57 protein-coding genes (2 of these 57 only partly in view) are annotated in these 55,841 nt (G+C 67.5%); 26 read left to right on the plus strand and 31 right to left on the minus strand.

The features are described from left to right. Positions 1-682, plus strand: partial view of a discoidin domain-containing protein gene (locus B2742_RS13060; RefSeq protein ID WP_292067049.1) — the final stretch only. Its footprint begins 2,540 nt before the window's first position; the window shows 682 of its 3,222 coding nt (coding positions 2,541-3,222); its start codon lies off the left edge, out of view; the stop codon is at positions 680-682. A 52-nt stretch (positions 683-734) separates the two neighbouring features. Here B2742_RS13060 and B2742_RS13065 read toward each other — a convergent pair whose 3' ends face one another. From B2742_RS13065 to B2742_RS13100, 8 genes are all read right to left on the minus strand, one after another. Next, positions 735-1,157 (minus strand): hypothetical protein, encoded by a 423-nt coding sequence (locus B2742_RS13065; RefSeq protein WP_292067051.1) that lies wholly within the window; start codon positions 1,155-1,157, stop codon positions 735-737. A gap of 8 nt (positions 1,158-1,165) precedes the next feature. Next, a complete protein-coding gene (locus B2742_RS13070; protein ID WP_292067054.1) occupies positions 1,166-2,224 on the minus strand; it encodes a hypothetical protein in 1,059 nt (352 codons plus the stop codon). Between the two features lie 181 nt (positions 2,225-2,405). Then, positions 2,406-3,896 (minus strand): replicative DNA helicase, encoded by a 1,491-nt coding sequence (locus B2742_RS13075; RefSeq protein WP_292067210.1) that lies wholly within the window; start codon positions 3,894-3,896, stop codon positions 2,406-2,408. A 133-nt stretch (positions 3,897-4,029) separates the two neighbouring features. After that, positions 4,030-4,407, minus strand: a complete 378-nt coding sequence (locus B2742_RS13080) for a hypothetical protein (RefSeq protein ID WP_292067056.1) — start codon at positions 4,405-4,407, stop codon at positions 4,030-4,032. Positions 4,408-4,526: 119 nt separating this feature from the next. Then, complete coding sequence (rplI, locus tag B2742_RS13085) at positions 4,527-5,111, minus strand: 50S ribosomal protein L9 (protein WP_292067059.1); 585 nt, start codon at positions 5,109-5,111, stop codon at positions 4,527-4,529. Position 5,112: 1 nt separating this feature from the next. Continuing rightward, a complete protein-coding gene (gene rpsR / locus B2742_RS13090; protein ID WP_284221729.1) occupies positions 5,113-5,391 on the minus strand; it encodes a 30S ribosomal protein S18 in 279 nt (92 codons plus the stop codon). A 12-nt stretch (positions 5,392-5,403) separates the two neighbouring features. After that, positions 5,404-5,793 carry a 30S ribosomal protein S6 gene (rpsF, locus tag B2742_RS13095; protein WP_292067061.1) on the minus strand — a complete coding sequence of 130 codons (390 nt, stop codon included), beginning with the start codon at positions 5,791-5,793 and terminating at the stop codon, positions 5,404-5,406. A gap of 198 nt (positions 5,794-5,991) precedes the next feature. Further along, positions 5,992-7,401, minus strand: coding sequence for a D-alanyl-D-alanine carboxypeptidase (locus tag B2742_RS13100; RefSeq protein WP_292067062.1), 1,410 nt, complete (start codon positions 7,399-7,401; stop codon positions 5,992-5,994). A 253-nt stretch (positions 7,402-7,654) separates the two neighbouring features. Between B2742_RS13100 and B2742_RS13105 the strand changes: the two genes are divergently transcribed. Continuing rightward, on the plus strand, positions 7,655-8,161 hold the full coding sequence (locus tag B2742_RS13105; RefSeq protein WP_292067065.1) for a phasin family protein: 507 nt from the start codon (positions 7,655-7,657) through the stop codon (positions 8,159-8,161). A 63-nt stretch (positions 8,162-8,224) separates the two neighbouring features. Here the strand turns inward: B2742_RS13105 and B2742_RS13110 are convergent, their stop codons facing one another. Next, on the minus strand, positions 8,225-8,713 hold the full coding sequence (locus B2742_RS13110) for a nuclear transport factor 2 family protein (RefSeq protein WP_292067067.1): 489 nt from the start codon (positions 8,711-8,713) through the stop codon (positions 8,225-8,227). Between the two features lie 177 nt (positions 8,714-8,890). Between B2742_RS13110 and clpS the strand changes: the two genes are divergently transcribed. From clpS to B2742_RS13125, 3 genes are all read left to right on the plus strand, one after another. Next, the gene (gene clpS, locus B2742_RS13115; protein ID WP_292067071.1) at positions 8,891-9,226 is read left to right on the plus strand and encodes an ATP-dependent Clp protease adapter ClpS; all 336 of its coding nucleotides are present in this window, start codon (positions 8,891-8,893) and stop codon (positions 9,224-9,226) included. Between the two features lie 13 nt (positions 9,227-9,239). Further along, entirely contained in the window at positions 9,240-11,552 is a 2,313-nt protein-coding gene (clpA, locus tag B2742_RS13120) for an ATP-dependent Clp protease ATP-binding subunit ClpA (RefSeq protein ID WP_292067073.1), read from the plus strand. A gap of 102 nt (positions 11,553-11,654) precedes the next feature. After that, complete coding sequence (locus B2742_RS13125; RefSeq protein WP_292067075.1) at positions 11,655-12,236, plus strand: DUF4287 domain-containing protein; 582 nt, start codon at positions 11,655-11,657, stop codon at positions 12,234-12,236. Between the two features lie 4 nt (positions 12,237-12,240). Here B2742_RS13125 and B2742_RS13130 read toward each other — a convergent pair whose 3' ends face one another. Beyond that, positions 12,241-13,890 (minus strand): sensor histidine kinase, encoded by a 1,650-nt coding sequence (locus B2742_RS13130; RefSeq protein ID WP_292067077.1) that lies wholly within the window; start codon positions 13,888-13,890, stop codon positions 12,241-12,243. A gap of 132 nt (positions 13,891-14,022) precedes the next feature. On the opposite strand from B2742_RS13130, the gene B2742_RS13135 reads away from it, so the two are divergent. Continuing rightward, complete coding sequence (locus B2742_RS13135; protein WP_292067079.1) at positions 14,023-14,712, plus strand: TorF family putative porin; 690 nt, start codon at positions 14,023-14,025, stop codon at positions 14,710-14,712. Between the two features lies 1 nt (position 14,713). Here the strand turns inward: B2742_RS13135 and B2742_RS13140 are convergent, their stop codons facing one another. Beyond that, positions 14,714-15,019, minus strand: coding sequence for a CsbD family protein (locus B2742_RS13140; RefSeq protein ID WP_292067081.1), 306 nt, complete (start codon positions 15,017-15,019; stop codon positions 14,714-14,716). A 293-nt stretch (positions 15,020-15,312) separates the two neighbouring features. Here B2742_RS13140 and B2742_RS13145 point away from each other — a divergent pair, with 293 nt between their 5' ends. Then, entirely contained in the window at positions 15,313-15,894 is a 582-nt protein-coding gene (locus tag B2742_RS13145) for a DUF2239 family protein (RefSeq protein ID WP_292067083.1), read from the plus strand. Positions 15,895-16,025: 131 nt separating this feature from the next. On the opposite strand, the gene B2742_RS13150 is transcribed toward B2742_RS13145, so the two are convergent. From B2742_RS13150 to B2742_RS13170, 5 genes are all read right to left on the minus strand, one after another. Further along, complete coding sequence (locus tag B2742_RS13150; RefSeq protein WP_292067085.1) at positions 16,026-16,715, minus strand: hypothetical protein; 690 nt, start codon at positions 16,713-16,715, stop codon at positions 16,026-16,028. After that, the gene (gene cobS / locus B2742_RS13155; protein WP_292067087.1) at positions 16,715-17,719 is read right to left on the minus strand and encodes a cobaltochelatase subunit CobS; all 1,005 of its coding nucleotides are present in this window, start codon (positions 17,717-17,719) and stop codon (positions 16,715-16,717) included. The genes B2742_RS13150 and cobS overlap by 1 nt, the downstream gene beginning before the upstream one ends. 11 nt (positions 17,720-17,730) lie before the next feature. Next, entirely contained in the window at positions 17,731-18,840 is a 1,110-nt protein-coding gene (locus B2742_RS13160) for an FAD-dependent oxidoreductase (protein WP_292067090.1), read from the minus strand. A 43-nt stretch (positions 18,841-18,883) separates the two neighbouring features. Then, positions 18,884-19,066, minus strand: coding sequence for a hypothetical protein (locus B2742_RS13165; protein ID WP_292067092.1), 183 nt, complete (start codon positions 19,064-19,066; stop codon positions 18,884-18,886). A gap of 89 nt (positions 19,067-19,155) precedes the next feature. Beyond that, positions 19,156-19,827: a J domain-containing protein gene (locus B2742_RS13170; RefSeq protein ID WP_292067094.1), complete on the minus strand. Its 672-nt coding sequence runs from the start codon at positions 19,825-19,827 to the stop codon at positions 19,156-19,158. A 45-nt stretch (positions 19,828-19,872) separates the two neighbouring features. Between B2742_RS13170 and B2742_RS13175 the strand changes: the two genes are divergently transcribed. From B2742_RS13175 to egtB, 6 genes are all read left to right on the plus strand, one after another. After that, entirely contained in the window at positions 19,873-20,190 is a 318-nt protein-coding gene (locus B2742_RS13175) for a BolA family protein (protein ID WP_292067096.1), read from the plus strand. A gap of 90 nt (positions 20,191-20,280) precedes the next feature. Continuing rightward, a complete protein-coding gene (locus tag B2742_RS13180) occupies positions 20,281-22,098 on the plus strand; it encodes a response regulator (protein WP_292067098.1) in 1,818 nt (605 codons plus the stop codon). A gap of 132 nt (positions 22,099-22,230) precedes the next feature. Beyond that, positions 22,231-22,770 carry an RcnB family protein gene (locus tag B2742_RS13185; RefSeq protein WP_292067100.1) on the plus strand — a complete coding sequence of 180 codons (540 nt, stop codon included), beginning with the start codon at positions 22,231-22,233 and terminating at the stop codon, positions 22,768-22,770. Positions 22,771-22,937: 167 nt separating this feature from the next. After that, positions 22,938-23,915, plus strand: coding sequence for a mechanosensitive ion channel family protein (locus B2742_RS13190; protein WP_292067102.1), 978 nt, complete (start codon positions 22,938-22,940; stop codon positions 23,913-23,915). Between the two features lie 4 nt (positions 23,916-23,919). Then, on the plus strand, positions 23,920-24,933 hold the full coding sequence (locus B2742_RS13195; RefSeq protein WP_292067104.1) for a threonine aldolase family protein: 1,014 nt from the start codon (positions 23,920-23,922) through the stop codon (positions 24,931-24,933). A gap of 99 nt (positions 24,934-25,032) precedes the next feature. Next, entirely contained in the window at positions 25,033-27,192 is a 2,160-nt protein-coding gene (egtB, locus tag B2742_RS13200) for an ergothioneine biosynthesis protein EgtB (protein ID WP_292067106.1), read from the plus strand. Between the two features lie 57 nt (positions 27,193-27,249). Here the strand turns inward: egtB and B2742_RS13205 are convergent, their stop codons facing one another. Both B2742_RS13205 and B2742_RS13210 read right to left on the minus strand, forming a co-directional pair. Then, positions 27,250-27,447 carry a general stress protein gene (locus tag B2742_RS13205; protein ID WP_349681131.1) on the minus strand — a complete coding sequence of 66 codons (198 nt, stop codon included), beginning with the start codon at positions 27,445-27,447 and terminating at the stop codon, positions 27,250-27,252. A 159-nt stretch (positions 27,448-27,606) separates the two neighbouring features. Beyond that, positions 27,607-27,762 carry a hypothetical protein gene (locus B2742_RS13210; protein ID WP_292067110.1) on the minus strand — a complete coding sequence of 52 codons (156 nt, stop codon included), beginning with the start codon at positions 27,760-27,762 and terminating at the stop codon, positions 27,607-27,609. 142 nt (positions 27,763-27,904) lie between these two features. On the opposite strand from B2742_RS13210, the gene B2742_RS13215 reads away from it, so the two are divergent. Continuing rightward, positions 27,905-28,195: a hypothetical protein gene (locus tag B2742_RS13215; protein ID WP_292067112.1), complete on the plus strand. Its 291-nt coding sequence runs from the start codon at positions 27,905-27,907 to the stop codon at positions 28,193-28,195. A 4-nt stretch (positions 28,196-28,199) separates the two neighbouring features. Here B2742_RS13215 and B2742_RS13220 read toward each other — a convergent pair whose 3' ends face one another. After that, positions 28,200-28,901: an MBL fold metallo-hydrolase gene (locus B2742_RS13220; RefSeq protein ID WP_292067114.1), complete on the minus strand. Its 702-nt coding sequence runs from the start codon at positions 28,899-28,901 to the stop codon at positions 28,200-28,202. Positions 28,902-29,094: 193 nt separating this feature from the next. On the opposite strand from B2742_RS13220, the gene tig reads away from it, so the two are divergent. The 4 genes from tig (at position 29,095) to B2742_RS13240 (ending at position 32,507) form a co-directional block, all read left to right on the plus strand. Further along, on the plus strand, positions 29,095-30,438 hold the full coding sequence (gene tig / locus B2742_RS13225) for a trigger factor (protein WP_292067116.1): 1,344 nt from the start codon (positions 29,095-29,097) through the stop codon (positions 30,436-30,438). Between the two features lie 39 nt (positions 30,439-30,477). Continuing rightward, entirely contained in the window at positions 30,478-31,383 is a 906-nt protein-coding gene (locus B2742_RS13230) for a hypothetical protein (protein ID WP_292067120.1), read from the plus strand. 88 nt (positions 31,384-31,471) lie between these two features. Then, positions 31,472-32,113, plus strand: coding sequence for an ATP-dependent Clp protease proteolytic subunit (locus tag B2742_RS13235; protein WP_292067122.1), 642 nt, complete (start codon positions 31,472-31,474; stop codon positions 32,111-32,113). A gap of 76 nt (positions 32,114-32,189) precedes the next feature. Continuing rightward, positions 32,190-32,507, plus strand: coding sequence for a hypothetical protein (locus B2742_RS13240; protein WP_292067124.1), 318 nt, complete (start codon positions 32,190-32,192; stop codon positions 32,505-32,507). Here the strand turns inward: B2742_RS13240 and B2742_RS13245 are convergent, their stop codons facing one another. Then, positions 32,508-33,149, minus strand: a complete 642-nt coding sequence (locus tag B2742_RS13245; protein ID WP_292067126.1) for an HAD-IB family hydrolase — start codon at positions 33,147-33,149, stop codon at positions 32,508-32,510. Positions 33,150-33,338: 189 nt separating this feature from the next. Here B2742_RS13245 and clpX point away from each other — a divergent pair, with 189 nt between their 5' ends. Beyond that, a complete protein-coding gene (clpX, locus tag B2742_RS13250; RefSeq protein WP_292067128.1) occupies positions 33,339-34,613 on the plus strand; it encodes an ATP-dependent Clp protease ATP-binding subunit ClpX in 1,275 nt (424 codons plus the stop codon). Between the two features lie 375 nt (positions 34,614-34,988). Continuing rightward, entirely contained in the window at positions 34,989-37,385 is a 2,397-nt protein-coding gene (gene lon, locus B2742_RS13255; RefSeq protein WP_292067130.1) for an endopeptidase La, read from the plus strand. An 89-nt stretch (positions 37,386-37,474) separates the two neighbouring features. Here the strand turns inward: lon and B2742_RS13260 are convergent, their stop codons facing one another. The 4 genes from B2742_RS13260 to B2742_RS13275 form a co-directional block, all read right to left on the minus strand. Next, complete coding sequence (locus B2742_RS13260; protein WP_292067132.1) at positions 37,475-38,170, minus strand: pirin family protein; 696 nt, start codon at positions 38,168-38,170, stop codon at positions 37,475-37,477. A 42-nt stretch (positions 38,171-38,212) separates the two neighbouring features. After that, entirely contained in the window at positions 38,213-38,878 is a 666-nt protein-coding gene (locus B2742_RS13265) for a hypothetical protein (protein ID WP_292067134.1), read from the minus strand. Between the two features lie 63 nt (positions 38,879-38,941). Continuing rightward, entirely contained in the window at positions 38,942-40,042 is a 1,101-nt protein-coding gene (gene aroC, locus B2742_RS13270; protein WP_292067137.1) for a chorismate synthase, read from the minus strand. An 8-nt stretch (positions 40,043-40,050) separates the two neighbouring features. Next, positions 40,051-40,776 (minus strand): DnaJ C-terminal domain-containing protein, encoded by a 726-nt coding sequence (locus B2742_RS13275; protein ID WP_292067139.1) that lies wholly within the window; start codon positions 40,774-40,776, stop codon positions 40,051-40,053. Between the two features lie 87 nt (positions 40,777-40,863). Here B2742_RS13275 and pdxH point away from each other — a divergent pair, with 87 nt between their 5' ends. Then, positions 40,864-41,538 (plus strand): pyridoxamine 5'-phosphate oxidase, encoded by a 675-nt coding sequence (pdxH, locus tag B2742_RS13280; RefSeq protein WP_292067212.1) that lies wholly within the window; start codon positions 40,864-40,866, stop codon positions 41,536-41,538. Between the two features lie 4 nt (positions 41,539-41,542). On the opposite strand, the gene B2742_RS13285 is transcribed toward pdxH, so the two are convergent. Continuing rightward, positions 41,543-42,169, minus strand: a complete 627-nt coding sequence (locus B2742_RS13285) for a TetR/AcrR family transcriptional regulator (RefSeq protein WP_292067141.1) — start codon at positions 42,167-42,169, stop codon at positions 41,543-41,545. Positions 42,170-42,241: 72 nt separating this feature from the next. Further along, positions 42,242-42,895, minus strand: coding sequence for a uridine kinase (gene udk / locus B2742_RS13290; protein ID WP_292067143.1), 654 nt, complete (start codon positions 42,893-42,895; stop codon positions 42,242-42,244). Between the two features lie 144 nt (positions 42,896-43,039). On the opposite strand from udk, the gene B2742_RS13295 reads away from it, so the two are divergent. Together B2742_RS13295 and B2742_RS13300 are read left to right on the plus strand one after the other, a co-directional pair. Beyond that, complete coding sequence (locus B2742_RS13295) at positions 43,040-44,674, plus strand: long-chain-fatty-acid--CoA ligase (protein WP_292067145.1); 1,635 nt, start codon at positions 43,040-43,042, stop codon at positions 44,672-44,674. A 4-nt stretch (positions 44,675-44,678) separates the two neighbouring features. After that, positions 44,679-45,368 carry a DUF1499 domain-containing protein gene (locus B2742_RS13300; protein WP_292067147.1) on the plus strand — a complete coding sequence of 230 codons (690 nt, stop codon included), beginning with the start codon at positions 44,679-44,681 and terminating at the stop codon, positions 45,366-45,368. A gap of 3 nt (positions 45,369-45,371) precedes the next feature. Here B2742_RS13300 and B2742_RS13305 read toward each other — a convergent pair whose 3' ends face one another. After that, complete coding sequence (locus tag B2742_RS13305; protein WP_292067148.1) at positions 45,372-46,274, minus strand: MBL fold metallo-hydrolase; 903 nt, start codon at positions 46,272-46,274, stop codon at positions 45,372-45,374. 208 nt (positions 46,275-46,482) lie between these two features. After that, positions 46,483-46,884 (minus strand): TIGR01244 family sulfur transferase, encoded by a 402-nt coding sequence (locus B2742_RS13315; RefSeq protein WP_292067152.1) that lies wholly within the window; start codon positions 46,882-46,884, stop codon positions 46,483-46,485. Positions 46,885-47,108: 224 nt separating this feature from the next. On the opposite strand from B2742_RS13315, the gene B2742_RS13320 reads away from it, so the two are divergent. The 3 genes from B2742_RS13320 (at position 47,109) to B2742_RS13330 (ending at position 52,493) form a co-directional block, all read left to right on the plus strand. After that, positions 47,109-50,252, plus strand: coding sequence for a TonB-dependent receptor (locus B2742_RS13320; protein ID WP_292067154.1), 3,144 nt, complete (start codon positions 47,109-47,111; stop codon positions 50,250-50,252). A gap of 110 nt (positions 50,253-50,362) precedes the next feature. Then, complete coding sequence (locus B2742_RS13325) at positions 50,363-51,844, plus strand: tetratricopeptide repeat-containing sulfotransferase family protein (protein WP_292067156.1); 1,482 nt, start codon at positions 50,363-50,365, stop codon at positions 51,842-51,844. Between the two features lie 70 nt (positions 51,845-51,914). Further along, positions 51,915-52,493 (plus strand): hypothetical protein, encoded by a 579-nt coding sequence (locus B2742_RS13330; protein ID WP_292067157.1) that lies wholly within the window; start codon positions 51,915-51,917, stop codon positions 52,491-52,493. A gap of 18 nt (positions 52,494-52,511) precedes the next feature. On the opposite strand, the gene metH is transcribed toward B2742_RS13330, so the two are convergent. The 3 genes in view from metH to B2742_RS13345 are tightly spaced (each overlapping or abutting the next) and all read right to left on the minus strand, a layout consistent with a single transcriptional unit that may run on beyond the window. Beyond that, positions 52,512-55,178, minus strand: a complete 2,667-nt coding sequence (gene metH, locus B2742_RS13335; RefSeq protein ID WP_292067159.1) for a methionine synthase — start codon at positions 55,176-55,178, stop codon at positions 52,512-52,514. After that, a complete protein-coding gene (locus tag B2742_RS13340; protein ID WP_292067161.1) occupies positions 55,178-55,648 on the minus strand; it encodes a DUF6882 domain-containing protein in 471 nt (156 codons plus the stop codon). Before B2742_RS13340 ends, metH begins: the two co-directional genes overlap by 1 nt. Next, a protein-coding gene (locus tag B2742_RS13345) for a homocysteine S-methyltransferase family protein (RefSeq protein ID WP_414633072.1) crosses the window boundary here: on the minus strand, positions 55,648-55,841 show its end. 877 nt of this gene lie beyond the right edge of the window; only the last 194 of its 1,071 coding nucleotides appear in the window; its start codon lies off the right edge, out of view; it ends in the stop codon at positions 55,648-55,650. Before B2742_RS13345 ends, B2742_RS13340 begins: the two co-directional genes overlap by 1 nt.

Consider the following 55,841-nt stretch of genomic DNA (forward strand, 5'->3'; position numbering starts at 1 on the left):
CGGCGATTTCGACGCCACCTCGACGACCATCGGCCTGTCGCCGGGCGGCCTGATCGACGACCTGCCGCAGGCCTTGCTGACGGCCACCTTCGACAAATGGTGGCAGAATTTCACCGCCCGGCAGGAAAACCGGCAGCAGTGGAAGGACTACACACCCTACGAACTGCGCAATGTCGGGGCGATGGTGCGTCTGGGGCGCCGTGGAGACGCCTTGCGCGCGCTCGATTTCTATTTCGCCGACATGCGCCCCGCCGCCTGGAACGGCTGGGCCGAGGTGGTCGGCCGCGACGAGCGCGAGCCCCGTTTCATCGGCGACATGCCGCACGCCTGGATCAGCTCGGACTACATCCGCTCGACCCTGGACCTGCTGGTCTATGAGCGCGACCGCGACCATGCGCTGGTGCTGGCGGCGGGGGCGCCGACGGCGTGGCTGGCGGGCGTGGGGGTCGGGGTGACGGGCGTGCGCACGGCCTATGGGCCGCTGACCTACAATCTGCGCGAAGACGGCGGCGGCTATGTGCTGACGCTGGACGGCGCGGTGTCACCGCCCGGGGGCTTCGTCCTCCAGTGGCCGAGGGGCGAGACGCCGCCGGCGACGGTGCGCATCGACGGACGGACGGCCAGTTGGACAGCGTCCGAACTGGCGATCCCGGCGGGCGCGCGAAGGGTCGAGATGCGTTGATCTGACGGATCTGAAACGGCGGCGACCGTGGGTCGCCGCCGCCAGACTGTCTTCAAGCCTCAGGCTGGGCCGTGGCGGCCGGTTCGGCCGGCGCGGCTTCCGCCGCCGCCGGAGCGTTGCAGTACACCAGGCCCTCCAGGAGGTAGTCGCCGGAGATCATGTTGCCGAACATGTCGTAGGCGACCCCGGGCCGCACCGCGGTGTGGATGGTCTTGCGCAGCGGAGGTCCGCTGCAGATTTCCTCCGCCCGGCGATGGAAGTAGGCGCGGGCGTTGTCGGCGTTTTCCGGCGCCGAGGGCAGCATGACGCGGATCCTGTGACTGCCGTCCAGATTGAGGGCGTCGGCGTAACCGTAATAGTTGCCGTTCTTCTCATCGATCGGGGCGTACTCCGAAGAGGCGCAACCACCCGCTGACAGCCCGATGACGGCGAGGAGACCAGCGAGGCCGATCGCACGGATCGGCCTCATCTGCATCCCTGTATTCATTGAGCGCCCGCGCGCGAGCGCGCGGCCTGACGCAACGCCGCGATGCGTTCGGTGTGCGCGCGCGCTACGGCGACCGTATTGCCGTAGGTCGCGAAGTCGGCCACGCCGCCCGGCGACGAGACGTAGGAGCCGGCCATCACCCCGACGCCCATGCGGCGAACGGTGCGGCCGTCGGCCATGGTCTCGACGACCTCGTCCTGGCCCTCAAGGCTCGGCACGACTGTGCGGTTCAGGTCCAGCACCGCGTAGCGGGCGATGAACGCGTGGGCGTTCTCGACCTCGGCGCGAAGCAGGGCGCCGTTGTCCTTGATCCATTCACGCGTCAGGAAGATCGCAATCTCGGCCTTGGTCAGGTTGTCGTCGCGGGCCTGTTCCAGTTCGCGCGTCATCGACTTGAAGGCGTCAGTGCCGTCGGCGGGAAGCGCGCCCGAGGCGTCACGCGCGCTGTCCTCGATCGAGGTGATCAGGCGCTCTTTCAACTCCGGCGTCAGCGGCGGAATGGCGAGCTGGTTCGAGGTGTAGGTGAAGCTGTTGCGGTAGGTCGGACCGGTCATCTCCGACTTCGGCGGCGAACCCTCGAAGGTGTAGGGCGTCGCATAAGGGATGGCCGCATTGTTGTAGTCCAGGCTGACGGTGACCTGCAGGGTGCTGGAGTCTTCCGACAGACGGTAGGAAGTGGTGACCTCGACGGCGTCGTTCACGACGCCCGGCGCGGTGAGTTTCTGGACGGTCGAGACGTCTGACACCGTTACGCCCGGAGCAGGCGCGTTCGGCGCCATCTGATTGCGGAATTGGGCGGCGAGCGACGCGTTCAGCGCGTCGACAGGCATGATCTCGGCGATCTCGTCGGCGGCCTTGGTCGCACGCTGTGACGGACCGTAGTTCACGATGGCGTCGATGCCCGCCGACACCAGCGCGCCGATCAGGCCGAACTGGGCGCCCGCCTGGGCGCTGCTCGAATAGAACCAGCTCTTGGTGACGCCCGTGTTGCTCTCGGCCACGACGACCGGAGTCGGCCCCATGGCGGCGATCTGGCTCTCGTTGAGCGGCCGCATGTTCGGCACCGGCGCTGTCGCGCAGGCAGCCAGAGACAGCGCGGCGAGCGCGCAGGCTACGATTCTCATTGGTATCCCCCCATGCTGTCCCCTCGGACAGCGAATGGCGGGAGGCTATTTCCGGGAAGATATCCAAGTCAACCGCAAGTTACGGTATTCGCCGTGAAATTTCGGGTAACGGTCAGTCCCCGTAGTTCTCGTACCTCTGCCCCTGGGCGAGGTTCCCGAACTTGGTCGTATTGGCGTCGAAGCTCAGCTTGATGATGCCGATCGGGCCGTGGCGCTGTTTGCCGATGACGACCTCGGCCTGGTGCTCCAGACGGTCCATGTCCTCCTGCCACTGCAGGTGTTCGGGCGAGCCCTCGCGCGGCTCGGCGCGGCCGAGATAGTAGCTCTCACGATAGACGAACATCACGCAGTCGGCGTCCTGCTCGATCGAGCCGGATTCGCGCAGGTCGGACAGCTGCGGCCGCTTGTCCTCGCGCTGCTCGACCTGACGCGACAGCTGCGACAGGGCGAGAATCGGCACCGACAGTTCCTTGGCCAGGGCCTTGAGGGCGCCGGTGATCTCCGACACTTCCTGCACCCGGTTCTTCTGGTTGTTGCCCTCGCCGACGGTGATGAGTTGGAGGTAGTCGACGATGATCAGGTCGAGACCGTGCTCCTGCCGCTTCAGCCGGCGGGCGCGGGCGGCGAGCTTGGAGATCGACAGGCCGCCGGTGGCGTCGATGAACAGGGGGCTTTCGCCGATCTCGACGGCGGCCTCGCGGATACGGCCGAAGTCGGCGGCGTCGATCTCGCCCTTGCGCAGCTTGTCGGACGACACGCCCGAGGCGTCAGCCAGGATGCGCATGGCCAGCTGTTCGGCGCTCATTTCCAGCGAATAGAAGGCCACGACGCCGCCATTGACCGTCTTGCGGCCCTCGGGCGTCGGCTCCCAGCGATAATTGCGGGCGATGTTGAACGCGATGTTCGTCGCCAGCGCGGTCTTGCCCATCGAGGGTCTTCCAGCCAGCACCAGCAGATCGGACGGGTGCAGGCCGCCCAGCTTGGAGTCCAGGTCGTCCAGATGGGTCGCCAGCCCGGCCAGCTTGCCGTCACGCTGATAGGCCTCGGCCGCCATCTGCACCGCACCGCTGAGGGCGCTGGAGAAGCTGACGAAGCCGGAGGAGGGCTTGCCGGTCTCGGCCAGGGTGTAGAGCTGCTGCTCCGCCTGTTCGATCTGGTCGATGGCGGCGGTTTCGGGCTGAGGCGCCTCGCGGACGATCTCGCCGCCGATGCGGATCAGGTCTCGGCGCAGGGCCAGGTCGTAGACCACGCGGGCGTAGTCGGGGGCGTTGGCCGCCGGCGGGGCGCGGTCGACCAGATCGGCGAGATAGCGCAGGCCGCCGAACTCCTGGAAGGCCGGATCCAGCTTGAACCGCTCCATCAGGATGGTCGGCTCGGCTAGCATGCCCTGGCGGATATGGTCCTCGATGGCGTCGTACAGGCGCTGGTGGAAGGGCTCGTAGAAATGCGTGCCCCGCAGCCGGTCGGACAGGCGCTCGAACACCGCATTGTCGAACATCAGCGAACCCAGAAGCGCCTGTTCGGCCTCCAGATTGTGCGGCATCGACGGGATGGAGCCGGAGTCGGCGTGGCCGGGGAAGGCAAGCGGTGCGAAGGCGTTCATGGGGGTCATGTCTTACCCCTGCGCGCGCGCTACGACAGGTTCGGACGCAGCCTTCGACGGGGACAGATTGGGCCCGCTGTGGACGACGGCGAATTCCGTAGCCGGATCAGTTAATGGTCAAGCTGGAGCCCGTTCAGGCCGGGCAGGGGTACCGCGAACCCATCCAGGACCGGATGCCCTCGGTGACGGACATCCGCTGACGCCGGGCCTCGGGAATGCCGTTGAGGAACGCCAGAAGCTGGCGCACGTCCAGGCTGATGCGTTCCGGCGGGCAGGCGGGCGGCGCCCGTCCCGCGGTCCGGGCCTGCCGAATCTCGTTGCCGACGGTCCGGAACGCGCGCTCAGCCTCGCCCTTCAACCGATGGGCGTCGGGACGCAGCATGGCCGTGGCGTTCAGCGGGATGCGATTGGCGCGGGTGACAAAGTCGTCCAGCGTCATGCCCGACTGGGCCGAGGCGGCCCCGGCGGCCAGACAGGCCATCAGGCCGATGACGAGCGCGATCTTCTTCATGGTCAACCTCCCCGAACACCCAAGCTTGGCCGCAGCTTTGCGGCGGTATAGCGGCCAAGAGAAAGGGCGCGCCCGGCTGGACGCGCCCGATCACTGACTTGTTATCAGGCAGCTTCGGTTCAGGCTTCCGAACCGAGGCCGTCCTGCTGGCCGGCGCCGCCGGCGACCATGTCCTTGGCCTGTTCGAGGGCCAGTTCGCGGTCCTCGTCATAGGCGGCCTTGATCACGTCCTCGCCCTTCGCCTGACGCTCGGCTTCGTCGGCCGAACGGGCGATGTTGATCTTGACGGTGGCCGAGACCTCGGCGTGCAGGCGAACCAGCACTTCGTGGACGCCCAGCGTCTTGATCGGCGTGTTGAGGACGATCTGGCTGCGCTCGACCTTGCCGCCTTCAGCCACAACGGCCTCGACGATGTCGCGCGCGGCGACCGAACCGTACAGCTGACCCGTCTCACCGGCTTGCCGGATCATGACGTAGGTCTGGCCGTCGATCTTGGAGCCGATCGAACCGGCGTCGGCCTTGTTCTTCTCGTTGCGGGCCTCGATGGCGGCGCGGTCGAGTTCGAACGCCTTCAGGTTCGCCGACGTGGCCCGACGGGCCTTGTCACGCGGCAGAAGGAAGTTACGGGCGAAGCCGTCCTTGACGGACACGACGTCGCCGATGGCGCCGAGATTATCGACGCGCTCAAGCAGAACGACCTTCATCTTATTTCACCACGTAAGGCAGGAGGGCCAGATAACGGGCGCGCTTGATGGCCTTGGCCAGTTCGCGTTGCTTGATCTGGGAAACAGCGGTGATGCGCGACGGGACGATCTTGCCGCGCTCGCTGATGTAGCGTTGCAGCAGTTTGACGTCCTTGTAGTCGATCTTCGGCGCGCCTTCACCCGTGAACGGGCAAACCTTGCGGCGACGATAGAAGGGACGGCGTCCGGCGGCGCCGGAGCCGGCCGGCGCGCCCGGCGACGGAGCGGTGGTGTCGGTCATGTTCCGGGTTCCTTAAACGGTGGCTTCGGCGGCGGCGTCGTCGCGGGGCGTGCGCTCACGCTCACGTTCGCGCTCGCGTTCGCGGCGGGCCAGCAGGGGCGAGAGTTCCAGGTCGAGTTCCTCGACGCGAACGGTCAGCCAGCGAAGGACGTCCTCGTTGATCGACAGTTGACGCTCGACCTCGGCCATGGCGGCGGGCGGGCAATCGACGGCGAGCAGCGAATAGTGCGCCTTGCGGTTCTTTTTGACCCGATAGGTCAGGTTGCGCAGACCCCAGTATTCGATCTTGGCGACGGTGCCGCCGCCGGCTTCGATCAAACCCTTGATGGTGTCGTTCAGCGCTTCGGCCTGTTGCGCGCTGATATCCTGGCGCGACATGACCGTGTGCTCGTAAAGAGCCATGCGGTATTCTCCCTTGTAGGACGTCGGCGCGAGGGGACCGGGTAAGTCCTCTCCCACGATGGATCCCGATGCGGCGGCCGGGATGACTTCCCGAACCCTTTGGAGTTCCGCGACCGGGACCGAAGTCCTGGAAAGGCGGCGCGTATAGGGGAAAAGCCGGGCGCGGTCCAGTGCGGACTGCAGGCCCGGGGACCGCTGCTACTCCGGACGCACGACCATACAGGTGACGCGACGCTCGGCGAGGGCGGCGCAGGCCGACTGGGCGCCCTGTTCGGTCATGCCGGTGAAGCGCGAGCGGTACCAGCCTTCGGCGTTCTGCACCGTTCGTTCCGCCGCGGTGAACTGGCTGCGGAAGCGGCGGTTGACCTCGGTCAGCCAGTCGCGGGCGACGCTCTCGTCACGAAAGGCGCCGACCTGCACGGACCAGCGGCCGGCGGATTGACGGGCGGGTTCGCGGGCGGCGGGTGGACGGGGCCGCGGCGGCGCGGCGACCGGAGCACCGCCGTTGAGGATGGCGGTCACATCAGCCGGGCGCTCGACAGCGGCGCGCTCGGACGGCGGCGGCGTCACACGCGCGGGCTGGACGGGGCTCGCCGGCAGGGCGGCGTAGGTGACAGAGCCGGACGGCGGGGCGCTGGAACCCACGCCGGTCTCTCCATCCTCGTCGTCCGCCGTCGAGGCGTACTCGACCGGCCCGGAGTTGTCGGGACCGATGCCGAAGCCCCGCGCCTCGAAGAAGGTCTGGGCCACCTGGATGGTCTCGCCACGGGCGCGGGCGCGTTCGACCTCGAAGCCGGTGTCCATCAGGGCGGCGACATGGGCGTTGCGGCTGGCGGTCGAGCGTCCGCCGAGGACGATGGTGATGAGACGGCGACCGTCGCGCACGGCCGAGGCCGCCAGATTGTAGCCGGAGGCGTTGGTGTAGCCGGTCTTCATCCCGTCATAGCCGTTGCCGCCGCGCAGCAGGCCGTTGGTATTGCGGTAGTCGCGACCGTTGTAGGCCCAGTCGTGCAGGCCGAAATAGCGATAGTACTGCGGATAGTCGCGCATGACGGCCCGGGCCAGGATGGCCAGATCACGCGCCGAAGTCAGCTGGCGGGCGTCAGGCAGGCCGTTTGGATTGACGTAGCGAGTCTGGGTCATGCCCAGCTCGCGGGCCTTCAGCGTCGCCTGGGCCGCGAACCGGTCCTGCGAGCCGCCGATATGTTCGGCCAGCGCCATGGCCATGTCATTGGCGCTGCGCACGGAGGTGGCGCGCATGGCGTCGTCCACGGTGATGGTCTGACCCGCTGCGAGGCCGAGCTTCGACGGCGGCTGGCTGGCGGCGCGGGGAGAGACGGTGATGACGTCGTCCAGCTTGATCTTGCCCTCGGCGAGCGCCTCGAAGGCGAGGTAGAGGGTCATGACCTTGGTGATCGAGGCCGGGTAGCGCCGGCTGTCGGCGTGACGGGCGAACAGCACCTCGCCCGTCTCGGCGTCCACCACGATGGCGGCGTAGCGCGAGTTGTCCGACGACTGGGCGAGCGGCGCCCGCGTCGGCGTCAACGTCACGGCGACGGCCAGCACCAGCGACAGGAATCCACGACGGATCAGGGCGGAGAGCGGCAAAGATCAGGCCTCACAAGACATTAGCGCGACGGCGGCCCCACCACGCGACGCTGACGAAAGGCTAACATGCGTCATTCGGGTTTCGTGAGGGTAAACAACCCGTCAACGATTTTGTGAATTTTTGTGCACCGCACCATTTCCCCTTGACCTCCCTTCGCACTTGCACCATATGAGCGTCTGTCGCGATGGACTGGCTCCTCGCGGAAGACATCACAGGCGGTCCCCCGGCCGCGAATAGACACTGGAGATCATCATGGCTGACACCACCACCGACACCGTCAAGAAGACTGTCGAGACCGCCACCGCCACCGTCAAGGCGAACGCCGAGAAGGCCCAGGCCACGTTCCAGGCCAATGCCGAGCAAGCTCAAGCCGCCGGCGCCAAGGCGCTGCGCGAAGTCGCCGACAAGTCGGCCGCCGGCCTGACCGAGCTGAACGTCCAGGGCAAGCAGAACCTGGAAGCCATGGTCGCCTCGGCCGCCGCCGCCCAGAAGGGCGTCGAGGCCCTGTCGGCCCAGTCGGTCGCCTTCACCAAGAAGTCCTGGGAAGACGGCGTCGCCGCCGCCAAGTCCCTGTCGCAGGCCCGTTCGATCCAGGAGCTCCTCGAGCTGCAGACGACCTGGGCGAAGTCGGCGACCGAAGCCTATCTGGCTGAAGTCACCCGCGCGACGGACGTCGTGACCGCCTCGGTCAAGAACACCTTCCAGCCGATCAACGAGCGCGTCACCGCCTCGGTCGAAAAGTTCCAGGCCGCCCGCTAAGGCGACCCTCGCTTCAGTCAGCGTACGGAAGGGCCCTCCAGAGCAATCTGGAGGGCCCTTCTGTTATTCGGCCGACGCGTGATCGATGCTGAACGCGCGAGCCAGTCGCCAATGTCCGTCCTCGAGACGCCACAGAACCGAGAAGCGTGCCCGCCCGACGAGGTGCTCCGGTCCGTCTCCCTGGCGTTCGTAGAACAGGTGGCTGCCTTCCTCGACCGCGCCGACCCCGGGGATCGGGTAGACTCTCAGGGTCCCGGGTACGATTTCCCGGCGAGAGCGGAAGGCGTCAGGGGCCTGTTTGGCTACGCATCCCCTGGCGTAGTCGTCGACGAACGCCACGCGCGTCGCCGTCAGTCCGCCCCTGTCGTGGTAGAACTCAAGGTCGGCTGTCACCAGGTCCGCGAGGGCCTCCGGTTCGCAGCGGTCGAACATCACCGAGAACAACTCGGCATCCCGTTCCGCAATCACGGCCGTCAGGGCGGGACCGTCAGGCAGGACGACGGGCGGGGCCTGTAGCAGGGCCAGGACGGCCAGAACCGCGGTGGAGATCATCGGATACCCTCAGCCGTCGGGGCTGACGGCGAGGCCGAACCTGCGGGCCTGAATGACCCATGTCCCGTGAATCTTTGGTCATGGCGCATCTGTCACGCAAGCTGTGACTGGACGCGCCTTCAATTCAGGCCATCATTCCCTATCTGATCCATCTAACTCCCCCCGCACGGATTACGAATGCCGCCGACCCGCAGGCCAGGTGAACAACAAGGTGGAGGCCTCGGGGCCGCCACGGTCACCGAGACCAAGCCTAAACTTCAGAAACCCTCGCTCTACAGGGTGCTGATCCTGAACGACGACTACACGCCGATGGAGTTCGTCATCTATGTGCTGGAGCGGTTCTTCCAGAAGGACCGCGAGGCCGCGACTCGCATCATGCTGCATGTGCACCAGCATGGAGTCGGGGTCTGTGGCGTCTTCACCTACGAGGTGGCCGAAACCAAGGTCGCCCAGGTGATCGAGACGGCAAGGCGCCACCAGCACCCCCTGCAATGCACGATGGAAAAGGACTGAGAGGAACCTCCCCATGCCCTCGTTTTCGCGTCCTCTCGAAGAGACCCTGCACCGCGCCGTCCACTATGCGAACGAGCGCCGGCACGAGTACGCCACCCTCGAACACCTGTTGCTGGCCCTGGTCGACGACCCGGACGCGGCCAATGTGATGACCGCCTGCAACGTCGACCTGGTCGCGTTGAAGACGGCGCTGACCCTCTATGTCGACACCGACCTGGCGGCCCTGGCCACCAGCGACGGCGAGGACGCCAAGCCCACGGCCGGGTTCCAGCGCGTGATCCAGCGCGCGGTGATCCACGTCCAGTCCTCGGGCCGCGAGGAGGTCTCCGGCGCCAATGTGCTGGTCGCGATCTTCAGCGAGCGCGAGAGCCACGCCGCCTATTTCCTGCAGGAGCAGGACATGACCCGCTATGACGCGGTCAACTACATCGCCCACGGCATCGCCAAGAAGGCCGGCGCTTCGGGCGAGACCCGTCCGGCCAAGACGGGGGGCAGCCCTGAGGACGCCGAGGACGCCGCCGCCGCCAAGACGGGCGGGGAGGCGCTGGAGGCTTATTGCGTCGACCTCAACGAGAAGTCGCGCAACGGCAAGATCGACCCCCTGATCGGCCGTCACGCCGAGGTGGAGCGGGCGATCCAGATCCTGTGCCGCCGGACCAAGAACAACCCGCTGCTGGTCGGCGACCCCGGCGTCGGCAAGACCGCCATCGCCGAAGGCCTGGCCCGCAAGATCGTCAACCACGAGGTCCCGGAGGTGCTGGAGGGCGCCACCATCTACAGCCTCGACATGGGGGCGCTGCTGGCCGGCACCCGCTATCGCGGCGACTTTGAGGAGCGGCTGAAACAGGTCGTCAAGGAGCTGGAGACGCACGACAATGCCATCCTGTTCATCGACGAAATCCACACGGTGATCGGCGCCGGCGCGACCTCGGGCGGGGCCATGGACGCCTCGAACCTGCTCAAGCCGGCCCTGGCTTCCGGCTCGCTGCGCTGCATGGGCTCCACGACCTACAAGGAATACCGCCAGCATTTCGAGAAGGATCGGGCCCTGGCCCGCCGCTTCCAGAAGATCGACGTCAACGAGCCGACCGTCGAGGACACGATCAAGATCCTCAAGGGGCTCAAGACCTCCTACGAAGGCCATCACAAGGTCCGCTACACCGACGCGGCCCTGCGCACGGCGGTCGAGCTGTCGGCCCGCTACATGACCGACCGCAAACTGCCGGACAAGGCGATCGACGTCATCGACGAGGCCGGCGCCAGCCAGATGCTGCTGTCCGAAGCCAAGCGCAAGAAGGTCATCGGCCAGAAGGAGGTCGAGGTCGTCATCGCCCGCATGGCCCGCATCCCGGCCAAGTCGGTCAGCAAGTCCGACACCGAGGGCCTGCGCCAGCTCGAGACCGATCTGAACCGGGTCGTCTTCGGCCAGTCGTCGGCGATCGAACAGGTCTCCGCGGCCATGAAACTGGCCCGCGCGGGTCTGCGTGATCCGCAGAAGCCGATTGGCGCCTTCCTGTTCAGCGGGCCGACGGGCGTCGGCAAGACCGAGGTGGCCAAACAGCTGGCCTCGACGCTCGGCATCGAGATGCTGCGCTTCGACATGTCCGAGTACATGGAGCGGCACACCGTCAGCCGGCTGATCGGCGCGCCTCCGGGCTATGTCGGTCATGACCAGGGCGGCCTGCTGACCGACGCCGTCGACCAGCATCCGCACGCCGTGGTTCTGCTGGACGAGATCGAGAAGGCCCACCCGGACGTCTACAACATCCTGCTGCAGGTGATGGACAACGGCATGCTGACCGATGCGGTCGGCAAGAAGGTCGATTTCAGGAACACCATCCTGATCATGACCACCAACGCCGGGGCCGCCGACAACGCCCGTGCCTCCATCGGCTTCGGCCGGGGCAAGGTCGAGGGCGAGGACGACAAGGCCATCCAGCGCCTGTTCGCGCCGGAGTTCCGCAACCGCCTCGACGCCATCGTCGCGTTCAAGGCGCTGGACTCCGAGACGATCAAGTCGGTGGTGAGCAAATTCATCATCCAGCTGGAGGCCCAGTTGGCGGACCGGAACATCACCATCGAACTGACCGACGAGGCGGCCGACTGGCTGGCCAAGAACGGCTTCGACGAACTGTATGGCGCGCGCCCGCTGGCCCGGGTCATCCAGGAGCACATCAAGAAGCCGCTGGCCGACGACATCCTGTTCGGACGCCTGACGCGCGGCGGCCATGTGAAGGTGACGCTGAAGGACGGCAAGATCGCCTTCGACGTCGCCGGCCCGAACGCGGCCCAGACCAAGGCGATCGAGGCCCAGGCCGCGGACTGACGACGGGATTGAACGCAATGAACGAGGCCCCGGTGGAGACGCCGGGGCCTTTTTCTTGACGGCGGGGGCAGGCAAGGTCGCGCCGAGGCGGAGGAACGGACTATGAAGCGCGACGCGGTGCTGACCGAACGGCAGCAGAAATGGTTCGCTACGGTCGAGGCCAATTTCGAGAAGGCCACCGGACGACCGGTCGCGGTCTGGGTCGAAATCCTCAAGGGCTGTCCCGAGACCCGGCCGAAAGCCCAGGCGGCCTGGCTGAAGGCGACCCACGGCATCGGCGCCAATCACGCGGCCCATATCCTGAACGCGGCGCGGCCGGAAGAGGCCATGGGCTGGGACGACGCCGAGGCGTTGCGCGCCGCCCTGTGGGCCGAGCCGCGGTCGCTGGCCATTCTGGAGGCGATCGAGCGCGCGGCGGCGGGCGTTGACGGCGTCATCTCGGGTCAGCGCAAGGGCTACACCGCGTTCAGCCGCGCCGTGCAGTTCGCCGCGACCCGACCGCTGAAGGGCGGCAAGGCGCTGCTGGGACTGAAGCTGGAGCCTTCGGCGTCACCGCGCCTGTCGGAAGCGGTCCGCCGGGAGAGCTGGTCCGAGCGGCTCACCGCCGTGGTCGAACTGGACGGACCCGGCGCGGTGAACGATGAGATCGCTCGCCTGTTTGCGGCGGCGGCGAAGAACGGCTGAGGGCTCAGGCGGCCTGGCGGACGGTCAGATCGTCCAGCTCGAACCGCTCGGCGGGCACCTCGATCAGGAAGGTCGAGCCCAGACCGGGGGTGCTCATCGCGCGGACCGACCCGCCCATGGCCTCGATGAGGCCCCGGGCGAGGGTGAGGCCGACACCGGCGCCCTCCTGGGCCCGGGTCGCGGAATCGTCGGCCTGTACGAATTTTCCGAACAGGTCAGGCAGGCGGGCCGGGTCGATGCCGACGCCGGTATCGACGACGCGGACCTCCAGTCCGGGGCCTGTCAGCCGCGCCTCCAGCCGCACGGACCCGCGAGCCGTGTGCCGGATGGCATTGTCGAGCAGATGGCCCAGCGCGTGCCGTATGTGTTCGCCGTCGAGCCGCCAGACGCCCACGACGTCCTTGGAGACGGAGACGTCGAGGGTCAGTCCGGCCCGCTCGGCGGCGCTCCGGTATTCGGTCGCGAGGGCCGCGAGCAGGGCCGCGACATCGACCGCGGTCGGCTGTACGACGAGTTCACCCTTCTCAATCCGGGCCACGGTGAGGATGCGTTCGATCAGGCCGAGAAGGCTCTCGCCCGATTCCTGCAGCACGCCGAGCTGGCTGCGCTGCCGGGCATCGAGTTGCCCCATGGCCAGGACCTGGGCCATTCCGAGGACCCCGTTCAGGGGTGTCCGCAGCTCATGGCTCATGATGGCCAGGAAGCGGGTCTTGGCGACATTGGCGGCCTCTGCGCGGTCGCGCGCCTCGGTCAGGTCCAGCTCGTTCTCCTCAAGGCGCCGGACGATGTGGGTGACCCTGAGAACAAGGGCGACGGCGGCCGCAGCCAGCAGCAGGATGAGCAGGGCGACCATGGGCGCTGCGTCGCGGAGCACGGACAGACCCGGTCGCGCCGGAGCCCATTCCACCTGGCCGAGGACGACATCGTCCGGCCCGGTGAGCGAGAGATGGCCCGGGTTGCCGCGGCGAGCGTCCGCCTCGACCAGCGTCGGATCACGGAACGCCAGGTCCTTTTCAAGAGATGTCAGGAAGCCGGACAGCGGCTTGGCCGAGACGACGACGGGGTCGTTGTCGAGCCGTGCGGTCGTCCGGTCCTCGGGTACGATCGTCCCGAGGCCGACCAGGTAGATGTCATTCCCGGCCCGCACCACCGCGGTTCTGTTGACCACTGCGTCGAAGCCGACGCGGAGGCGGTCCTGCTTGGCGGCGGCTTCGCGCCGGACCTCGGCCACCAGCGGCGCCACGGCCTCCACGAAGGCCCGTTCGCTGTCAGCGGAAACCGGTTCGCTGTCCCGTGACGCCAGGATCATCCGGCCGTTGCGGTCGTACACCAGGGTCACGGCGTGCCCCATGAAGTCCGCGTAGTAGTCGCCGAAATTCGACTGGATCCAGGCGAGGTCGGGCTCAGCCGCCAGCATGAAGACCGAGTCATTCCAGATCGCCGAGGAATTGATGTTCTCGACCAGGCCATTGAGCGTGCGATCCAGCCGGATCTGGGCGAGCTCACGCTCCTTGGCGGCCTGGACCCTATCGATGCCGGCGGCCGCATAGGCCATCAGCCCGCCGGCGCCCGTGACCAGCAACATGAGGGCGACCAGCGTGATCGCGATGATCCGCTTGAGGCCCCTGCGTTCGGTGCTGATCCGCCCTGACATGATCCATCCACTCGCACGGCGGGCGATAAGACAGGGTGAGGGAACGCAGTTATCGATTGTTTACGTTGTCAGTGCACGGAATAGCCTGAGGCCGTCGCCGATAACCGGCCCGGATTGAGCGGGACGTGAGCCGTGACCTGTCCAGCCGCCGCTGCCGCGCTCCTGCTGCTCGCCGCATCCGCCGGGCCCGCCCTGGCGCAGGATGCGCGGCCCTGGACGGTCGGGGGACGCATCGGGGCGGTCTCCGACTATCGCGACCGCGGCTACACTCTCTCGGCGGAAGACCCCGTCGTGCAGGGCGAGGTCACCGTCTCCCATGCGTCCGGCCTCTACGGCGGTGTCTGGGGCTCCGGCATCGATGAGTACGGAGTCGGCGCGGACGGGGATGGCGCCCGGATCGAAGTGACCCTGTACGCGGGTTGGGCCGGCGCCATTTCCGGCTTCGATGTCGACCTCGGCGTCTGGCAGAATATCTATCCGGACGGCGAGGACGTGAACTACGTCGAGTTTCCGCTCGAGGTGGGCCGGACCTTCGGCGACATGACCCTGACCACAGGCGTCGTCTGGGCTCCCTCGCAGACCGGCACGGGCAACGAGGCCAACACCTGGATCTGGACGCGCGCGGAATATGCGCCCGAGGCCTGGCCCGTCAGCCTGCACGCCGCCCTCGGCCATGAGGACGGCGGCTTCGCGCCCGACGGCAAGACCGACTGGCGCCTCGGCGTCGCGGCCCCGGTCGGACCGGTGACGCTCGGCCTCGACTTCGTGGACAGCGACACCGAGGACAGCGCGGTCGTGGCCTCGGTGTTCTGGGGCTTCTGACCTAGCGGCGGCGGCCGAGGCTGCTCAGCAGCACGGCCAGACCGGCGACGATGCCGGTGGTCAGCAGGGGCTTGCGGCGGGCGAAGTCGAGGCCCTGACGCGCGCGGTCCTGATATTCCAGCGGCGCCTTCTCGACCAGGCCGTCCAGCCCGTCGATGACGCGGCCATAGGCGTCCAGCGCCTTGCCCTTCACTTCATTGATCTTGCCGTCGAGCTGCAGCTTGGAGTCGCCGGTCAGGCGGCCGAGGCCGGACTGCACCTTGCCCTCGAGCTCGGTGGCGGCGCCTTCGATGCGTTGGTCGGTCATGGGGGAATCCTTTGATCGGGGAGGAGGAGACTGCCGATGGAGCGCATGTCGGGGGCGGGAGTTCCTGCGGCAAGAGGTCCGGGGCGGATGTTTTCCGTGGCGATTATACCCGGGTAATATTGACGCGTGGGTTTTACCCGGGTAAAACGGGAAACTATCGTGCGGAGCGTGCGCTTCGTGCGCTCCGTCCTTTCCGCCGCCTCCCGTCTTCTCCGCCGCCGGCCGCGCCGATGCGGATCATGGACGGGCGCTACGTCAAAAGCGGTCACAGGGCCGCCATCCGGGAGCCCGCCATGTCCATGTCCTCCGACCTGCCCGTGGTCGCCTTCGTCGGCGCCGAGCGGATCGCCCGCGCCCCCCTCCACAAGGCCCTGCCGGTCGTCCATGCCGCCGCCGCGGCGGGGGAGGGGCCGCTGGTGTTCAACCTGGCGACCGGTCGGGTGGTCGACCTCGATCTGCGTGGAGATCTGGGGGAGGCGCGGGCGCGGCTGGGACCGGCGTTGGTCCCGAAGGCGGAGGCGCGTGGACCGGGGCGTCCGAAGCTGGGCGTCACCGCGCGCGAGGTGACCCTGCTGCCGCGCCACTGGGACTGGCTGTCGGCCCAGCCGGGCGGGGCGTCGGTGGCCTTGCGCAAACTGGTCGAGGGCGCGCTGCGCGAGGCCGAGGGACCGGACCGGGCGCGCCGGGCGAAGGAGGCGACCTACCGGTTCATGACCGCGATCGCGGGGGATCTGCCCGGCTATGAGGAGGCGACGCGGATGCTGTTTGCGGGCGACTGGACGGCGTTCGACGCGGCGGTGGAGGCGTGGCCGGAAGGGGTGCGGGAGACGACGCGGGAGATGGCGGCGGGGGCATGGCGGAACGGGGCAGGGTGAGCGTGTCCTTCTCCCTCAAAGGGAGAAGGACGCTGAGGGCTCGACGATGCGATGCAGGGCCTTGGGCTTCTTCCGCGGGTGAACGTGGATGCGAGGATGTCGAGATGATCACGCCGAGGGCGGCATAGTCGTTATCGACGGGCTGCGGCCCTCACGGCGTCGAGCCACTGATCGTCTTCAGAGACAGGCTCAAAAACAGGCAAGTTGTGGAACGTCCAATTCTGTAGGCGATCATGGTCGCGAACGATAACGGGCTCCCTAAGAATGTTCCCAATCCCGTCCCGGAAAACAAGATAGAGCGTGTTCGGTTGGACCCTGATCACGTTAGAACATGAGCCTTCATCTATCCCCTGAAGCAATGTGCTCTTAGGGCTGTAGTTGAAGGCCAAGGGGTCCCGGAAACGGTTCTGCTCTAGCCCGCTGTAAGGTGTGCGGCTTTCGTCGTAGTGGGCGGACCAGGTGAACCGATCGCCATGCTCGCCCTTAAGGTGCTCGACGACAGAGAAAGTCACCCACCGCATGGTATCGACCATCAGCGGGTTGAATTGAATGCGGTCAGCGCGAGCACGGAGAGCATCAAATTCCGGGGCAGCAAGCTCCGCTTCCCAAAGACTTCTCCAATGTTCATCAAGGCTGAGTGGGGCGGTCGATTCAACGGACACGACCTCGACGAACGCAGCTTCGGCAACCATCCTGTTTGCAAGCTCGGATGTTTTCACCTGGAGCCCGTCGAGAGGTGGCTCGCCATAGTCACAAGCTGACGCGAAGTTTGGCATCGCAACACTCAGGGCGAAGAGCCAGAGAGCATTCGCGATCCGCATCAACCCACCTTCACCCGCGTCGCCGCCTCCGGCAGGTCCTCCCCGAACGCCCGCTGGTAGAACTCCGCGATCGTCGGCCGTTCGAGCTCGTCGCATTTGTTCAGGAAGGTCAGGCGGAAGGCCAGCCCCACGTCGCCCGCGAAGATGATGGCGTTCTGGGCCCAGGTGATCACCGTACGCGGGCTCATGACCGTCGAGATGTCGCCGTTCATGAAGGCGTTCCTCGTCATGTCGGCGACGCGGACCATGGCGGCGATGCGGCGGCGGCCGTCGGCGTCCTGCCATTCCGGGACCTTGGCCGCCACGATGTCCGCCTCGACGTCGTGGTCGAGGTAGTTGAGCGTGGTGACGATGTTCCAGCGGTCCATCTGACCCTGATTGATCTGCTGGGTGCCGTGGTACAGGCCCGAGGTGTCGCCCAGGCCGATGGTGTTGGTGGTCGCGAACAGGCGGAAGAATTTGTTCGGGCGGATGACGCGGTTCTGGTCCAGCAGGGTCAGACGGCCCTGCGCCTCCAGCACGCGCTGGATCACGAACATCACATCGGGGCGGCCGGCGTCATATTCGTCGAAGCACAGGGCGATCGGCCGCTGGAGGGCCCAGGGCAGCATGCCCTCGCGGAATTCGGTGATCTGCTTGCCGTCCTTGAGGACGATGGCGTCCTTGCCGACCAGATCGATGCGGCTGACGTGGCTGTCGAGGTTCACCCGCACCATCGGCCAGTTGAGGCGGGCGGCGATCTGTTCGATATGGGTCGACTTGCCGGTGCCGTGATAGCCCTGGACCATGACGCGGCGGTCGAAGCTGAAGCCGGCGCAGATGGCCAGCGTCGTCTGCGGGTCGAAGCGATAGGCCTCGTCGATCTCGGGCACATGGCTGTCGCGCTCGGTGAAGACCGGCACGGTCATGTCCGAGTCGACGCCGAAGATCTCGCGCACGGTGGCGCGGCGGTGTGGTTCAAGCGTCAGCAGGGGATCGGGGGAGGCGTCGAGCGGGGAGGTCATGACGGGAGCGATTACCGCACCGTCACCGGGTGGTCGAGGCCCATGCCGACACGGATGATGCGGTTCATCACAAAGGGCAGGCGGCTGAGCGCCGGTATCGCCATTCGGCGGATCAGGTCCGCCCCTCCCGACGTGTCCCGAACCGCCGCGGTCAGGACCCTCACGCGGCGCACGACGGCGGCATCGACGGGCTGCCGGATGCGGCCGTAGTCGTCCAGCCGACCGGCCTGTCCGGACAGGAAATCGGCGGCGCAGGCGGCTAAGACGAAGGCGTCCTCAATGCCCAGATTCATGCCCCGCGCCCCGATCGGTGAATGGATGTGGGCCGCGTCCCCGCCCAGACAGACGCGTCCGACACTCATCGTCTCGACCATCCGGTGCGAGATGTGAAAGTCCGACGACCAGTGCACCGTGCCCGCCGTCCAGCCCGCGGGAAGGGACTCGAGCAGGGGCGGGCCAAATCCGATCAGGCGGAAGGTCTTTCCAGAGAAGGGCAGGCAGACGAATGGCCCGGTCGGGCGCAGGTCGATCCAGCCTTCGTCGGCGTCGGGGCCCGTCAGGTCGACATCGAGGATTTGCCAGGGCTCGTCCCAGCCGTCGCCGGGAAAGCCCAGTCCCAGGGCCTTGCGGGCGACGGAATGGGCGCCGTCGGCGGCGAACAGGACCGGGACCGTGATGGTCGAGCCATCGGACAGGCCGGCGGTCACCGCATCGGCAGTCTGCGACAGACCGATCAGGCCGAGGCTGCGCTCGGGCGCCACGCCAAAGGCCGCAAGGGCGTCGGTCAGCAGCGCCTCAGTCCGGGCCTGCGGCAGGATGACCATGCGGTGATCGACGTCGAGGGCGGCCCAGTCGATGGTCAGGGTCGCCAGCGGCCGGCCGAGCCGGTGCAGCCGCAGGGCGCGCATCCCCTGTGCTTCCGCCTCAATTGCGGCGGTCACGCCGGTCTCTTCCAGAAGTTTCAGCGTCCGCGGATTGACGCCGAGCGCCTTCGACGTTCGCGTCGGCTGCGGAGCGGCGTCGATGATGCGGACGGGCACGCCGCGCCGCGTCAGGAACAGCGCCGCGGCCAGGCCCGTGGGACCCGCGCCGACGATCAGGACCTGGGGCGCGCTCGCCATGGCCTGAACCTAGGCCTGCGCCGGGGTAGCCTCAACCGGGAAGTCAGGCTACGGCGCGGGCCAGACGGCGCCGGGCACGGTCCCGCCGGAGGGCTTCGATCCAGACGCTGACGCCGGACGCCACGCCGTCCATGTCGAAGGCCTGCATGTCGCCGTCCCGTTCGCGGGCGAACCAGTTGGACAGGCGGAGCTTGCGGTTGTTGCGTCGCTGGATATTGCCGAACATGCGTCCAGCGCCTCCAATCGCTGCTGTACCGTAACCGGTTCGCGGAACATTGGTTGCGCTCGTGCGGAAAACCGGGCCCGCGAGTGGGCTCAGGCCAGCCCCGCCTTCTTCAGCGTCTTGTAGGCCTTGATGACGTTCTGCAGCTTGGCTTCGGCGCCGCGATCCCCCTTGTTCAGATCGGGGTGGAAGCGCTTCAGCATCTCATGATAGCGCGCCTTGATGTCCGCCTTGCTGGTCCGCGCGTTCAGATCGAGGTCGGCCAGGGCGGCCCGTTCCAGCTTGCCCAGCCGCAGACCGTCCTCGCCGTCCGGCCCCACCTGTTCCTTCATGCGGCGGCCGAACAGGCCGAAGCTGTCCTGCCAGCTGCCGGCGCCCTTGGTGTTCGCGGTGCCCATTTTCGAAGCGAAGGCGGCGGCCTCGCGGCTGAATTTTCCAGCTTTCATTTCCCAGGTCGGGCGACCGCCGGTCATGGCCTCGTTTTCCTTGGCCGCGCGGACCTCGCCGTCGCTCATGCCGGCGTAGAAATTCCAGCCCTTGTTGTACTCGCCCGCGTGGCCCTGGCAGAAATCGTAGAAGTCGTTCAGCCGCTCGCGCGACTTGGGCGCGCGGGCCGTCGCCGGCTTGCTGCAGTCGGGCCACTGGCAGCGCTTCTCGTCGGGCTTGAGGTGCAGGACGTCGGCCTCCGCCGCCTCCTCCTCGGGGCGCGGCGGCTTGATCCGCATATCCTTGAAGCGGGGTTTGTATTCAAACTCGGATGACATCGGCCCAAGTGTAAGGTCGAATTGGTCACCAACAAGGACACAGCCATGCCGGAAGGCCCGATTGCGACGATTATCAGGGAAAAACTCATGGCGGGTCTCTCGCCCGAGCGGCTGGTGATCGAGGACGACAGCGCGCGGCACGCCGGTCACCACCACGAGGGCGGGATGGACGGACGTCCCGGGGGCGAGAGCCATTTCAACCTGACCGTGGTTTCGGCGGCCTTCGAGGGTCAGGGACGGGTGCAGCGTCAGCGGGCGGTCAACGCCCTGCTGCGGGAAGAACTGGCGGGACCGGTCCACGCCCTGTCGATCCGGGCGCTGACGCCGGGCGAGGGGGCGGTGCCTCCGGGACAGGGTTCCTAGAACGGCGTTCATGACGAAACGGTCACGTTCACCTCGTCTTAGAAAGTTCACCCTAGCGTCCCGGTCGGGATAACGAGGGGTGGGCGCGCAATGGTGGAATCCGATGGCATCGCCAAGTCCGCCAGCGGCGAGCCCGGCGCGGGCGAAGCCGCTCAGGCGCTTCGGGCGATCCTGCAGACCCAGTATTTGCGCTATGTGATCATCGGCACCTGGGCGGTGGGCCTGCAGGCGACCGTGGGCGCTGCCAATGCGGCGCTCTGGTTCGTCGGCACGATCGCCGCCGGGGCCATTCGGGGCGCGGTCGAGAAGCGGATCAGCGACCGGGTCGGCGCGGGCTGGGGTCTGGTGTTCCCCGCCGTCGCGACCGCGACCACCGCGGCCTGGGCCTCGGCCCCCCTGATCGCCTGGTATTCCGGCCACCCGTTCGGACCCGCCCTGGCCGCGACCCTGCTGGTCTGCGGCTATGTTCTGGTGTTTTCGCAGCTGCGCGCCTCGCCGCGGCAGGCGCTCGTCATCTCATCGCCCTATGGCGTGGTCGCTTCGATCATCCTGATCAGCATGTGGGGCGGGCCGTTGTTCTGGCCCTTCCTTTCCATCATCCCGCTGGCCGCTTCCGGTCTGGTCGTCCTGGTCATGATGACCATGCTGCGGGAAGAGCGCATCCGCGCCTTCCAGGAGCATCAGGCCCATCTGATCGAAGAACTGGAAGCCGCGCGCGACAAGGCCAACGCCGCCAGCGACGCCAAGTCCAACTTCCTCGGCGTCATTTCGCACGAGCTGCGCACGCCGATGAACGGCGTCCTCGGCGCCGCCCAGCTGCTGGGCGCCACCCGGCTGGAGCCGACCCAGCGGGAGTATCTGTCGATCATCCGGAATTCGGGCGACAACCTGCTGAGCCTGCTGAACGACATCCTCGACATGACCAAGATCGAGGCCGGCAAGATGACGTTCGAGATCGTCGACGTATCGCTCGAGGACCTTCACAAGCGGGTGACCGGCCCGTTCCAGGCCCAGGCCGAGGCCAAGGGCCTGACCTTTTCGGCCCGGTTCGAGGGCGACATTCCGGCCGTTGTGCGCGGCGACCCGCTGCGCGTCTGTCAGGTCATCCACAACCTGCTCTCAAATGCGGTCAAATTCACCGACAAGGGCGAGGTCGCCTATGTCGTGCGCGGCGAGCGCCTGGAAAACGGCCGCGTCCGCTTCGATTTCCAGGTCACCGATTCGGGCGCCGGCATCGCGCCGGAGGATCTGGCCCGCCTGTTCCAGCCCTTCACCCAGGTCGACGCTTCCTCGACGCGCCGTTTCGGCGGCACGGGTCTGGGCCTGACCATCTCGCGCCGCATGGCCAACATCATGGACGGCGACATCAGCGTGGTGTCGATCCTTGGCGAGGGCTCGACCTTCACCTTCTCGGTCGAGGCCGATGTGGTCGAATGGGCCCGTCAGGCGGCCGCCGAGCCGATCCACGCCCAGGTCGAGGACGGCCGGGCATTGAGCGTGCTGGTGGTCGAGGATCATCCGGTCAACCGCATGATCCTCGAGGCCTGGATGGGCTCCGCCGGCCACGCCTCGGCCACGGCCGAGAACGGCCAGATCGCCATTGAAGCGGCGAGCGAGCAGCGCTTCGACCTGATCATCATGGACGTCAACATGCCGGTCATGGACGGCCTGACCGCGACTCGCGCCATTCGCGCCGGCGCGGGACCCAACCAGGACACGCCGATCGTCGTCCTGTCGGCCTCGGCCCGCCGCGAGGACCACGCCGCGGGGCTGGATGCGGGGGCCGACGCCTATCTGAACAAGCCGATCGACTTCGCCGCCCTGGCCAAGGTCATGAACCGGGTCGGCGGTGGTCGCGCGGCCGTGCGGTCGCTGGTCGAAAGCGGCGAGACGGCCGCGGCCGCCTGATCCGGCGGCGACTGGTTCAAAACGGGTCCCTTTCTGAACGGGAGGTGACCAGCGCCGTTCAGACCCGGCTCAACCACCGGGTCCCAGAGTGCAGCCAAGTCGAAATCTTTCGGCCGCACCTGGAGACCTCTGATGAAGAAGATCCTCACCGCTGCCATCGCCGCGACGCTCGCCCTGGGCTCGATGGGCGTGGCCTCCGCCGCCGAAGCTCAATCGCGCGGCAACTACGAACAGCGCCAGGATCGCCGCGACGACCGTCGTGACGACCGCCGTGACGAGCGCCGCGACGACCGGAGCGACCGTCGCGAGGATCGGCGCGATGACCGCCGCGACAATCGCGCCGACCGCCGTGAATGGCGTCAGGACAATCGCGACGATCGCCGCGAGTTCCGTCAGGACCAACGCGCCTATGGCCGCTGGCAGCAGTCGCAGCGCCGCTACAACGCGGGCCGCTACTATGCGCCGCGCGGCTACCAGCAGCGTGACTGGTCGTACGGTCAGCGGATGCCGTCCTACTACCGCTCGAACCAGTATGTCGTGAACGACTACAGCCGTTACGGCCTGCGCGCCCCGCCCCGCGGCTACCACTATGTCCGCAGCGGCAATGACGTGGTCCTCGCCGCCATCGCCGGCGGCCTGATCACCGCCGTGATCGCCGGCCTGTTCAACTAGGGCACGCGTTCCGACACGAAGACCGCCCCGGAGGGAGACCTCCGGGGCGTTTTCGCGCCCGGGGACTGTCGTCCCGTCGGTGTTCGGCCCCGAGGTCCGGTCGTCGCCGGGGAGCGTTGCGGTTCTCCGGGGGTTCCAAATCGGGGCGGAGGCGTTAGACCCGGGCCATGGTCTCACTGCTGTCCCCCCTCAACCAGGCTCTCGCCGCCGGCGAGAAGGCCGCGGCCGTCGATGCGGCGATGATCGCCAAACTGACCGACATGGCCGGCGATTTCGCCGTCAACCTGGTCATCGCCGTGGTGATCCTGGTCGCCACGGTCTTCGCCGCGCGCTGGATCTCGGGCGCCACGCGGCGGACGCTGTCGCGGGTGCGCGGCTTCCGTCACGACCAGACGGTGCTCAGCTTCGCCGTGCAGGTGGTGCGGGTCGTCGTCTACATCGTCGGCCTGATCGCCGTACTGCAGCGACTGGGGGTGCAGACCACCTCGATCATCGCGGTTCTCGGCGCCGCCTCGCTGGCGGTCGGCCTGGCGCTGCAGGGGACACTGTCCAATGTCGCGGCCGGCGTGCTGCTGCTGGTGCTGCGGCCCTACAAGGTCGGCGATGTGATCGAGATCGGCGGGGTGTCCGGCTCGGTCCAGCGGCTGGACCTGTTCACGACCCAGATGTCGAACGCCAACAACCACAAGATCGTGGTGCCGAACGCCAAGGTTCTGGGCGACGTCATCATCAACCTGACCGGCCAGAAGACCCGCCGGATCGAGATTCCGTTCACCGTCGGCTACAGCGCCAACCTCAAGCAGGCCCGGGCCGTCCTGGCGGGGGTCGCCGAGGCCCACGCCAAGGTGCTGCCGGATCCCGAACCCTGGGCCGGGGTCACCAACCTTCTGGACAGCTCGGTCGAGGTGACCTTGCAGGCGTGGGTTCAGGTTGACGACTGGTGGCAGACCAAGGCCGACCTCGTTCAGGGCGGCAAGGAGGCGCTGGACGCCGCCGGGGTCGAAATCCCCTTCCCGCATCAGGTCGCCGTAGCCTATGAACCGCCCGCGCCGGGGCCGGACCCGGTCGAGAAGCCAAAGCCCGAACCCAAGCCCGAGCCCCCCGCGCCGGCCCCGCGCCGTCGCCGGCTGGGCCGAAAGACCTGATTGCATGCGCTACGACTTCGGCTCGGACAACACCGCCGGCATGGCTCCCGCCGCGCTCGCCGCCCTCATCGCGGCCAATGACGGCTACGCCCGGGCCTACGGAGCCGACGATGTCACCGCCCGCGCCGCCGATCTGATCCGTCAGCGGCTGGACGCCGACGCCGAGATCCGGTTCGTCTTTTCCGGCACGGCCGCCAACGCCATCGCCCTGTCGATGCTGGCCTGGCCGCATGAGGCGGTGCTGGCCCACCACGCCGCCCACGTCTGCACCGACGAGACCGGGGCTCCGGGCTTCTTCGGCTCCGGGGTCGGACTGCTGGGCCTGCCGGGTCTGTCGGGCAAGATCGAGCCGATCGCGCTGCAGGCCCTGCTCGACGAGCCCGAGGTCGGCCATCGCCAGCCCCCGGCCGCCCTCAGCCTGACCCAGTCCACCGAATACGGCACGGTCTATACCGAGGAGGAGCTGCGTCACCTGATCGAGCTGGTGAAGCTCAGGGGTCACGGCGTGCATATGGACGGCGCGCGGCTGGCCAACGCCGCGGCGGCCGGGTTCGATCTGACGCAGATCGCCCGGCTGGGCGTGGATGTGCTGGTGTTCGGCGGGGCCAAGGCCGGCGCCAACTGCACCGAGGCCCTCGTCATGTTCGACCGGTCGCTGGCGCGCCGGATCGACAACCGACTGAAACAGGCGGGGCAGACGGCGTCCAAGACCCGCTTCCTCGCCGCCCCCATCCTCGGCCTGCTGGAAAGCGGCGACTGGGAGGCCGGCGCCGCCCACGCCAATCTGATGGCGCAGCGGCTGGCGGCGGGGATCGCCACGCGCTCGGCCTTCGTTCTGGCCCATCCGGTCGAGGCCAATGCGGTGTTCGTGCGCATGCCGCCCGAGGCGCACCGGCGGCTGAACGACGCCGGCTGGGCCTGCTACCGCTTCGACGACGGCTCGGTGCGGTTCGTCTGTTCGTGGGCGACCACGGAAGAGGCCGTCGACGAAGTTTTGCAGGTCATCGCAACGCTTTGAGCGTGTCGTTCATTGAACGGTCGCCATGTCCCACCTAAATAGAACAAAGCGTGACCATACTCGCCGTGCGGGCGACCGGTCCTGGGCCGGAGGATTGTCATGAACGCACCGTCGCGGATCGCCGATCGCAGGGGGGATGACCTTGCGGCTTACCAGGCCGTGCGCGCCGCCATGCCGGCGCTGGCGCAGGGTCTCAGTCCCGAGGATCTGGCGGCCCAGTCGATGCCGGACTGCAGCCCGGGCAAATGGCATCTGGCCCATACCAGCTGGTTCTTCGAGGCCATGATCCTCGGCGCGGAGCCCGGCTATCGACCGGTCGATCCCCGGTTCCAGACCCTGTTCAACAGCTATTACGAGGCCTTGGGCCACCGCGTCGAGCGCAGCGAGCGGGGCCTGATGACCCGGCCGTCGCTGGACGAGGTCATGGCCTATCGGCGCGAAGTCGACCGGCGCATGTCGGCCTGGCTCGAACGGCCGCCGACCGATCCGCGGCTGCAATATCTGTTCACCCTCGGCCTGCATCACGATCAGCAGCATCAGGAGCTGTTCCTGATGGACCTGCTGAATCTGATGGCTCGGTCGCCGCTGGATCCGGCCGCCTATGAGCGGGAGCCGCGGAGCGGCCCTGCCGAGGCCCGGTGCGGTGGATGCACCCGGTTCGACGGGGGACTGGTGGAGATCGGTCATGGCGGCGCGGGCTTCGCCTTCGACAACGAGGGGCCGGCTCATCGCGTCTGGCTCGGGCCCTACGCCCTGGCCAACGACCTGGTGGTCAACGCCGACTGGATCGCCTTCATCAACGACGGGGGCTACGCCCGGCCCGAACTGTGGCTGTCGGACGGCTGGGCCGCGGTCCGGTCGGAAGGCTGGGACGCGCCCCTGTACTGGCGGCGGGACGGCGACGGCTGGGCGACCATGTCTCTGACGGGTCTGACGCCCGTCGACCCGGCGGCTCCGGTGCGGCACATCAGTTTCTACGAGGCCGACGCCTACGCCCGCTGGGCCGGCAAACGGCTGCCGACCGAGGCGGAGTGGGAGCATGCTGTGCGCTGCCGGCCCGAATCCTTCTCCAACGCTTTCGGCGAGGTCTGGCAATGGACCGCCGGCGCCTACGCCCCCTATCCGGGCTTTCAGCCGACCGAGGGTACGGCGTCGGAATACAACGGAAAATTCATGGCCAACCAGATGGTGCTCCGGGGCTCCAGCTTCGCCACCCCCGAGGGCCATGCCCGGATCAGCTACCGCAATTTCTTCTATCCGCATCAGAGGTGGGCCTTCATGGGATTGCGCCTGGCCGAAGACGCCCCGGGGCCCCTGGTGCGCGCGACCGACGAGGGCGAGACCGCCCGCTTCCGTCGCGATCTGCTCGCCGGGCTGTCGCGCTCGCCCAAGGTGGCCTCGCCCAAATGGTTCTACGACGCGGAGGGCTCGCGTCTGTTCGAGGCCATCACCCGGCTGCCGGAATACTATCCCACGCGGCAGGAGGCCGACCTGCTGCGCCGCGTGGCCCCGCAATGGGCGTCGCGCTTCGGACCGGACGCCGCCCTGGTCGAGTTCGGCTCGGGCGCCAGCGAGAAGACCCGCATCGTCCTCGACGCCGCGCCGGACCTGGGCGCTTATGTGCCGATCGACATCAGCGCCGACGCCCTGGACGCGGCCGCCCGCCGGATCGACGAGGCCTATCCGGGGCTGAAGGTCACGCCGCTGGTCGGCGACTTCCTGCATCTGGGCGCCCTGCCGGCCGGAACAGGGCAGGGGCGGCGGGTCGGCTTCTTCCCCGGTTCGACCATCGGCAATCTGGAGCGGGACGAGGCGATCGCCTTCCTCAAGGCGGCCCGCGGCCTTTTGGGCGCGGACGCCCTGTTCATCCTCGGCATCGACCTGGTCAAGCCGGCAGAGACGCTGATCGCCGCCTATGACGACGCGGCGGGCGTGACCGCGGCGTTCAACCGCAACCTGCTGGTGCGGGCCAACCGGGAACTGGGGGCCGGGTTCGATGTCGATTCCTTTGCCCATCGCGCGGTGTGGAACGGCCCGGCATCGCGGATGGAGATGCATCTCGAGGCAACCCGCGACATGGTCGTTCAGCTGGACGGCCGCCGCCTCGCCTTTGCCCGCGGCGAGTCCATCCACACGGAGAGCTCGCGCAAATACACCGAGGCCTCGGTTCGGGAACTGGCCGGCGCCGCCGGCTGGACGGTGACGGCGTTCGAGACCGGCCCGGCGCCCTCCGTGGCCCTCGCCCTGCTGGAGGCCTGAATCAAAAAGGGCGGCGACCGGGACCGGTCGCCGCCCTTCCTGATCGATGCGCCGCGCCTATTCGGCGGCAGGCGGGGTTCCGCGCGTGGTCGTGCGGGCGCCGTGGGAGGCCTCGCCGCCCTTGCGTCCGGCCTGGGCCGCCAGGCTGCGGTCCTGGGAGAAGCTGCGCTTCTCGCTGGGCACGCTGGCTCCGCCCTTGCGGGCGATCTCGCGCTGACGTTCCGGATCCATCGAGGCGAAGCCCCGTTTGGACACGCCGGACGCTCTGCCGGGCTGACCTTGAGCCATTGGAGGTTCCTTTCGTGACGACGGTTGGCGGTTGCAGACTGAACCCCTCCACCCCCGTCCGGTTCCGGTTGCCCGGTCACACAATTGCGAACGAATCACAGGGACTTGAGCCTGTGGCTGCCCCGTTCAGCCGTAGGGCCGCGAGTCGCCGTCGCCCCCGCCGCCCGGGTCCTGCTGCGGCACTTCGTCCGGCGCGCCGCCGGGATCGAGGTCGGGGCCGGGCGTCTCGGGCGGCATGATTTCGGGTTGGCCGCCGGGGCTGTCGGGTTCGATATAGGTCATGGGTGTCTCCTGTCTCGAAGGTCAAACGCCCCGCCGCCGCGCTCTGTTCAATCACGATTGAGGCGGCGGACGATTTCCCCGGAACCGGCCCGGGGGGCAGTGGTTTCAGGGACCTGATTCACCGCTGCCCGGAGCCTTCCCGATGACCGAGACCCATGCCGGTCCGACCCTCGCCGACGATATCGAAGACGACGCCGACACCGCATCGGCGCGGCTGGACCGACAGGCTGACGCCATTCTGGCGCAGGCCGAGGCCCGAGCCTTCGCGCCCCGTCCGCTGCGGCAGGCGGTGCGGGAGGATGCGCTCTCGGCCCGCGACTGGGGCCGCGAGCGGGCCTCGCGGCTGCGCGGCGCGGTGACGACCGAGCCGGTCAAGGCGACGCTCTACGCCCTCGGCCTGGGCGTTGTCATCGGCCTGCTGATCTCACGCTAGGCGTTCAGGACGGGCCGCTCGCCGGCCGCGCGATCGGCGCGCGGCGCAGGGCCTCGTCCGATACGAACGGATTGCCGCGCCGCTCGGCCCCGAAGGTCGAGGTCGGACCATGCCCGGGCACGAAGGCGACGTCGTCGCCCAGCGGCCAGAGTTTGGTGACAATGGCGTTCAGCAGGCTGGCGTGGTCGCTGCGCGGAAAGTCGGTGCGGCCGATGGAGCCCTGGAACAGGACATCCCCGACCTGGGCGAAGCGGGCCTCCCGGTTGAAGAAGATCACATGGCCGGGGGTGTGGCCGGGGCAGTGGTAGACCTCCCAGGTCGTTTCGCCGAGCGTCAGCGTATCGCCGTCGGCCAGCCAGCGGGTCGGGGTGAAGCTGCGGGCCTCGGGCAGGCCGTACATCTGGCCCTGGGCGGGAATGCCGTCGATCCAGAACTGGTCGTCCGGGTGCGGGCCGATGATGTCGAGCCCGGTCTTCTCCTGCATCTCGGCAGCCCCGCCGGCGTGGTCGAGGTGGCCGTGGGTGATCCAGATGGCGTCCAGGGTCAGGCCCTGCTTCGCCACCGCGCCCAGCAGGGCGTCGACCGACGCGCCCGGATCGATGATCGCGGCCTTCATCGTCTTGCGGCACCAGACCAGGGTGCAGTTCTGCTGCAGGGGCGTGACCGGAAAGACGGCGACGCCGATGGGGGGCGGGGACGAGGACATGGTGTGTGGATAGCGCGCCCGGGGGCTGGCCGAAACCGTGGTCGTGTCCGTGTCTCACGTTGACCTTTCGGGCGGTCCTCGACATAAGGGCGGGCTTCAAAGGCGCCGCCTCGCAAGGGCGGCCCTTGTTGCTTTACCCACAAGTGCAGCGCCCGCTCCAAGGGCGCCGCCCCAGAGCGTCAGAATCCCGACCATGCAAGTCGTCGAAAAGTCCTCCGAAGGCCTCAGCCGCGTCATCGCGGTGACCATTCCCGTCGCCGAGCTGAACCAGAAGCTGGACGCCAAGCTGAAGGAAGTCGCGCCGCAGATGAAGCTGAAGGGCTTCCGTCCCGGCAAGGTGCCGATGTCGCACGTCAAGAAGACCTTCGGCCGCGACCTGATGGGCGAGATCGTCAATGACGCGCTGAACAGCTCGAGCCAGAAGGCCTTGGACGACGCCAAGGTGCGTCCGGCCGCGCCCGCCGAGATGAAGCTGACCTCGGACATGGACAAGGTCATCCTCGGCCAGGAAGACCTGGCCTATGAAATGGCGCTGGAAGTCATGCCCGACTTCAGCCCGACCGATATCAAGAAGCTGAAACTTGCCCGCCCGACCTATGAGGCGTCGGATGCCGATCTGGACGAGGCGTTGACCGAACTGGCCGGCCAGGCCAAGTCGTATGAAGACAAGAAGGGCAAGGCCGTGAAGGCCGCCGAGGGCGACGAGGTCACCATCGACTTCCTCGGCAAGCTGGACGGCGAACCCTTCGAGGGCGGCGCCGCCGAGGATGCGCAGCTGGTGATCGGCTCCAACCGCTTCATCCCCGGCTTCGAAGAGCAGCTGAAGGGCGCCAAGGTCGGCGACGAGACCGTCCTGAACGTGACCTTCCCCGAGAATTACCAGGCCGCTCATCTGGCCGGCAAGGCCGTGACGTTCGACGTCAAGGTCAAGGCCATCAAGGCCGAAGCTCCCGCGAAGATCGACGAGGACTTCGCCAAGCGCATCGGCATCGAGTCGCTGGACAAGCTCAAGGAGCTGCTGCGCGCCAATCTGAACCAGCAGTACACGGGGGCCGCCCGCTTCAAGCTGAAGCGCGCCCTGCTGGACGAACTGGACAAGGCCCACGACTTCCCCCTGCCGCCCAAGATGGTCGAGGCCGAGTTCGAGGGCATCTGGAAACAGGTCCAGGCGGACAAGGAAGCCGGCCGCCTGCCGGAAGAGGACGCCAAGAAGTCCGAGAAGAAGCTCAAGGACGAGTATCGCAAGATCGCCGAGCGCCGCGTGCGTCTGGGTCTGGTGCTGGCCGAGATCGGCCGCGCCAACAACGTCCAGATCACCGATCAGGAGCTCAACAACGCCATCATGGCTGAGGCCCGCAACTATCCGGGCCAGGAGCGGGAAGTGCTGGAATTCTATCGCCAGAACCCCAACGCCGCCGCCCAGATGCGCGCTCCGATCTATGAGGAGAAGGTCTGCGACCTGATCTTCGACTCCGCCAAGGTCACCGACACCCCGATCAGCAAGGAAGAGCTGCTCAAGGAAGACGACGACCTCTGATCATGCGATGGTTGTGCTTTCCAGCCGGGGGCACACGCCATGAGCTTCGCATCTTTCGCCACGGCCGTCCTGTTGGCCGTGACCGCACCTCAGGCCGTCCAGGATCCGACTTCGCCCCTTCCTGACGTGACGGTCTCCGGCGTTCGGGGCACGGAGACTGAGGCTCGCCTGTTCCTTGAGGAGATCTCGACCGAGCCGACGCACTCGCTGTCGTTGGCGAGGTGGACGACGCCGATCTGCCTGGCGACGGAGAATCTGCGCGAGGAGGCGGCTGCCGCCCTGACGGCCCGTATCGAGGCGCGCGCGCGCGCCGTTGGTGTCGTTGTCCGGCCACCGGGCTGTTCCCCGAACGTGACCATTCTGGCTACATCGGACGGGCGCGCCACGGCCACGGATCTGGTGGAGGCCTACCATGACCGTTTCATCGCCTCCCCCGGGCTGGCGCAGGGCGACGAGGGCGATCTGCGCCGGTTCGCGGAAGCCCAGGCTGCGGTTCGGTGGTGGACCATCTCCGCCCTGATGGATGATTTCAGCGGCAAGATCCTGATCCCCATGTGGGGCAGTCCCGCAACGGCTGTCTCTTCGCGCGGCGGCGGCTTTTTCGGCCAGGACCGGCGCGAGGGGATGGTGACGTCCCTGGTCATCCTCGACCTGTCCAGGATGAACGGCGTCACCGACGAGGCGCTCGGCGACTATCTGTCGATGGTGATCCTCGCGAATATCGAGCCGGAAACCCGGGCGGGCGGCTACCCGACGATCCTGAACCTGTGGGACAGCGGCGCGGTTTCCACGGGGCTGACCGAATGGGACATGGCCTATCTGACGGCCCTCTATGAGGCGGATGTGCGGATGGTGGGCGCGCCGCCGATCCGGTCGCTCTATCAGAGAACGGAGATGGCCCGGATCATGGCGCGGGAGCTGGCCGGAGACGATCCTGCGCCCTGACCTTGCGTCCCGCGGCTCGCGACGCGATATCAGCATGGAACGGATGCGACCGATCTGAGTCGCGCCGCCCCTGCTTCAGCGAGACCTCATGCGCGATCCCATCGACTACATCTCCAGCAACCTCGTCCCCATGGTGGTGGAGCAGTCCAGCCGGGGCGAGCGGGCCTTCGACATCTTCTCGCGGCTGCTGCGCGAGCGGATCATCTTCCTGACCGGGCCCTTCGAGGACGGCATGGCGTCGCTGATCTGCGCCCAGCTGCTGTTCCTCGAATCGGAGAACCCGAAGAAGGAAATCAGCATGTACATCAACAGCCCCGGCGGTCAGGTGACCTCGGCGCTCGCGATCTACGACACCATGCAATACATCCGCTCGCCGGTGTCGACGGTGTGCATGGGCATGGCCGCCTCGGCCGGCTCGCTGATCCTCGCCGCCGGCGCCGCCGGCCAGCGCGTGGCCCTGCCGAACGCGCGCATCATGGTGCATCAGCCCTCGGGCGGCTTCCGCGGCCAGGCCTCGGACGTGGAGCGCCACGCCGAGGACATCCGCTACACCAAGCGCCGCCTCAACGAGATCTACGTCCACCACACCGGCCGGACCTATGAGGAAGTCGAGAAGACCCTCGACCGCGACCACTTCATGAGCGCCGAGGAAGCCAAGGCCTGGGGTATCGTCGACCACGTCTACGACCGCCGCGAACAGGCCGAGGGCGACGGCGTCAAGACGGTCTGACGCGAGTCCTCCCCGCAATGACGATGAAAGGCGCGCCGGAGACGGCGCGCCTTTTTCTTTGTGCTATCAGGACGCCATGCAGACGCGAGACAACACCGGGACCGTCGAGATCGACGGCGACATCTATCACTGGGAGCTGCGCCGCCAGCCCCGTCCGCTGAGCGGCGGCAAATGGGAAGGCATCGCCGTGACCCTGCGGCTGGCAGACTTCAAGCGCGAGGCCATCGTGCAGTTCCCGCCGCCCCTGCGTCCCAACGGACGACCGGACACCGAAAAGCAGTTCGTCGACCCCGAGCACATCCGCAACGCGGTGACAGCGGTGATCGAGGCCGGCTGGAACCCCACCTCGCGTGGCAAGCCCATGGTCTTCGACGTGGACGGCGAAGGCCGCTGATCAGCCCTTGAACCGCCGGAACCCGGCCTCGTCGGCGATGGCCAGCATTTCCGTGTCGCCGGTGGTGTCGCCATAGGCGGCGGCGAGCGCCATCTCCTCGCCGAACGCCGCCCGCAGACGGCGCACCTTTTCCTCGCCGCGGCAGTTGGGACCGGCGAAGGCGCCCGTCACCCGGTCATCGCCGTCGAACACCAGCGGCGTGCCCAGCAGGGCCTCCGCGCCGAGCCGGCGCGCGAACGGCGCCACCGTCGTCTCGGGGCTGGCGGTGACGATCACCCGGTACGCGCCCCTCTGACCCCAGTCCTTCCAGCAGGCGAGGGCGTCGTAACGGATGAAGCCGGGCCAGACCTGACCGGCGAAGGCCTCGGCGTCGGCCTCCAGCTGCGCCCGCGGCGCGCCCTTCAGAAACTCCCGCACCGAAGCGGCCTTGAGCCGGCCGCGATCGCGATCGCCCACATAGGTGGCCAGGTCCGGCGCCATCCGCGCCAGCCCCCCGAACCAGCCGCCGGCCCCGGCCCGCCAGCGCAGGAAGGCGGTGAAACTGTCGCGAACCGTCAGTGTGCCGTCAAAATCGAAGGCGACGATGGCCTGATCCCTGCGGGGCGGCTGGTGAAACAGGGTCGGACTTCCCATGTCAGACATTCGCCGCGATCTCCTTCAACAGTGTAGCGTCCGCTTCGCGCTCCGGCCACGCTTGGTCGGGGTTGTGGCGGGCCCCGGTATGGGTGATTGTCAATTTTTGAAGACCTTTGCGCCCATTGTCAGGGAATCAACGCGAAGGGTGCGCGTTTCGTCTCATATCGGGGCGCACCGCGGGAGTGAGAAGGCTCGATGACCAAAGCTGCCGGCACAGACGCCAAAAGCACGCTCTACTGCTCGTTCTGCGGCAAGAGCCAGCATGAGGTGCGCAAGCTCATCGCCGGGCCGACCGTGTTCATCTGCGACGAGTGCGTCGAGCTGTGCATGGACATCATCCGCGAAGAGCACAAAATCTCGTTCTCCAAGGCCAAGGACGGCGTACCGTCGCCCAAGGAGATCCGTGAGGTCCTGGACGATTACGTCATCGGTCAGAGCCACGCCAAGAAGGTGCTCTCGGTCGCGGTGCACAACCACTACAAGCGGCTGAACCACGCGACGAAGAACAACGACGTCGAGCTGGCCAAGTCCAACATCATGCTGATCGGGCCGACCGGCTCGGGCAAGACGCTGCTGGCCCAGACGCTGGCGCGCATCATCGATGTGCCCTTCACCATGGCCGACGCCACGACCCTGACCGAAGCCGGTTATGTGGGCGAGGACGTCGAGAACATCATTCTGAAGCTGCTGCAGTCGTCCGACTACAACGTCGAGCGGGCCCAGCGCGGCATCGTCTACATCGACGAGATCGACAAGATTTCGCGCAAGTCGGACAACCCCTCGATCACCCGCGACGTCTCGGGCGAGGGCGTGCAGCAGGCCCTGCTGAAGATCATGGAAGGCACCGTCGCCTCCGTGCCCCCGCAGGGCGGCCGCAAGCATCCGCAGCAGGAGTTCCTGCAGGTCGACACCGCCAATATCCTGTTCATCGTCGGCGGCGCTTTCGCCGGCCTGGAAAAGGTCATCGCGGCGCGCGGCGACGGGGCCTCGATCGGCTTCGGCGCCAAGGTCAAGGAAATCGACGAACGCCGCACGGGCGACATCCTCAAGGGCGTCGAGCCGGACGATCTGATGCGTTTCGGCCTGATTCCCGAATTCATCGGCCGTCTGCCCGTTCTGGCGACGCTGGAGGATCTGGACGAACCGGCCCTGGTCACCATCCTGACCGAGCCCAAGAACGCCCTGGTCAAACAGTACAAGCGCCTGTTCGAGATGGAGAATGTCGACCTGACGTTCACCGACGACGCCCTGATCGCGGTGGCCAAGAAGGCTATCACCCGCAAGACCGGGGCTCGCGGCCTGCGCTCCATCCTGGAAGGCATCCTGCTGGAGACGATGTTCGAACTGCCCACCTTCGAGGGCGTCGAGGAAGTCGTCGTCAACGCCGAGGTCATCGAGGGCAAGGCCCAGCCTCTGCTGATCTACTCCGAGACCAAGTCCAAGAAGGCTGCGCCCGACAGCGCGGCCTGATCCCACGGATCATGAGACGGGAAGGGCGGGTCCGGCGACGGGCCCGCCCTTTTCCTTGGGCTCCGGACGCCGTCAGGCACACAGATGATGCGCGACGGCAACAGGCCGCCGGAGCGACAGGACGGCCGCTTCGGCGGGATTCCCGCAACATCCATGCGCCTTAGCCGGCTGGCGGCCGCTGATCATGCAGCCTTGCCGCCTGTGGACGGAAGGAGTCGTTCGGCGCCCGTTACGCTTGAACCGCGACGTTCGTAAACCACATACTCATCCGAAGGCCGCCGAATGGCGGGCCGAGTCGAAACGGCGGGGCACAGGCGCTCCGCACGCCGCCGCGGCGGGTCCGAGATCAACGAGGACCCTGTGAGAGTAGGCATCATGTCCGAGACCAAAACCCTGCCTGTCCTGCCGCTGAGAGACATCGTCGTCTTTCCGCACATGGTCGTCCCGCTGTTCGTGGGCCGCGAGAAGTCGGTCAAGGCGCTCGACGAGATCATGAAGGGCGAAAAGCAGATCCTGCTGGCCACCCAGAAGAACAGCGTCGACGACGACCCCTCCGCCGACGCCATCTATCCGATCGGCGTGCTGGCCACCGTGCTTCAGCTGCTCAAACTGCCCGACGGCACCGTCAAGGTCCTGGTCGAGGGCAAGAGCCGCGCGCGCCTGACCAAATTCACCGACCGCACCGAATATTTCGAGGCCGAAGCCGTCGAGATCGCCGACGATCCGGGCGAACCGGCCCAGTCGGAAGCCTTGCTGCGCGCCGTGATCGAGCAGTTCGAAAACTATGTGAAGCTGAACAAGAAGGTGCCGCCCGAGGCCCTCAGCTCCATTCCCCAGATCACCGACCCGTCCAAGCTGGCCGACAGCGTGGCGGCCCATCTGTCGGTCAAGATCGCCGACAAACAGGGTCTGCTGGAAACCATCGCCGTCCCGGCCCGTCTGGAGAAGGTCTACGGCCTGATGGAGGGCGAGATTTCCGTCCTGCAGGTCGAGAAGAAGATCCGCTCGCGCGTGAAGCGCCAGATGGAGAAGACCCAGCGCGAATATTATCTCAACGAGCAGATGAAGGCGATCCAGCGCGAGCTGGGCGAGACCGACGACAGCCGTGACGAGATCATGGAGCTGGAGAAGCGCATCCGTAAGACGCGCCTGTCCAAGGAAGCCCGGATCAAGGCCGAGGCCGAGGTCAAGAAGCTGCGCAACATGAGCCCGATGTCGGCGGAATCGACGGTGGTGCGCAACTACCTCGACTGGCTGCTGTCGATCCCGTGGGGCAAGGCCAAGACCAAGGCCATCGACCTCAACAAGGCCGAGGCCATCCTCGAGGAGGACCACTACGGCCTCGAGAAGGTCAAGGAACGGATCATCGAATACCTGGCCGTCCAGGCCCGCACCAACACGTTGAAGGGGCCGATCCTGTGCCTCGTCGGCCCTCCGGGCGTGGGCAAGACCTCGCTGGCCAAGTCGATCGCCAAGGCCACGGGCCGGGAATACATCCGCATGTCGCTGGGCGGCGTGCGCGACGAGGCCGAAATCCGCGGCCACCGCCGGACCTATATCGGCTCCATGCCGGGCAAGATCATCCAGTCGATGAAGAAGGTGAAGACCACCAACGCCTTCATCCTGCTGGACGAGATCGACAAACTGGGCGCCGACTGGCGCGGCGATCCGACCTCGGCCCTGCTGGAGGTGCTGGATCCGGCGCAGAACAATGCGTTCGGCGACCACTATCTGGAGGTCGACTACGACCTGTCGAACGTCATGTTCGTGACCACGGCCAATACGCTGAACATGCCCCAGCCCCTGCTGGACCGGATGGAGATCATCCGGGTCAGCGGCTACACCGAGGACGAGAAGGTCGAGATCGCCAAACGGCACGTCCTGCCCAAGGTGACCGAGGAGAACGGGCTCAAGCCGGCGGAATTCGTCGTGCCGGAAACCGCCATCCGCGACCTGATCCGCTACTACACCCGCGAGGCCGGCGTGCGCTCGCTGGAACGCGCCCTCGGCGGCCTGGCCCGCAAGTCGGTGCGCGAGATGGCGCGTGAAAAGACGCTGTCGATCACCATCGACGATGAGAAGCTGGCCAAATACGCAGGCGTCCGGAAATACCGCTATGGCGAGACCGACGAGGAGGATCAGGTCGGCATCGTCACCGGTCTGGCCTGGACCGAGTTCGGCGGCGAGATCCTGACCATCGAGGCGATCAAGATGCCGGGCCGCGGGCGCATGACCGTGACCGGCAATCTCAAGGAGGTGATGAAGGAGTCGATCTCCGCCGCCGCTTCCTACGTCCGGGCCCGCTCGCTCAGCATCGGCGTCAAGCCGCCGATGTTCGAGAAGACCGACATCCACGTCCACGTCCCGGACGGGGCCACGCCCAAGGACGGCCCCTCGGCCGGTGTGGCGATGACGGTCGCCATGGTCTCGGTCCTCACCGGGATTCCGATCCGCAAGGACATCGCCATGACCGGCGAGATTACCCTGCGCGGTCGGGTCACCGCCATCGGCGGCCTGAAGGAGAAGCTGCTGGCGGCCCTCCGCTCGGGCATCAAGACGGTGCTGATCCCGGAAGAGAACGAGAAGGACCTCGCCGACGTGCCCGACAATGTGAAGTCGGCGCTGGAGATCATCCCGATCAAGACCGCCGACGAGGCCCTGAAATGGGCCCTGACCGGCGAACTCACCCCGGTCGAATGGGACGAGGCCGCCGACCCCCTCCCGGCCGCCCCGCCGGTCCAGGACCCGGGCGCGGTCGTCGCGACGCACTGACGGTCTGATGCCGACAGAAAGAACCCCGCCCGGAGCGATCCGGGCGGGGTTTTCAATTTGGCGCCCTCTCCCAACGGGAGAAGGATCCGCTAGAGCGAATCCACCATCACCAGTTCGGCGTCGTCCTTCGCCGTGATCGTGATCTCGGCCTCGTCCTTGATCGCCGCGCCGTCGCGGGCGTTCAGGGCTGTTCCATTGACCTCGACGGCGCCGACCGCCGGCACCAGATAGGCGCGGCGGCCCTCGGCGAGGCTGTAGGTCAGGCTCTCGCCCGCCTTCAGCGTCGCCCCCAACACCTTCGCGTCGGCGTTGATGGTCAGGGCCTCGTCGGTCGGATCGCCCGAGGCCAGCACCGAGAATTGGCCGGTCCGGTCGCTCTTCGGAAATTCCTTCGCGCCCCAGCTGGGCGTGGCGCCGCGCGTGTCGGCCTCGATCCAGATCTGAAACAGGGTGGTCATCTCGTCCTCGAGATTGAACTCCGAGTGACGCACGCCCGTGCCCGCGCTCATCACCTGCACGTCGCCCGCGCCGGTGCGGCCGCGGTTGCCCATGGAATCCTCATGGGTGATGGCCCCGGTGCGGACATAGGTGATGATCTCCATGTCGGCGTGGGGGTGGGGCGGAAAACCTGACTGGGCGGCGATCTCGTCGTCATTCCAGACGCGCAGCCGGCCCCAGCTCATGCGGGCGGGGTCATAGTAGTTGGCGAAGGAGAAATGGTGTTTGGCGTTCAGCCAGCCGTGGTTGGCGCCGCCGAGGCTGGAGAAGGGTCTGACGTCGATCATGAGGGGTCTCCCTGATTGTGATCGCCGCTATATAGGCAACAGTTAGTGTTGCGAAAGTCCCGGAGCCCGCGCACGGGCGATCTGCACGATCGCCAGCATCACCAGCAGGGGCAGGGCCATCTCGCCGAGCTCCTCGACGGAGAGAAGCGACTGTATGACGGCCGACTCAAGATTGCGCCCGGATTCCCTCACCAGACGGGGCAGGGCATCCATCAGCTTGAGCATAGGCAGGATCGCGACGAGCGTCGCCAGACCCCAGAGCGCCGACGCCCGTTGGGCCGCGAGACGACGAAGGTCATGGCGACTGCGCACCAGCAGCAGAACCAGCAGCGTAACGAGCGTCACCGCCACCGCCCCGGCGATGAGCTTCTCGTCCAGGGGCACGGTGTCGCGGGCGTACAGCTTGGTGCTGAAGATGCTGTGAGTGGTGAAGGTCTTTTGCCAGTCGAGCTCACGTCCGCCCATCAGGAAGGCCGACATGGCGATCAGTCCCAGCAAGGCGGGCGCGCGGCGCCGCCACAGCAGGGCCAGCCCCATGGCGCCGAAGTGGAAGACGGCGCTCAAATTCTCGAACGCCCCGCCCTCGCGGAGCAACGGCCCGGCTGTCGCGGGTCTGGCGACGGCGGCGAACGTCAGGGCGAGGACCAACGCCAAGGCCGCGGCGGCGGCGACCAGCCACCGACGGTCGAGAAGAGAAAAGCGGTACATGAATCTTTCGTCTGTCGCCGATGATCCGGCGGCGGATCAATCGACCAGATCGGCGCCCGAGGGTCAATCGTCCGTGCCGCACCCCACCTGGCCCCGGTGCCTCAGCATCGCATCCGCCAGCACGCAGGCCGCCATGGCCTCGACCACCGGCACGCCGCGCAGGGCCACGCAGGGGTCGTGGCGGCCCTTGGTGCGGACCTCGGTCTCGGTCCCGTCGCGGGTGATGGTCTGGCCCGGCGTCAGGATGGAGGAGGTCGGCTTGAACGCCACGCGCGCTGTCAGTGGCTGACCCGTCGATATCCCGCCCAGCACCCCGCCCGCATGGTTGGACAGGAAGACCGGCCGCCCGTCCTCACCCAGTCGCATGGCGTCGGCGTTCTCTTCCCCCGTCAGTTCGGCCGAGCCGAAGCCCGCGCCGATCTCGACCCCCTTGACCGCATTGATCGACATCATCGCCGCCGCCAATTCGGCGTCCAGCTTGCCGTAAAGCGGCGCGCCCCAGCCGGCGGGGACGCCGGTGACTTCCAGCGCCACCACGGCGCCGATCGACGACCCGGCCTTGCGCACGCCGTCGAGGTAGTCTTCCCACGCCGGCACGACCTCGGCCGACGTGGCAAACAGGGCGTTGTCGTACACCGCGTCGAAATCCACCGCCTCCGGCGCGATCCGGTGCGGGCCCAGTTGAACCACGCCGGCCCGGATGCGAACCCCGTCGCCCAGAATCCGGCGCGCCACCGCGCCCGCCGCGACCCGCACGGCCGTCTCCCGCGCCGACGAGCGGCCGCCGCCGCGGTGGTCGCGGACGCCGTATTTGGCCTGGTAGGTGAAGTCGGCATGGCCGGGCCGGAAGGCGCGGGCGATCTCGCCATAGTCCTTCGAGCGGGCGTCCTCATTCTCGATCTGGATGGCGATCGGGGCGCCGGTGGTCACCGGACCGGCGCCGTCGTCGAACACGCCCGACAGGATACGGGCCGTGTCGCTCTCCTGCCGCTGGGTGACGAAGCGGCTGCCGCCCGGCTTGCGCCGGTCCAGCCAGGGCTGCAGGTCGACCTCGGTCAACGGGATCAGCGGCGGGCAGCCGTCGATGACGCAGCCGATCGCCGGCCCGTGGCTCTCGCCCCAGGTGGTCACGCGAAACAGATGGCCGAAGGTGTTGTGCGACATGGGACGACCTAAGCCGCCAGCCGGTCCGGCGTCCAGACGCGCGTGAAGCGCACCAGCAGGTCTTCCGCCGCCGAGGGCGCGTCCTCGGACGGCTCCAGCGTGACGAACAGATGGCCTTGCGGCCGCCCCCCGCGCGCGGGCAGGCCCAGCCCCTTGAGCCGCAGACGCAACGGCTGGTGGCCCGCGACCAGCCAGGCGGAGCGCGGCCCCGCATGGGTCTCGACCTCCAGCCGTCCGCCGTCCTCAAGCAGGCGAGGGGGCACGGGGCAGGTCATATAGAGGTCGTCGCCGACCGCGCTCAGCCCGTGGGCGCCGCGCACCAGCACCGGCAGATACAGGTCGCCGCCGTCCGCGCCTGCCGCCTTCAGCCGCAGATGTTCTCCGGTGCGCAGGCCCGCCGGAACCCGGACGCGCAGCCGTCGTGCGCCGATATGGACCTCGACCGCGCCGCCGTTCAGGGCGTCGAGCGGGCTGATCGCCAGCACCGGCGTGGCCGGCGGGGGCGCGGCGGGCGCCGCCAGTGCGAGGGGGGCGGTCTGCCCCTGGATCAACCGCCAGGCCGCGATGGTCTTGCGGAACCGGACGTCGCTGCCGCCCGCGGCCTCTGGTCGCGCCGCCTTGATGGCGATGCGGAACGCCGCGGTCAGCGCCGCCCCCTCCACCGGGCCGGTCAGGCCAAGCAGGGCGTAGGCCTCGCGGGTCGAGGCGACTTCGGGGTGCGATCGGGCGCGCATCCGCACACTAAGGCCCTGCACATGGTCAAGGCCCGGTTAACCGTGAAGCCTCTCCCCAGCCGCGCCGCGAGGGTCTATCTGCCGTTCATGACCGCACCTGTGATCCCCCCAAGCCCGACCCGCGAGGAATATGCGGCGGACTATGCCGCCGCCCTCGCCGCCAATGGCGATGAGACCATCTTCGATCGCATCGAGCCGTTCGCCCTGTTCGTTGACTGGCTGGGTGACGCCAAAGGGACCGAGCCGAACGACGCCAACGCCATGGCCTTGTCGACCGTGGACGCTTCGGGCGCGCCGGACAGCCGGATGGTGCTGCTCAAGGACGTCGATGCGGCGGGCTTCACCTTCTATTCCAACCGCGAGAGCGCCAAGGGACTGGATCTGGCCGCCCATCCCCGCGCGGCCTTGCTGTTCCATTGGAAGTCCCTGAGGCGTCAGGTCCGGGTGCGCGGCGCCATCGAACCCGTCAGCGCGGCCGAGGCCGACGCCTATTTCGCCAGCCGGGCGCGCGAGAGCCGGATCGGGGCCTGGGCCTCGGACCAGTCGCGACCGCTGGACAGCCGGGCGGCGCTGGAAGCCGCCGTGGCGCGTGAGACGGCCCGGTTCGAGGGCGGGGACGTGCCGCGGCCCGAGCGCTGGACCGGCTGGCGGGTGGTTCCCGACAGCGTCGAGTTCTGGCGGGACCGGCCGTTCCGACTGCACGACCGGCTGCGGTTCGACCGGGCCGGCGAGGGCTGGACCACAACCCGGCTGTGGCCCTGAGCCGTCAGACCCCGTAGCGGGCGAGGAAGGTCGCGACGGCGTCGTCGACGATTTCCCCGTTCGAGCGCCGGACCTTGATCTCGTCGCCGGTCACCAGGGGCACGAAGAACACCGGATGCTCCAGCATGCCCATCAGGTGCCCCGCGGCCCAGGACGGGCGGTCGATCGGTTTCAGCAGGCCTGCTTTCGACAGGTCGACCAGTATGGCGATCAGGGTGGCGCCGAAGGCCGCGCGACCTTGTTCGAAGAAGCGCCGGGCCACGGCCTGGAACCGCGGACGTTCGGCCATCACCAGGCGAAAGACCGAGCGGACAAAGGGGTCGCTCATGAAGTCGGTATAGGTGTGGGCGAAGCTGGTCAGCTGCTGCAGGGCATTGCCGTCGATGGTTCGCGCCAGGGCCATCTGGCGCGAGAAGTCTCCGGCCGCGTCCTCGATGACCGCCGAGAACAGCTCCGCCTTGCCGTCGAACAACGAATAGAGGGTCGCGGTCGAGACCCCGGCCTCGCGCGCGATCGGTTCGATCCGGGTCGCCGCATAGCCCTCGCCGACGAACGCCTTTCGGGCGTGCCGGATGATCGCCTGACGTTTGGGATCGATGGGAGGGGAAGAGCCGACGCCGGGGCCGTGCATGAATTCATCGCTCGCTGAACGCCGCAGGGTGGCGCTTGAGGCCCCGGGTGGTCAAGGGGTGGTCGAACGATGTTACTGGCTGGGCCGGACCAACGGCGCCAGCAGGGGGTGCGCCAGCACCGGCGCGGCCAGCCGGACCACGGCCTGGGGGTCTTCCAGCCGTACGGCGGCGGTGGCGTCGGCGACGATGAAGTCCGCGTTCAGGCGCGACGGTTCCGTCAGCCGTTCATGGCCCGGCCGAACGGTTGCCAGATACTGGGCGATCACCGACTCCGCCGTACGCGCCCGTTCGGTCTGATCGCGCAGCAGGCGCCGGATGAAGCGGATGTCGGCCGGGGTGTCGACGAAGACGCGGATGTCGAACAGGGCGACCAGCCCCGGGGTGCAGAGCACATGGGTGCCCTCGACGATGACGACGTCCGCCGCGGGCACCGGCTCGCCGCCCGGCTCGCGTCCATGGTGGATGAAGGAATAGAGGGGCGCGACGACATCCCGCCCGGCCTTCAGCTCGGCCAGGTCGCGGATCATCAGCTCGTGGTCGCGCGCCGCCACGTCGTCGAAGTCGAACGCAGCCGGATCGAAGTCGGGAAGGCTGGCCGCGTCGCGATAGTAGGAGTCCTCGCGCAGCAACACCGCGGCGCCCTCGGGCAGGGCCGAGACCAGGGCTTCGGCGAGCGTGCTCTTGCCTGAGCCGGAGCCGCCCGTGATGGCGATGAGGATGGGCATGGACCGCTTCTAGGACCGCGGGAGGCGTTTCGCCAAGCGGCCGCCCGGCCAGGGTGACCTGACGTCACGTTGCTTATCGCCGACCGCGCCGATAGCGTGACCCTCAAGCGCCCCGAAAAGCAGGCGCAGGCTTGAGGGAACGTGATGCTCGGATTGATGCAGGACTGGCCGCTGACGGTCGACAAGATCCTGGACCACTCAAAGAACTGGCATGGCCACCGCGAGGTCGTGACCCGGTCCGTCGAAGGGCCGATTGTCCGCACCACCTATGCCGAAATCCACGCCCGGGCCAAACGGGTGTCCAGCGTGCTGAAGGGCTGGGACGTCAAGGTCGGCGACCGGATCGCCACCCTGGCCTGGAATACCAGCCGCCACATGGAGGCCTGGTACGGCATCATGGGCATCGGCGCCGTGTGCCACACCCTGAACCCGCGGCTGTTCCCGGAGCAGCTGATCTACATCATCAACCACGCCGAGGATAAGGTCATCTTCGTCGACCTGACCTTCATCCCCCTGCTCGAGGCGATCCTGCCGCACTGCCCCTCGGTCCAGCGGGTGGTGGTGATGACCGACGAACTGACCATGCCGGCGACGAAACTGCCGGGCGCGGAATGCTATGAGGCCCTGCTGGGGTCGGCCTCGGAAGACGTGGCCTGGGGCGGGTTCGACGAACAGACCGCCTGCGGCCTCTGCTACACCTCGGGCACGACGGGGAACCCCAAGGGGGTGCTGTATTCGCACCGCTCCAACTTCATCCATACGCTGCTGGGCATGCAGTCCACCGTGCTGGGGCCCTCGCCGAAGGAGGTGATCCTGCCGGTGGTGCCGATGTTCCACGCCAACGCCTGGGGCATCGCCTTCGCCGGCCCGGCCTCGGGCGCCAAGCTGGTGATGCCGGGCGCCCGCATGGACGGCGCCGCCATCTATGAGCTGATCGAGAGCGAGGGCGTCACCTTCTCGGCCGCCGTGCCGACGGTGTGGCAGGGACTGCTGACCCATCTGCGTGAGAACAATCTCAAGATCCCCACGGTGAAGAAGGTCCTGATCGGCGGGTCGGCCGTGCCGGAAAGCCTGATCCGCGCCTTCCACGAGGAATTCGGCATCGAGGTGCTGCAGGGCTGGGGCATGACCGAGACCTCGCCCATCGGCACCCTGTCCAACCTGCCGCCGGAACTGCTGGCCCTGCCGTATGACGAGCAGATGAAGTGGCGGGTCAAACAGGGCACGCCGCCGCTGGGCGTCGAGCTCAAGCTCAAGAACTACGCCGGCCAGGAAATGCCCCACGACGGGCACACCTACGGCCGGCTGATGATCAAGGGCCCGACCATCTCGGGCGCCTATTTCAAGGGCGAGGGCGGCGACATCCTCGACCATGAGGGCTTCTTCGACACCGGCGACGTCTCGACCATCGACGAGCAGGGTTTCATGCAGATCACCGACCGCGCCAAGGACGTGATCAAGTCCGGCGGCGAATGGATCAGTTCGATCGAGATCGAGAATATCGCCGTCGGCCATCCCAAGGCCGAGCTGGCCGCCGTCATCGGCGCCGCCCATCCGAAATGGGACGAGCGTCCGGTCCTGATCGTCAAGCTGAAGCCCGGCGAGGCCCAGAACAAGGAGGAGCACCTCGACTTCCTGACCGGCAAGATCGCCAAATGGTGGATGCCCGACGATGTGGTCTTCGTCGACGACATCCCCCTGGGCGCCACCGGCAAGATCGACAAGAAGACCCTGCGCGAGCAGTTGAAGGACTATCGCCTGCCGACGGCGGGAGGCTGAGGCGATGCCGCGCCGTACACGTGGCGCCGGACGGGTGCAGGCGTTGGCGGCCCTGTCGGTCGCCGCGCCGGTGCTGGTGCTGGTCGCCGCGCTCGGGACGCGCGTGGGGGCCTGGCCGGTCGAGATCGGTTACGATCTGCTGACGATGCAGGCGGGCTGGTTCCTGGCCTTCGTCGGGGCGGCGGCCGCCCTGGGCGCGCTGGTTCTGTCGTTGGGCAATTTCCGCAAACTGGGAATGGTGGCCATCGTGGCCGCGCTGGCGGCCGGGGCGACCCTCGGCGGCTTCGTCTGGCAGAAGGCCCGGTTCGCCGCCGGTCCGGCCGAGAACATCAGCACCGATCTGGCCGAGGTTCCCGGCTTCGGCGACCTCGGGGATGTGCGGCGCGGGCAGGGGCCCGGCCCCGCCGTGGGCGTGGAGGCCTGTCCGGGCGTGCTGCCGGTGATGCGACAGGTCGCGCCGACGACGGCCATCTACGCCCTCGAACAGGCCGGCTTCACCCTGCGCGGCGCGGGCGTGGGGCGGGCCGACGGCAGCCGCGAGGGCTTCTGGTTCGGCGTCGACCACGACGCCGTCATCCGCATCCGGCCGGGCCGCACCGACATCCGCGTCGCCGCCCGCGACCACCGGCCCCATGGCGGAGAGGCCTGCCGCATGGCGACCGCCATCAGCGAGACCCTGCGCGCCGCCGGCTGAGCCTCAGGCCAGGGTCCAGTCGGCGTCGATGGCCGGGTCCGGCGTCGCACGCACCCGTCCGGCCCGCTCCAGCGCGATCAGATGAGCCCAGACCGACAGGCCGGCCGCCGGCCACAGCCGTGAATCCACGGCGGCGTAGAGCGCCGGCACCATGTCCGCGATCCGCCGGTCCCCCGCGACCAGCCGCCCCAGCACCTGGGCCTCGCGCGCCAGACGATGGTCCCTGTAGGCCGCCAGGAATGGTCCCGGCTCGAGGATCGGCGCGCCATGGGTCGGCCAGATCGTCGAGAAGCCGCGCGCGATCACCGCGTCGAGACTGGCCATATAGGCGGCCATGTCGCCGTCGGGCGGGGCCACGACGGTGGTTGACCAGCCCATGACGTGATCCCCGCTGAACAGGGCGTTCTCCTCGCACAGCACAAAGGCCATGTGGTTGGAGGCGTGGCCCGGCGTGGCGAGGGCTTCAATCGTCCAGCCGTCCCCGGCCAGCCGTTCGCCGCCGGTCAGGATCACGTCGGATGAAAATGTCTCGTCGTCATCATCGTCCGGAGCGGCCGAGGCGTGCGTCGGGCGCGCGGGGAGGCGGGCCGCGAGAACCGGCGCGCCGACGGCCTTGGCGAACGGGCGGGCGAGGGGGGCGTGGTCGCGGTGGGTGTGGGTCACCAGCACATGGCTGACCGTCTGGCCCGCGACCGCCGCCAGCAGGGCCGCCAGATGAGCCTCGTCCAGCGGGCCGGGGTCGATCACCGCCACCCCCGCCCCGGCCTCGCCGCGGCCGACGATGTAGGTCCCGGTCCCGGTGAAGGTGAAAGGTCCCGGGTTGTTCGCGATCACGCGCCGGATCAGGGGCGAGACCGAATCGGTCCGTCCGTATTCGAACGCCGGCGCGGGGAGAAAGGGGATCATCGGGCGCGGCTCGCCCCTTGCGTTAGGACTTCGTAAATCTTCTGCGGAGTGCCCGACGTGGCTGTTTCCATCGCCCTGGCTGTCTCAAATCGGCTCCAGCCCATAGCAGCGGCCTTCCTGTGTCTCATGGCGATGCAACTCGCCGTCGCGTCCTGTACGCCGGAGCCGGCACCCTATGCGACCCGGGTCGCCATCCTTCGCTGAGGCGTCAAAGCGGCAGCTGGCCCAGATCGTAGCCCGCGACCGCCGCCGCTGCGCGAAGTTCATCCGCTCTCGCCCCTCTGAGTCGATCCGCCATCGCCCAGGCGGCGGCCGATCGCAATCCGGAGCGGCAGAAGAACACGGCCTTGCCGTGGTCGCCCAGTGAGTCGAGCACCTGGCGGGTCGTCTCCACGGCTTCCGGCTGAGGCAGGCCCCGCACCGGCGCGTGCACCATGACCATCCCCGCCGCCTGCGCCGCTTCCGCCAGCGCGGCGGCGGCTGGCTGACCCGGCTCTTCATCGTCGGGCCGGTGATTCACCACATGGGAGAACCCCGCTGCGGCGAACGACCGCACGTCCTCAACATTGAGCTGGCCCGAAACGAACACCTGGGGCGTCAGCAGCGGCATTGCGACATATTCCTCAGAGAAAGAATTATATAAAACAGCCGGATAACCAATGTGTGGCCGGATTGCGACAGCGAAGGCGCGATCCGGTTACCGCGATGTAATATGGATAGACGTGCACGGGGCTTTGTCTATGTTCCAACCTATCTGCGCGCAGTGGGGGCGTAGATTGACCTTTGCGGCGACCGGCCAATGGCGGCCGTCGTTGCTCTCAGGAGGGATGAACCTTGAAGATCCAAACCATTCGTGAGCGCCTGTTGGCTTCGACGATGATCGGCGGCGTAATGCTGGCGGCCGTCGTGGCTGTCCCGGCGATCACCGTCATCGCTGCGCCGACGACCGCGTCCGCGCAGGATTTCTCGACCGGCTCGCTGACCGGCTCCGTCACGGACGCCAACGGCGCACCGATCTCGGGCGCTTCGGTCCAGGTCCGCTCGGACGAGCAGGGCTTCAGCCGTAACCTGACGACCGACGCCGGCGGCAACTTCCGCGCCGCCCTCGTGCCGATCGGCAACTACACCGTGACCATCACGGCGCCGGGCTACGACCCGATCTCGCAGACCGCTTCGGTCCGCCTGGGTGGATCGACGGCCTATGACTTCGCCATGAACGCCGGCACCGGCGCCTCGCTGGACGACGTCGTCATCACGGGCGCCCGTCGCGCGCTCGCCTTCAACGAAACCACCACCGGCCTGGTCGTCGACCTCGAAGAACTGGTCAAGACCGTGCCGATCGGCCGCGACATCACCTCGGTGACCCTGCTGGCCCCGTCGACCGTCCAGGGCGACAACGCCTTCGGCAACCTGCCCGCCGTCGGCGGCTCGTCGGTCGCTGAGAACGCGTTCTACGTGAACGGCCTGAACATCACGAACTTCGACAACTACATCGGCGGTTCGACCGTTCCGTTCGACTTCTACCGTTCGGTCGAGGTCAAGACGGGTGGTTATCCGGCCGAGTTCGGTCGCGCCACGGGCGGCATCATCAACGCCGTCACCAAGTCGGGTTCGAACGATTTCGAGTTCGCCATCCGCGGCAACTTCAGCCCCAACTCGCTGCGTGAACAGTCCCCGGACACCGTGTTCGCCCGCAACGAGCTGGACGAAGCCAGCGCCTCCAGCGTCACGCTGGAAGTCGGTGGTCCGATCATCCGCGATCGACTGTTCTTCTTCGCCCTGGCCCAGTTCCAGGACAACGAAGCCTACAACCCGGGCCTGACGGGCACGGCCACGCTTCAGACGGCGGACAGCCCCTTCTACGGCGTCAAGCTGGACGGTTACATCACGGACGATCACCGTCTCGAGCTCACCTACTTCGACACCACGCGCGAAACCGAGACCTTCACGGCCACGTTCGACGCGTTGACGGACGTGCGCGGCGCCTATCCGACCCTGCCGACTGTCGGTGAGGCCGGCGGCGAAAGCTATGTGGTCCGCTACACCGGTCAGTTCACCGACTGGCTGACCCTGTCGGCCGCCTACGGCGTGAACGAAGACCGCGCCAACAACCTCCCGGCACGTCTGGACATTCCGTTCGTCCAGGACGCTCGTGGTGCCGGTCGGGCCACCAACCCGCGCCCTGCCTTCCGCGCCAGCCCGAACCAGCCGACGGCGACGTTCACCACGGCTGAGACCACGCGGACCTTCTACCGCGCCGACGCCGACATCTTCTTCTCCATGCTGGGCGAGCACCACGTTCGCGCCGGCTACGAGCTGGAAGAAACCGAGCTGTTCAAGACGGCGGAGCGCACCGGCCCCTACGGCGCCAACCTGATCTATCGCCGTGCCACGCCGGGCACCGTGCAGACGTTTGGCCCCAGCAACCTGAACCCGGGCGAGGAATACGTCGAGTTCAACACCTTCCTCTCGGGCGGTAACTTCACCGGCGAGAACGAAGCGTTCTACATCCAGGACTCGTGGGATGTGAATGAGCAGCTGACGCTGAACCTCGGCGTCCGCCTCGACAAGTTCTCGCTGAACGACGGCGCTGGCCAGCAGTTCATCGCGTTCGACAACGAGGTCGGCCCGCGCCTGGGCTTCACCTTCGACCCGATGAACGACGGCCGCAGCCGCGTGTTCGGTTCGTACGGCCGCTACTATCTGCCGGTCGCGTCCAACACCGCCTACCGCGGTGCGGCGAACGAACTGTTCTTCAGCCAGTACTTCCTGCTGGGTGGCTACGCTCCGATCGCTCCGGGCGCCTTTGTCGGCAACACCGAACAGGTTGACGGCGCCGCCGTGGTGGCCCGCCTTCCGTACAACGGCGACGGCATCCCGCTGCTCCTCGGCGCCCAGATCCAGGGCTGGACGGGTCAGAACGTCTGCCCCGCCGGCAATGGCGCGCCGGCTCCCGCTGGCAGCCAGGGCTGCCGGGTCACGGGCGACGGCACGGTTAAGGACAGCTCGTCCTTCGCCGCCAAGAACCTGGAGTCGACGGCCGAGGACGAGTTCATCATCGGCTTCGAGCGTCGCTTCGGTGACCTGTGGAAGTTCACGGCCGCGGTCATGTACCGTGACCTGCTGCGGAACGCTGAAGACGTCGCCATCGACGCCGCTGTTCTGGCGCTCTGCGCCGACGAAGGCATCGTTGGTTGCGACTCGATCTACACCGGCTTCCACCAGTACGTCGTGCTGAACCCCGGTTCGACCTCGACCATCCTGCTGCTGGATCCGCTCCCGGGCGAAGTGGACCGTCGTACGGTCACCTTCTCCGCCGCCGACCTGAACTATCCGAAGGCGGAACGGACCTACACGGCTCTGGAAATGTCGTTCGAACGTGCGTTCGATGGCGTCTGGTCGCTGCAGGGCTCCTGGACCATCTCGGAAAGCACCGGCAACACCGAAGGTTACGTGAAATCCGACAACGGCCAGACCGATGCCGGCATCACGCAGGACTTCGACCAGCCGGGTCTGACCGATGGTTCCAACGGCCTGCTGCCGAACCACCGCGGTCACGTGTTCAAGCTGTTCGGTTCGTATCAGCTGACTGACGACCTGGTCGTCGGCACGAACATGAGCGTCAGCTCGCCCCGTCCGTACGGCTGCATCGGTCTGCACCCGACCGACGTGTTCGCCCAGGCCTATGGCGCGGCGTCGAACTACTGCGATGGCAAGCTCGTTCCGCGCGGCACCGCCGCTCAGAGCGACTGGATCAAGCAGATCGACATGTCGCTGCGCTACACCGTGCCGGAAAACTTCCTGCCCGGCGACCTGGTCCTGCGTGCCGATGTCTTCAACATCTTCAACTTCAGCGGAACGACCGACATCAACGAGTTCGGTGAAGATGGCGCCGGTACTCCCGATCCGGATTACCTCACGCCGCTGAGCTACCAGCAGCCCCGCTTCATTCGGCTGGGCTTCGACCTGACCTTCTAAGTCAGGTTTACTAACCGAGAATGGGGCGGCGGATCTTCGGATCCGCCGCCCTTTTTCGTTGCAAGGCCCGCGAGCTTGCGGGACCCGGCCCCGGCTGTTACCCGCTGATCATGACCACTCAGGCTGTCCGCCCGCCCCGTGACCGCATCGACGCCGTGCTCTCTGCCTTCAAGGCGGGCGACCGGGACGGTGCGGCCGACCTCCTCGCGACCCTTGTCGCCGACAATCCCGCGCTCGGATCGACCTGGGGTCCGGTGTCGCGACTGGCGCTGGGCCTCGGCGAGACGTCCCTGGCCCTGACCGCGTCCGGACGGCTGTCGGATCTCGACCGCCGCGACCTGTCTGCGCGACTGAACCACGGGGCGCTTCTGGCGCAGCATGGCCAGGCCGCTTCCGCCCGTGATCTTGCCCAGGCGATCGTCGCCGATCATCCGACCCAGCCGTCAGCCTGGCATTTCCTCGGCAGCTGCCGCGCCACCCTGGGGGAAGGTGAGGCGGCCATCGCGGACTTCCGTCAGGCGATCGCCCGATCGCCCGACCCCTTCGCGGCCGCCCCCAGCTGGCTGGCCCTCGCCGAGGGCCGGACCTTCACGGCCCGGGATGATGCCGATCTCGCGACCATGACCGCCCTGCTGGCCCGATGGCCCTCGGGACCCGGGACCAATGAGGGCAAGGCCGCCCTGCTCTATGCCGTGGCCAAGGCCCTCGACGATCTCGACCAGATCGACGCCGCCTTCGCAGCCTACAGCCAGGGCGCAGCCCTGGTCGCCGCCAGCCGGCCCGATGACCAGACCGGCGCGGACGCCTTCGTCGATGATCTCATCGCGGGCTTCACCCCCGACAGGCTGGCCGGCCTTCCGGCCGGCGATGACAGCCGTCGCCCGATCTTCGTTTTTGGCCTGCCCCGATCCGGCACCACCCTGGTCGAGCAGATTCTGGTCAGCCACAGCCAGGTCGCCGACGGGGCCGAGCTGAACCTGTTCCGGACCGCGGCCATTCCCGTCGGCGGAGTCTCGCCCGCGGCCGTCAACGCCTTCGCCGCCGCCCGGCCGGACGGTTTCGCGGCCATCGCCCGGGCCTATCTTCACATGCTCGAGGACCGCTTCGGGCCGGACGGCCGGATCGTCGACAAGACGTTGAATCACAGCCGCTATCTGGGGCTGATCCACCGTGTCCTGCCGCAGGCGCGCTTCATCTGGCTGAGGCGTGAGCCCGGGGCCGTGGCCTGGTCCGCCTTGCGGACCTGGTTCGCCCAGGGTGTGAATTGGAGCTGGTCGCAGGATCGCATCGCGCGCTATTTCCGCAACGAGGATCGCCTGCACGCGCACTGGACCGGGGTCCTGGGCGACGCCATTCTGACGGTGCCCTATGAGGCGCTGGTCGCCGACCCGGCCGGCTGGACCCAACGGATACTCGACCACGTCGGTCTGCCGCACGAGACGGGCCTGGATCAGTTCCACAAGACCGAGCGCGCCGTGACCACCGCCAGCTTCGCCCAGGTGCGCAAACCGATCTACACGACCTCAACCTCGGCCTGGAAACGCTACGAAGGTCATCTGAAGCCCTTCTTCGACGCCTATTCGGGTCGTTGACCGCCGCAGAATAACCATGGCGGCGGTTCAGGCGTTATGACCGCCGACAGAAACTTCAGACGGACCTCCCATGCGCCTTCGCCTCGCCACGCCGCTGTTCTTCCTCGCCCTTGCCGCCCAAGGCCCGGCCTTCGCCCAGGATCCGGATGGCCTGGTCACCCCCGATGCGGACACCGCCGAAAGCCTCGAGTCGCGGATGGCGCGCGAGGCCATCGCCTATGAGATGCCGCTGCCGCGCGGCGCGCCGGAACAGGACTATCCGCTGGTGGCCTGGTGCGCCGCCCTGGTCGAGGGGCATATCGCCCTCGGCCGGACCCTGACCACCGCCGACGACCTGGATCGTGACATCATCCGGCTCGGCGGGCTGGAGGCCACGGACTTCCGCGACGCGCTCCAGGCGGGCCGGTCACGCCAGACGCCGGCCACCCTGGCCGCCGCCCGGGTCGCCGAGGCCGAGGCCGCCGGCAAATGGGTGCCGCTGATGGCCCAGGAAGACGAACGCATTCGCAGCCAGGCCTTCGGCCTCTTCTTCGGCCTGCCGGGTCGTTGCGAACACGCCGCGCGCCGGGTGAGAGACGACATCACCACCCCGCCCGTGACCCTCGACGCCGCCGGGCTGGACGAGGTCGGGCAGCCCAAACCGCAGTAGCCCGCCGCCGGGAGGCGCCTAGGCCGCCGCCACTCTCGCGGGCGCGCCGGGCTCATAGTTGAGGATCGGCGACAGCCAGCGCTCGGCCGTCGCCACGTCCCAGCCCTTGCGCCGGGCATAGTCCTCGACCTGGTCGCGATCGATCTTGCCGACGCCGAAATAGTGACTCTCGGCGTGCCCGAAATAGAGGCCTGACACCGACGCCGGCGGGGTCATGGCGAAGCTCTCGGTCAGCGCCATGCCGGCGTTCACTTCCGCCTGCAACAGTCTGAACAGCGTGGCCTTTTCGGTATGATCGGGCTGCGCCGGATAGCCCGGCGCGGGGCGGATGCCCTGATACCGCTCGGCGATCAGGTCCTCGACCGTGGTCTGCTCGTCGGCGGCATGTCCCCACAGCTCGGTGCGCACCGTTTTGTGCAACGCCTCGGCGAAGGCCTCGGCCAGTCGGTCGGCCAGGGTCGTGGCCATGATGGCGGAATAGTCGTCGCCGGCGTCCTTGAACCGTTTGGCGATCTCGAGCTCGCCGTGGCCGGCCGTGACCGCAAAGGCGCCGATATAGTCCCGGCCGGTTTCGGCGACGAAGTCGGACATCGCCAGATTGGGCTTGCCGTTCGACTTCTTGATCTGCTGGCGCAGGGTGTGGAAACGGGCGATCTCTTCGGAGCGGCTCTCGTCGGCGTAGACGGCGATATCGTCGCCGACGGCGTTGGCGGGCCAGAAGCCGACCACGCCCCTGGCCGTGAACCATTTCTCATCGACGATCCGCTTCAGCATCGCCTGCGCGTCGGCGAACAGGTCGCGCGCCGCCTGGCCCACGATCTCGTCCTCGAGAATGAGCGGATAGCGGCCGATCAGCTCCCAGCTGGCGAAGAAGGGCGTCCAGTCGATGTGGTCGGCGAGGTCCTGCAGGTCCCAGCTGTCGAAGGCGCGCACGCCCAGGAACGACGGCGCGCAGGGCAGGGGCGTCGCCGGATCAGGCTGGAACCGGTTTTGTCGCGCGGCGGGCAGGGACGCCCGCGCCTTGACCTCCTGGCCGCGCGCATACTGTTCGCGGATGCGGACGTATTCGTCGCGCGTGAGGGCCTCGTTCTTCGCCCGCTCGGTCTTCGACAGCAGGCCCGAGACCACGCCGACGGCGCGGCTGGCGTCGATGACATAGGTGGTCGAACCGGCGCGATAGCCCGGTTCGATCTTGACCGCCGTATGCGTCCGGCTGGTCGTCGCCCCGCCGATCAGCAGGGGGATATCAAAGCCGCGCCGCTCCATCTCGCGCGCCACGAACACCATCTCGTCCAGCGAGGGGGTGATCAGGCCCGACAGGCCCACGATGTCGACCTTGTGTTCGATCGCGGCGTCGAGGATGCGGTCCGCCGGGACCATGACGCCCAGGTCGATGACCTCATAGTTGTTACACTGCAGCACGACGCCGACGATGTTCTTGCCGATGTCGTGGACGTCGCCCTTGACCGTGGCCATAAGGATGCGGCCGGCCTGCTCGCGGGGCTTGCCGGCCTTTTCGGCCTCCATGAAGGGTTCGAGCCAGGCCACCGCCTGTTTCATCACCCGCGCCGACTTCACCACCTGCGGCAGGAACATCTTGCCCGAGCCGAACAGGTCGCCGACCACATTCATCCCGTCCATCAGTGGACCTTCGATGACGTGCAGCGGCCGGTCGAACGACAGGCGGGCTTCTTCCGTGTCGGCGTCGATGTACTCGGTGATGCCGTTGACGAGGGCGTGTTCGATCCGCTTGCCGACCGGTTGGTCGCGCCACTTCAGATCGACGACCCGGGCCACGCCCTTGTCGCCCTTGTAGTTGGGCGCGATGTCGACCAGCCGCTCGGTGTTCGAGACATTGGTCCGCTGCGGCCGGTTCAGGATCACGTCCTCGACGGCTTCGCGCAGGGTCGCATCGAGCGTGTCATAGACGGGCAGGTCGCCGGCGTTGACGATGCCCATGTCCATGCCCGCCTGGATGGCGTGGTACAGGAAGACGCTGTGGATCGCCCGGCGCACCGGTTCATTGCCGCGGAAGCTGAACGAGACGTTCGACACCCCGCCGGACACCCGCGCATAGGGCAGGGTCGCCTTGATGACCTTCGTCGCCTCGATGAAGTCGACGGCGTAGTTGTCGTGCTCCTCGATCCCCGTCGCTACGGCGAAAATGTTCGGATCGAAGATGATGTCCTCGGGCGGGAAGCCGACCTCGTCGACCAGGATGCGATAGGCGCGGGTGCAGATCTCGATCTTGCGCGCGGCGGTATCGGCCTGGCCGACCTCGTCAAAGGCCATGACCACGACGGCGGCCCCGTAGCGCAGACATTTCACCGCCTGTTCGCGGAACTCGGCCTCGCCCGCCTTCATCGAGATGGAATTGACGATCGGCTTGCCCTGGACGCATTTCAGCCCGGCCTCGATCACCTCCCATTTGGAGCTGTCGATCATCACCGGCACGCGGGCGATGTCGGGCTCGGCCGCGATCAGGTTGAGGAAGGTGATCATCGCCTGCTTCGAATCCAGCAGGCCCTCGTCCATGTTGATGTCGATCACCGAGGCCCCGGCCTCGACCTGCTGTCGCGCCACCGACAGGGCGGCGGCATGGTCGCCGTCGATGATCAGCTTCTTGAATTTGGCCGAGCCGGTGACATTGGTCCGCTCGCCGACGTTGATGAAGGTGGGACGCATCAATGGGACTCTACTGGCCGCAGGTCATGCAGCAGGAAGAAGGTGAGGCGACTTTCACCGTCTCCGTAAGGCACGGCGGTTGCGCCCACGGCGTCGGTGAGGCGAGCCGTCGCAGCGGTCATCTCCCATCCGAAAACTCTGGGGTTCTTTGGGTCAAACCGCTCCCGCGAGAGGAAAAGAAGTTCATTCCGGAGGCCGAAATCACGGGCAATCTGAGCGTCGCGGACGACGTGCGGAGGGAAACGGTCGTTGGCCCAAGCCCACAGGAAATCATTTGGCGCGGTCGTGCCAACGACCTGAACGGACGCTCGTAATCTCGGCACGCCGTTGTCGAAAAAGGTCAGCGTTCCATCGTGTAAGTTGTATTCGCGTTCCCGATAGGGCGCGCATGCTGCGTCCGTCGCCGCGGCCTTGGCTTTGAAATTCTCGAACGCTTCGTCGAGCCAGGCTTGGAACTCGTCGTCGGCCATCACGCCACCAGCTCGAACGGTTCCAGCCCGCTCAACCGCATCGCCACCGGCCGCTCCGGGATCTCCCGCGTCGGCAGTTTCGCCACCGCCTCCGCTGTATGCCGGATGTGCTCCGGCGTCGTGCCGCAGCAGCCGCCGACGATGTTGACCAGGCCTGACGCGGCCCATTCCTCGATGAAGTGGGCCGTCTGGT

The sequence above is a fragment of the Brevundimonas sp. UBA7664 genome, assembly GCF_002483305.1.
Lineage (GTDB): Bacteria > Pseudomonadota > Alphaproteobacteria > Caulobacterales > Caulobacteraceae > Brevundimonas.

Bases quoted from the DNA above. Each gene is read 5' to 3' on its own strand.
- B2742_RS13170 (WP_292067094.1), bottom strand. From the start codon at position 19,827: ATGTCATCCGAGTTTGAATACAAACCCCGCTTCAAGGATATGCGGATC.
- B2742_RS13070 (WP_292067054.1), bottom strand. From the start codon at position 2,224: ATGCGGCCGCTCAACGAGAGCCAGATCGCCGCCATGGGGCCGACTCCG.
- clpS (WP_292067071.1), top strand. From the start codon at position 8,891: ATGCCGCCGACCCGCAGGCCAGGTGAACAACAAGGTGGAGGCCTCGGG.
- tig (WP_292067116.1), top strand. From the start codon at position 29,095: ATGCAAGTCGTCGAAAAGTCCTCCGAAGGCCTCAGCCGCGTCATCGCG.
- aroC (WP_292067137.1), bottom strand. From the start codon at position 40,042: ATGTCGCACAACACCTTCGGCCATCTGTTTCGCGTGACCACCTGGGGC.
- B2742_RS13245 (WP_292067126.1), bottom strand. From the start codon at position 33,149: ATGTCTGACATGGGAAGTCCGACCCTGTTTCACCAGCCGCCCCGCAGG.
- B2742_RS13185 (WP_292067100.1), top strand. From the start codon at position 22,231: ATGAAGAAGATCCTCACCGCTGCCATCGCCGCGACGCTCGCCCTGGGC.
- B2742_RS13340 (WP_292067161.1), bottom strand. From the start codon at position 55,648: ATGGCCGACGACGAGTTCCAAGCCTGGCTCGACGAAGCGTTCGAGAAT.
- B2742_RS13145 (WP_292067083.1), top strand. From the start codon at position 15,313: ATGTCCATGTCCTCCGACCTGCCCGTGGTCGCCTTCGTCGGCGCCGAG.
- B2742_RS13105 (WP_292067065.1), top strand. From the start codon at position 7,655: ATGGCTGACACCACCACCGACACCGTCAAGAAGACTGTCGAGACCGCC.
- B2742_RS13260 (WP_292067132.1), bottom strand. From the start codon at position 38,170: ATGATCGACGTCAGACCCTTCTCCAGCCTCGGCGGCGCCAACCACGGC.
- B2742_RS13215 (WP_292067112.1), top strand. From the start codon at position 27,905: ATGACCGAGACCCATGCCGGTCCGACCCTCGCCGACGATATCGAAGAC.
- B2742_RS13285 (WP_292067141.1), bottom strand. From the start codon at position 42,169: ATGCACGGCCCCGGCGTCGGCTCTTCCCCTCCCATCGATCCCAAACGT.
- B2742_RS13305 (WP_292067148.1), bottom strand. From the start codon at position 46,274: ATGATCCCCTTTCTCCCCGCGCCGGCGTTCGAATACGGACGGACCGAT.
- B2742_RS13130 (WP_292067077.1), bottom strand. From the start codon at position 13,890: ATGTCAGGGCGGATCAGCACCGAACGCAGGGGCCTCAAGCGGATCATC.
- B2742_RS13275 (WP_292067139.1), bottom strand. From the start codon at position 40,776: ATGCGCGCCCGATCGCACCCCGAAGTCGCCTCGACCCGCGAGGCCTAC.
- metH (WP_292067159.1), bottom strand. From the start codon at position 55,178: ATGCGTCCCACCTTCATCAACGTCGGCGAGCGGACCAATGTCACCGGC.
- B2742_RS13110 (WP_292067067.1), bottom strand. From the start codon at position 8,713: ATGATCTCCACCGCGGTTCTGGCCGTCCTGGCCCTGCTACAGGCCCCG.
- B2742_RS13210 (WP_292067110.1), bottom strand. From the start codon at position 27,762: ATGACCTATATCGAACCCGACAGCCCCGGCGGCCAACCCGAAATCATG.
- B2742_RS13160 (WP_292067090.1), bottom strand. From the start codon at position 18,840: ATGGCGAGCGCGCCCCAGGTCCTGATCGTCGGCGCGGGTCCCACGGGC.
- B2742_RS13315 (WP_292067152.1), bottom strand. From the start codon at position 46,884: ATGCCGCTGCTGACGCCCCAGGTGTTCGTTTCGGGCCAGCTCAATGTT.
- B2742_RS13195 (WP_292067104.1), top strand. From the start codon at position 23,920: ATGCGCTACGACTTCGGCTCGGACAACACCGCCGGCATGGCTCCCGCC.
- B2742_RS13150 (WP_292067085.1), bottom strand. From the start codon at position 16,715: ATGCGGATCGCGAATGCTCTCTGGCTCTTCGCCCTGAGTGTTGCGATG.
- egtB (WP_292067106.1), top strand. From the start codon at position 25,033: ATGAACGCACCGTCGCGGATCGCCGATCGCAGGGGGGATGACCTTGCG.
- B2742_RS13265 (WP_292067134.1), bottom strand. From the start codon at position 38,878: ATGTACCGCTTTTCTCTTCTCGACCGTCGGTGGCTGGTCGCCGCCGCC.
- B2742_RS13240 (WP_292067124.1), top strand. From the start codon at position 32,190: ATGCAGACGCGAGACAACACCGGGACCGTCGAGATCGACGGCGACATC.
- B2742_RS13080 (WP_292067056.1), bottom strand. From the start codon at position 4,407: ATGAAGAAGATCGCGCTCGTCATCGGCCTGATGGCCTGTCTGGCCGCC.
- B2742_RS13300 (WP_292067147.1), top strand. From the start codon at position 44,679: ATGCCGCGCCGTACACGTGGCGCCGGACGGGTGCAGGCGTTGGCGGCC.
- B2742_RS13190 (WP_292067102.1), top strand. From the start codon at position 22,938: ATGGTCTCACTGCTGTCCCCCCTCAACCAGGCTCTCGCCGCCGGCGAG.
- B2742_RS13065 (WP_292067051.1), bottom strand. From the start codon at position 1,157: ATGCAGATGAGGCCGATCCGTGCGATCGGCCTCGCTGGTCTCCTCGCC.
- B2742_RS13165 (WP_292067092.1), bottom strand. From the start codon at position 19,066: ATGTTCGGCAATATCCAGCGACGCAACAACCGCAAGCTCCGCCTGTCC.
- rpsF (WP_292067061.1), bottom strand. From the start codon at position 5,793: ATGGCTCTTTACGAGCACACGGTCATGTCGCGCCAGGATATCAGCGCG.
- cobS (WP_292067087.1), bottom strand. From the start codon at position 17,719: ATGACCTCCCCGCTCGACGCCTCCCCCGATCCCCTGCTGACGCTTGAA.
- B2742_RS13330 (WP_292067157.1), top strand. From the start codon at position 51,915: ATGCGCCTTCGCCTCGCCACGCCGCTGTTCTTCCTCGCCCTTGCCGCC.
- clpA (WP_292067073.1), top strand. From the start codon at position 9,240: ATGCCCTCGTTTTCGCGTCCTCTCGAAGAGACCCTGCACCGCGCCGTC.
- B2742_RS13140 (WP_292067081.1), bottom strand. From the start codon at position 15,019: ATGACCGACCAACGCATCGAAGGCGCCGCCACCGAGCTCGAGGGCAAG.
- B2742_RS13235 (WP_292067122.1), top strand. From the start codon at position 31,472: ATGCGCGATCCCATCGACTACATCTCCAGCAACCTCGTCCCCATGGTG.
- lon (WP_292067130.1), top strand. From the start codon at position 34,989: ATGTCCGAGACCAAAACCCTGCCTGTCCTGCCGCTGAGAGACATCGTC.
- B2742_RS13230 (WP_292067120.1), top strand. From the start codon at position 30,478: ATGAGCTTCGCATCTTTCGCCACGGCCGTCCTGTTGGCCGTGACCGCA.
- clpX (WP_292067128.1), top strand. From the start codon at position 33,339: ATGACCAAAGCTGCCGGCACAGACGCCAAAAGCACGCTCTACTGCTCG.
- B2742_RS13075 (WP_292067210.1), bottom strand. From the start codon at position 3,896: ATGAACGCCTTCGCACCGCTTGCCTTCCCCGGCCACGCCGACTCCGGC.
- B2742_RS13175 (WP_292067096.1), top strand. From the start codon at position 19,873: ATGCCGGAAGGCCCGATTGCGACGATTATCAGGGAAAAACTCATGGCG.
- B2742_RS13295 (WP_292067145.1), top strand. From the start codon at position 43,040: ATGCTCGGATTGATGCAGGACTGGCCGCTGACGGTCGACAAGATCCTG.
- pdxH (WP_292067212.1), top strand. From the start codon at position 40,864: ATGACCGCACCTGTGATCCCCCCAAGCCCGACCCGCGAGGAATATGCG.
- rpsR (WP_284221729.1), bottom strand. From the start codon at position 5,391: ATGACCGACACCACCGCTCCGTCGCCGGGCGCGCCGGCCGGCTCCGGC.
- B2742_RS13125 (WP_292067075.1), top strand. From the start codon at position 11,655: ATGAAGCGCGACGCGGTGCTGACCGAACGGCAGCAGAAATGGTTCGCT.
- B2742_RS13325 (WP_292067156.1), top strand. From the start codon at position 50,363: ATGACCACTCAGGCTGTCCGCCCGCCCCGTGACCGCATCGACGCCGTG.
- B2742_RS13180 (WP_292067098.1), top strand. From the start codon at position 20,281: ATGGTGGAATCCGATGGCATCGCCAAGTCCGCCAGCGGCGAGCCCGGC.
- udk (WP_292067143.1), bottom strand. From the start codon at position 42,895: ATGCCCATCCTCATCGCCATCACGGGCGGCTCCGGCTCAGGCAAGAGC.
- B2742_RS13220 (WP_292067114.1), bottom strand. From the start codon at position 28,901: ATGTCCTCGTCCCCGCCCCCCATCGGCGTCGCCGTCTTTCCGGTCACG.
- rplI (WP_292067059.1), bottom strand. From the start codon at position 5,111: ATGAAGGTCGTTCTGCTTGAGCGCGTCGATAATCTCGGCGCCATCGGC.